This window comes from Bradyrhizobium ferriligni (assembly GCF_056837965.1).
In genome coordinates this window covers 1-45,060 of sequence record NZ_JBXEJO010000081.1, presented here as the reverse complement: position 1 = coordinate 45,060, position 45,060 = coordinate 1, and the positions used below count along the sequence as shown (strand labels likewise).

Below are 45,060 nucleotides of genomic sequence, written 5' to 3'. Positions count from 1 at the left end.
CCCTCATCCTGACAGACTTCCAAGACACAGGGACCCATACCCCGCGGCAGTTGTAGTGAACGGGACTCGTCGTTCTACCGTCTTTCACGATGATCGTCTGTGGTTATGGGTCCCTGCTTTCGCAGGGACGACACCGAATATGTGGCACGGGCCCCGAGCACCCGCGCGGCGAGATGCCGCCACTTGCGCATCCTCTTGGATGGCCCTTATCTGCGAGCATGCAGATCAGGGACGAACGCCCCGAAGACGCCGCCGCGATCAGCCGCATCACGGCGGCCGCATTCGCAACAGCGCCGCACAGCAGCGGCACCGAAGCCCGCATCGTCGAGGCGCTGCGCGCAGCCGGCGCGCTGACCATCTCACTGGTGGCAGTCTCCGAGGACGGCAGCATTGCCGGGCACGTCGCGTTCTCGCCGGTCCGGATCGACGGCGTAGCAGGACGCTGGCATGGCCTTGGCCCGGTCTCGGTCGCACCCGATCTGCAACGGCGCGGAATCGGCAAAGCTCTGATATGCGAGGGGCTCATCCGGCTTGCGGAGCAAGGGGCCGATGGCTGCGTCGTGCTCGGCGATCCCGCGTACTACCACCGCTTCGGCTTCCTCGATGATCGCCGGCTGATCTATGGCGGCAAGCCGAGCCGATACTTTCAGCGGCTGGTGTTGAAGGGCAAGGCGCCGAAGGGGGATGTGAGCTACCATCCGGCGTTCGACGCGGCGTGATCGGCTGATGAAGCTGTCTACGGCAGCGTCATCTCCTCAATCCGCGCCGGCACCGCGCCGAAATCGCTGAACCGCGCCCAGTTCGGCCGTATCCGCACATAGCCGATGTTCGGCCAGGTCTCGCGCTCCGGCCCGTCGGGCCAGGCCGCGAAATACACCTGCTTGCAGGCGCTGAGCTCCGCGCCGCTCGGGAAGTCCGCGACGCCCTCGACCTGTGCGGTCTGCTCGGCGTCCCAACCGATCACCAGCGCCGCGCGCGGATCGGCGCCGAGGTTCTGGTATTTGCGCGAGGTGGTCAGCGTGTCGAAGATGACCTCAAGATCGTCGCTGACCGCGATCCCGACGACCGCCGCCTGGGGCGCGCCGTCGTGAACCGTGCTGACCACCGCAAGCCGATGCATCCGCAGGAAGGCGAGAAGCTCGGCGCGCGTCATGATCTACCTCTTCTTCCACCCGCCCCGTTTGCCCGGCGCGCCGCCGCTCGACCGCGGCGACGGGCCGAACTCCGGCCCCGACTGCCGCGAGTCGGTCGGCTGGATGATGCGGCTCGTGGTGCCGAACGGTTTTGCCGGCAGCGCGCCGCTCGGGCGGAAGGGCAGCGATTCCGGGCCGTGCATCTCGTCGAGATCGGGCTTGTGCACGCGCGAGCCGGACTTGCCACCGCGGCCAGCCTTGAGCGAGGTCTGCGCCGACTTGTTCTTCAGCGCGCTGACCGGCAGGTTGGCGGCATCGCCGTATTTCCGGGTGCCGGCATAGGCGCCGGCCTGCTTCTGCACGTTGCGCTGCTTGGCGGTGGGGTCGTCGACCACGGCCATTTCGGTGGCGCGCAGCCGCTTGACCTCGTCGCGCAGGCGCGCGGCTTCCTCGAAGTTCAAATCGGCCGCAGCCTCGCGCATCCTCGTTTCGAGGTCGCTCAGCACGGCCTCGAAATTGTGGCCGATGCTGATGACGTCGTCGGCCATGCCGCCGTCGCCGATCTCGACCAGCACGTGGTCGCGTTCGTAGACGGAGTTGAGGATGTCGCCGATCGACTTCTTCACGCTCTCCGGCGTGATGCCGTTGGCCTCGTTGTACTCGACCTGCTTCTCGCGGCGCCGCGTGGTCTCGGCCATCGCGCGCTCCATCGAGCCGGTCATGCTGTCGGCATAGAGGATCACCTTGCCGTCGACATTGCGCGCGGCGCGGCCGATGGTCTGGATCAGCGAGGTCTCGCTGCGCAGAAAGCCTTCCTTGTCGGCGTCGAGGATCGCGACCAGCGCGCATTCGGGAATGTCGAGGCCCTCGCGCAACAGGTTGATGCCGACCAGCGCGTCGAACGCGCCGAGGCGGAGATCCCGGATGATCTCGATGCGCTCGATCGTGTCGATATCCGAGTGCATGTAGCGGACGCGGATGCCCTGCTCATGCAGATATTCCGTGAGGTCCTCCGCCATGCGCTTGGTGAGCACCGTGATCAGCGAGCGATAGCCGGCCGCCGCGGTGGCACGCACCTCGCCGACGAGGTCGTCGACCTGGGTGCGGGCAGGGCGGATGTCCACGGGCGGATCGATCAGCCCGGTAGGGCGGATCACCTGCTCGACGAACACGCCGCCGGATTCGTTGAGCTCCCAGCCGCTCGGCGTCGCCGACACCGCCACCGTCTGCGGCCGCATCATGTCCCATTCCTCGAAGCGGAGCGGGCGGTTGTCCATGCACGAGGGCAGGCGGAAGCCGTATTCGGCGAGCGTCGCCTTGCGGCGGAAGTCGCCGCGGAACATGGCGCCGATCTGCGGCACGGTGACGTGGCTCTCGTCGGCGAAGATCAGCGCGTTGTCCGGCACATATTCGAACAGCGTCGGTGGCGGCTCGCCGGGACGCCGCCCGGTGAGATAGCGCGAATAGTTCTCGATGCCGGCGCAGCTTCCGGTCGCCTCCATCATCTCGAGATCGAAGGTGGTGCGCTGCTCGAGCCGCTGCGCCTCCAGGAGGCGGCCCTGGTCGTTGAGCTGGTCGAGCCGCATCTTCAATTCTGATTTGATCGACTTGATCGCCTGCACCAGCGTCGGGCGCGGCGTCACATAGTGCGAATTGGCGTACATCTTGATGAATTCGAGCTCGTCCTGCTTGTGGCCGGTGAGCGGATCGAACTCCTCGATCGTCTCGATGGTGTCGCCGAACAGGTTCACCCGCCAGGCGCGGTCCTCATAGTGCGCCGGGAAGATGTCGATGACGTCGCCGCGGACGCGGAAGGTGCCGCGGGTGAAGTCGGCCTGGGTGCGCTTGTACTGGAGAGCAACGAGGTCGGCGATGAGCTGCCGCTGGTCGATGCGCTCGCCCTTCTTCAGCGCGAAGGTCATCGCGGTGTAGGTCTCGACCGAGCCGATACCGTAGATGCAGGACACCGAAGCGACGATGATGACGTCGTCGCGCTCGAGCAGCGCGCGCGTTGCCGAGTGGCGCATGCGGTCGATCTGCTCGTTGATCGAGGAATCCTTCTCGATATAGGTGTCGGTGCGCGGGACGTAGGCTTCGGGCTGGTAGTAGTCATAATAGCTGACGAAATACTCGACCGCGTTGTCGGGGAAGAAGTTCTTGAACTCGCCATAGAGCTGGGCGGCCAGCGTCTTGTTCGGCGCCAGGATCAGCGCCGGGCGCTGCGTCGCCTCGATCACCTTAGCCATGGTGTAGGTCTTGCCCGACCCGGTGACGCCGAGCAGCACCTGGGTGCGGTCGTTGCGGTCGATGCCCTCGACCAGCTCGGCGATCGCGGTCGGCTGGTCGCCCTTCGGCTGATAGTCGGACTTGATCTCGAAGCGCACGCCGCCTTCGGATTTCTCCGGGCGCGGCGGCCGGTGCGGGGTCCACACCCGCATCGAGCCGTCGTCCTTGCGGAACTCCGGGCGGCCGTCGCGGATCAGGTTCTCCAGCGCGTCGGCGGTCGCCTTGACGCCGAGCGCCTCCATCTTGCTGCGCGGCGGCCGCGCCAGGGCCTCGTCGTCGTCCTCGGCGGTCGGCAGGCCGAGCTGCCGCGCCAGTTCCGGATCGAGGGTCGGGATGGTGGCCGAGGTGCCGTAATTGGCCTGCGGGGCCTCGCCCAGGCCCGAAGTATCGCGCCTTGCGACGTCCTCGCTGGTCTCGCGCGTCGACGCCCGCGCGCGATGCGCGGCGGCCTCGCCGCCGGCGCGGCGGTCCCAGGAATTGTCCGGCGGCGGCTGCAGGCCAGTGCCCGAACCCATGCCGGCATCGCCGCGGTTGATCGCGGGATTAAGCAATTCGGCAAGCGCGGGCCCGATCGGGAGGACCTCGGGCCGGTGTGCTTTGGATTTGGGGGTTTTGCCGGGCTTTTTCGGAGTGTTCGGTGTCTTCGCCATGCCCCGAATATGGGACGAGTCCGGCAGCGAGAAAAGGGTAAACGGCGGCCGGATAGCTGCGCGGGCGAGGCTGCTGACAGCAGGGTGTCAGCAGGCGGCGCGCTGTCGCGGACTTTACGACCGCGGCAGGTCGACGATGTCGAGATGGATCCCGCCGCAGCCGTCGCAGCGCAGGGTCCAGTATTCGGCGGCGCGGCCGGGGATCACGCGCAGCAGCGAAAGCGATGCGGCGCATTCCGGGCAGCTGGTGCGGACCTGCGCCGGCCAGACCGGATCCGGCTCGCATTGCGGGACGGCAACCACGACGTTGCCGGTCACGCCGACGCTTCGGCCACCGGCATTGTCATGCCATAGCGTTGCGGGAACCGGTCGATAGTTCGCTTCGCGTCGGCGATCGCCGCATCCGGATCGGACCACGCAAAGCCGATGTCGAGCATCGGAAACAGCATGCCATCGATGACGACCGGCCTTTGATCGACCCGTTGAATCCTGGCGTGCCATTGCCCCTTCCCCACTTCGAACGACTTGATCTCAAAACCGCTGTAAATCATGTGCGACCTCGAAATGCCCTTCTCATAGGAAGCACGAGCGCGTTGCGCCAAATGTGAAGCAGTTCACAACTCGCCGGGTTTATTTCCGCGCAGCAAAGGAACCGGGAGAAAAGTCGACTTTGCTTCGAGCAGCGAGCTCCGCTTGACCTCGCCCCGCGTGCGGGGAGAGGTCGGAACGCATCGCCAGATGCGTTCCGGGTGAGGGGGAGCCCCCGCGAGTCCAATTGCGACGGGTTTGCGCGGAAGCAGCCCCACACCCCAACCCTCTCCCCGTAAGAACGGGGCGAGGGAGCGCACCTCCGATGTCGTTGGATCTAGCCGCGGCCGGCGATGTGGTCGGCGAGCACGGCGGCATCGTCGCCGACACCTGACAGGAACGAGGATTTCATCTTCGACAGCCATTGCAGGCCGAGGAAATAGAGGCCGGGCACGTCGGAGACGCCATGGCGGTGTCGCGGCGCCCCGTCGGCATCCAGCACCGGTATGTCGATCCAGTTCAGATCGAGGCCATAGCCGGTGGCCCAGATCACGCTCCTGATCCGCGCGGCGCGCAGGTCGATCGCATCGAGCGGCGCGGTGAGGCACGGCGGATCGGGCAAATGGAGGCGCGCCAAGGGATCTTCGGGATGATCAAGGCCGCGTGCCGCGACGAAGTCGTCGACGATCCCGAGGAAGGTCGCGTAATAGGCGTCGCCATTGGCGATGTTGGCGGCGAGATCGGGCGCGATCTCGAGCACGCCGTCGCGCGCCGCTGTCACGCGGCCGAGCAGGGTCACGCCGCCGGCGGCGAAGCGGCGGAAATCGACGGTGCGGCCGCCATGGGCGCCGGAGATCACCGGCAGCAGCCGCGACGGGCCGCGCTGCTCGACTAACGTCCGGTCGATGCCCATCTCGGCCAGCCACCAGATCAGGTCGCGGCCGCGATAGCGGCGCGGCAGGCGGTTGTGACGTCCGACCGAGAGGAAGACATCGCGGCCGGCGCGCATCAGCTCTTCGGCGATCTGCGCCCCCGATGCGCCGGCACCGACCACCAGCACCGCGCCGTCAGGCAATTGCGCGGGGTTCCTGTAGCCGGCGGCATCGACCTGAAACAGGCCGGGGTGATCGCGCAGCAGGTCGGGCCGCAGCGGCCGTTGATAGGGGCCGGTGGCGATGACGACGTTGCGGGCGGCGATGCTGCCGCCGGCAAATTCGGCGAGGAAGCCGCCGGCGTCGCGGCGCAGCCTGGTGACCGCGACGCCGCAGCGGATCGGCGGCGCAACGAACGCGGCGTAGTGCTCGATGAAGGCGATGATGGCAGCGGTATCCGAGAAGCCGTCGGGATCGCTGTGCGGAAACGCAAATTCCGGCAGCCGCACCGACCAGTTCGGAAACTGGAACATCAATCCGTCCCAGCGTTCGCTGCGCCAGCGCTCGGCGATCCGACCTCGCTCCAGCACCAGATGTGCGATGCCCCGCCGCTGCAGCCGGTGGCTCATGGTGAGCCCGGCCTGGCCGCCGCCGATCACCAGCGTATCGATGGTCTCGTCAGGCACTGCGCGATCCCTTGCGGCGGGCGGCGGGCTCCGCCGCGGCACGGATGATCCAGCGTCGGAACGCGGCGAAATCGCGCTGCTCGGCGTGGAAGCCGCGATAGACCAGATACCAGCGCATGCCCTTGGGCACGCTGAGCGCAAACGGCGCCACCAGCCGGCCGGCGGCGAGATCGTCGTCGATATAGGGCCGGATGCCCATCGCGATGCCGAGCCCGTCGCTAGCTGCCTGCAGCGCCTGGCCGTAGAACTGGAATTCCGGCCCGCGCGCGGTCGGGCGCGGCACGCCCGCCGCCTTCAGCCAGGACGGCCAGTCGTCGGGCGAATGCGCGACGCGGATCAGGCTCGGGCCCTTGAGGTCGGCGGGGCGCTTCAGGCTGTTGGCGAGCCGCGCCGTGCACACCGGCATCAGATCGGCGGCGAACAGCGGCTCGGCGACGAGGCCCGGCCACTGGCCGTCGCCGAGCTGGATGCCGCAGCTCCAGTCGTCGGCGAACGGCACCGCCATGCCGCCGGTCGTGATCCGCACCTCGATGTCGGGCTCCGCTTTGCGGAACTCGGCAAGGTGCGGGATCATCCATTTCAGCGCAAAGGTCGGTCCGACGCCGACGGTCAGCACCCGCGCGCTCGCGGATGCAGTGACCTGCGCGGTGAGGCTCGCCAGCGCGTCGAAGATCGGCGTCAGCCCGCCCTGATAGGCGCGGCCCGCCGGAGTGGTGACGAGGCGGTTGGCCTTGCGCTCGAACAGCGCGACGCCGAGCCGCTCCTCGAGCAGATGCACCATCCGGCTGATCGCGGCGGCCGAGACATTGAGCTCGCTGCCCGCCGCCGCGAAGCTGCCGGTCCGCGCCGCGGCTTCGAACGCCTTGATGCCGTTGAGAAAGAGCAGCCGCCGCATGAACCCTCAGGAAAACTGATGCAAGGTCAAGATAACTCAGTTTGCCGGAAGAGGCCAAGCGGCGCAGAAATACCGGAGACAGTGAATCCCTGCTGACCCCGGCGAGGACCACATGACAGAGACCACAGACGCCCTGGTGCTCGATCTCGTGGAATGGGTGGCGCGCGAGCCGCGGCCTTATGCCGAGGTGCTCGAGGTCTGGCGCACCTCATGCCCGCGGCTGACGATCTGGGAGGACGCCGTCGATCGCGGCTACGTCGCGCGCCGCCCCTCGGTCGAGGGCATACGGGTAATGGTGACGGAAAGCGGCGAGACATTCTTGCGCGCGCACGGGCGGATGCATTGAGGCCGACCGCTGCCATCATTGTCACCTCTCCCATCGGGGAGAGGTGCACCGATCGCGTTGCTGGAATTGCCAATCGCTGATGTCAGCGTCCCGGTTCGGCGAGCCGTGGCCGGATGATCTCGACCATCCGGTCGGCTGACGTCCCCGGCGGGAAGAAGCCGAGATAATTGCCCTCGCGGTCCATCAGATAGATGTAGGCGGTGTGATCGACGGTGTAGTCGGCACCGTCCTTCAGCGGCACCCGCGCGAAATAGACCTTGTAGGCATCGGCCACCTTGCGGATCGCATCAGGGTTGCCGGTCAGCCCGATCAGCCGCGGGTGAAACATCGGCACGTAGTCTGCGAGATGCGCAGCGGTGTCGCGCTCGGGATCGACGGTGATGAAGATCGGTTGCACCTGGTCGCCGTCGCGGCCGAGCTTGTCGAGCACAAGGGCGATCGCCTGCAGATCGGTCGGGCAGACGTCGGGGCAGGTGGTGAAGCCGAAATAGATCAGCATCAGCTTGCCGCGGAACTCCTTGTCGGTGCGTTGGTGGCCGGCCTCATCGGTCAGCGCGAACGGCCCGCCGACCGGCTCCCTGTTCCACATCAGGATATCCATGATCTCGGCGGCCGAGCGCGCCGATTGCGGCGGCGCATCGCCCGCCAGCACCGGCGCCAGCGTCAACCAGAGGCCGGCGCCGGCGCACACGAATCCGCGCAGGATCGGCGCGGTCATATGCCGAAGGAGAGGCGGCTGCCCGTCGTCGTGACCAGCACCTTGTCGCCCATCTGCGCGGTCGCTTCCTGCACGAAGTTCAGCCCCGAGCAATGCATCGGGATCAGCACGTCGGGGTCGAGCTTCTTGATCTCGGCGACGACCTCGGTGAGGTAGTCCTTCGGCGCCGGCCCGAGATGGAAGCCGCCGACGATCGCGTGAACCTTCTGGATGCCGGAGACCTCCTGCGCCTGCTTCACCGAATTGACGATGCCGACATGGCCGCAGGACGAGATCACGACGAGGCCGAAGTCCCGCACGTTGAAGCAGGTGGCGTGCTCATGGATGTGTTCGTCGGGCACGATCTTGCCGTCCATCTCGGCCGGCAGATAGTGGCTGGCGTTGCAGCCGAGCCCATCCTTGATGCCGAACTCGACCCAGGTCTGCGGCAGCACACGCTCGATGCTGCGGCGAGTGATCTTGCCGGTGGTGAAGGCATGGCCCGCGATCACGGTCGGGGTCTCGCACAGCACCGTGGTGACGCGCTGCGCCGCGAGCTGGCGGCGGTCGAGCGTGCCGAAATCGCTGAACTGGCCCTTGGTCGGCGTCGCGCTGACGCGGTGGCAGAAATTGTCCTCGCCGCCGGCATAGAGCTTCACGTCGGCCGGCAGTTTATCGCGGAATTTGTCGAGGAAGCCGTTGAGGCCGCCGAAATGGTCGTAGTGGCCGTGGCTCACGATCAGCGCGTCGAGTTTCGACGGATCGACGCCAACCAGCGCCATGTTGTTGAGCAGCACCTCCGGCGTGTAGCCGTAGTCGAGCATCAGCGTGCGCTGCGCGCCCTTGGCCTCCGACTCCAGCCACAGCGACAGGCCCCATTCATTGTGCAGCGACTTCTGGTAGTCGGCGGAGCGCGGCGGCGACGCGATGGTGACGCCGCCGGCCTGCTTCGGCTTGAAGAACAGATCGAAGCTGGAATCGACCAGCACGCGGATCGAGAGCTTGTCGACGGTCGGCACCTCGATCGGCGCGGCGCCGGCGATCTCGACGCAGGAGAAGGCGCCCGCGGCCGCAGCGCCGGCGATCGCCGCCGAGCCTTTCAGGAAATCACGTCGTGCCAAATCCCGTGTCATCACAATCCCCCGTGTTTTGAAAACTTTTCAATACCAAACACGTTGAGCCTAGGAGCAATCGGGACGCGGCTCAATCGGGCAGTTGCGCTGGCCGCAGATCACATTCGCGCGCGGTGCAATGCGCGCGCCATTGACTTGGCTGCGGTTATGCGCCCAACTCCATGCATTCGCATCTTTCTCGCCGATGCACGACATCGGCAGTCCCTGGCAATGCAGGATCACGCCCATGATCGATCTCCACTACTGGTCCACGCCGAACGGTCACAAGGTAACGATGTTCCTTGAGGAGACCGGATTGGAGTACAGGATTTTCCCGGTGAACATCGGCAAAGGCGATCAGTTCAAGCCGGACTTCCTGCAGATCGCGCCGAACAACCGCATCCCCGCAATTCTCGATCACGCGCCGAAGGGCGGCGGCAAGCCGCTACAGCTGTTCGAGTCCGGCGCGATCCTGCTTTATCTCGCCGAGAAGACCGGACAATTCCTGCCGGCCGATATTCATGGCCGCTATGACGTGATCCAGTGGACGTTCTGGCAGATGGGCGGGCTCGGGCCGATGGCCGGGCAGAACCATCACTTCCGCAACTACGCCGTCGAGAAGCTGCCTTACGCGATCGATCGCTACGTCAACGAAACCAACCGGCTCTACGGCGTGCTCAACAAGCGGCTCGCCGACCGCGAATTCATCGCCGGCGACTATTCGATCGCCGACATGGCGAGCTATCCCTGGGTCGTGCCCTACAAGAACCAGGGCCAGGAGATCGACGATTTCCCGCATCTGAAGCGCTGGCTGGAGACGATCGGCAAGCGCCCGGCGACCGAGCGCGCCTATGCCAAGGCGAAGGAGGTCAATCCGAATTTCGGCCAGCCCGCGATCCGCACCGAGCAAGAGCGCAAGCTCCTGTTCGGGCAGACCGCGGCGGTGGTGCGGTAGAGACGCAACTCTCTCCCCGTCATTGCGAGGCGCGAAGCGACGAAGCAATCCATCTTTCCGCGTATGCGGATCGATGGATTGCTTCGCTTCGCCCGCAATGATGGTTGGCACGAGCGGAGCTCACGCCCCCACATACTTCGCCGGCCGCCGTTCCTTCCACGCCGCAAGCCCCTCGGCGAGATCGCGGCTCGGCACCAGCGCGGCGAACTGCTCGCTCTCGACCAAAAGGCCCTCGGCAATCGGCATATTGAGCCCGCGCGTCACAGCGGTGATGGTGCCGGCGACGGCGCCGGGCGAATGCCTGGTGATCCGGCCGGCGAGCTCGCGCGCGGCCGTCAGCAATTGATCGTGCGGCACGATCTGGTTGACCAGCCCAATCTCGCGCGCATGCTCGGGCGAGAACGGATCGCCGGCCAATAACAGTTCGAGCCCGCGCTTGCGTCCGGCCAGCCGCGGCAGCCGCTGCGTGCCGCCGAAGGTCGGGGGCATGCCGAGCTTGATCTCGGGTTTTGCAAATAGCGCGCGGTCGCTGGCGATCGCAAGATGTACTGCTTCAGTGATCTCGCAGCCGCCGCCGAAGGCGAGCCCGTTGACCGCGGCGATCACGGGCTTCTTGAACGCCTCGAGCCGCGCGGTCATGGCTTGTCCCCGTCGGACGAAGTCGCGCACCGCAACGGCGGCTCCCCGTTTGACGCTCTCGGAAAATTCCTTGATGTCGGCGCCGGCCGAGAAGGCGCGCTCGCCGGCGCCGGTCAGGATCACCGCGCGCACGTCAGCATCGCCCTCGATGCGGTCGAGTGCCGCCATCAGCTGATCGATCAGCGCGTAGTTCAGTGCGTTGAGCTGCTCGGGACGGTTCAGCGTGATCAGGGCGATCCCGTCGGTGATCTCGAGCAGGATGGGTTCGGGCATGGTGCGCTCTCCGGCATGGCTGTTTCGTGTCAGCGCCGAATGTAGAGCTAGCGGGAATTTGTGTATATTCACTGGTTAGTATACATACGCGCCATGCCCAGACCCTCCGAGCCCACCCGCGAGCGCATCGTCCAGGCGGCGAGCGCGCTGTTCTACAATGAAGGCATCCGCCGCGTCAGCGTCGACGAGGTTGCGGCCAAGGCCGGCCTCACCAAGCGCACGCTGTATTATCACTTCAAGAGCAAGGACGACCTGGTCGCCGCCTATCTCGCCGCGCGCGACCAGCCCAATCTCGCGCTGTTCCGCAAATGGTTCGCGGAGGCCGACGGTGGCCTGGCGGTGAAGGTCGAGGCGATCTTCAAGAACCTTGCGCGCTCGGCGCGGCATCCGAAGTGGAAAGGCTGCGGCTTCCTGCGCACCTCCGCCGAGCTCGCCAACATGCCCGGGCATCCCGCAATCCGGATCGGCGCCGCGCACAAGAAGAAGTTCGAGGACTGGCTGCGCGCGACCTTCGCGGACGAGGGCGTCGCCGATCCGCTCAAGCTGGCGCGGCAGATCCTGCTGTTGCTGGACGGATCATTCGCCGTGGTGCTGCTGCACCGTGACGCGAGCTATATGGAAACCGCCGGCGAGGCCGCGCGCACGCTGATCGAGACGGCGCTGGCGAAGCCAGCGCGCAAACGGGGTTAGAGCGTGTACTCATGGAGGCCCGTCCGCTACGCCCTGAAAAGGCGACATAGATCCGGACTGAAGTACCCCGGCCTTGGGCCAGAAGGCGACGATCGGGCCCGTCCGCCATTGGCCCGCTCCACTCCCGGAAGCGGACTTCGGTGAACCGATCTACAATCGAAAGGCCGGAGGAGACGGCGTTGGGCGACGTGGACGCCGCCCAACGCGATTATCAATCTCACTTTGCCATTGCCGTCCTGGCGGCCTCGATTTTCGCCTTCACGGAATCGAGGTTGAAGCTCGCGCCCTTCTGCATCGGCGGAAACTCGATTGCGGTCATGGCCAGCTTCTCGACCTCCTGCTGAACGAACACGAAGCGCCAGAACTCATATTTGAACCAGTCGAAGTATTGTTGCGCGCCATATTTGGTCCCGCTATCGGGCCAGCCCGTTCGCTCGAACGGATCCAGGCGAAGGTTGGTCAGGTAGGGCACGTCAACCTTGCTTTTTTCGCCCAACCAGCCCCCGGGCTGGTCGATGAAACGATACTTGTAGTCGTCGATGCGCACAGCCCCGAGCTCGCTCTCACCGAAATACCAGATTTCGTGCCGGTTCGACGGCCCCTTGCCGGTAATCATGTCCATCTGATTATAACCGTCCAGATGGCACTTGTAGGTACGGTCCCCGATGTGCTTCCCCTTCTTCAGTTCCTCGACGATGTTCGGGTTGCCGGCTGCGGCCAGCAAGGTCGGGAACCAGTCCAGCCCGGAGATGATGCCGTTTTCGATCTTGCCGGCCGGCACCTTGCCCGGCCAGCGGATCATCGCCGGCGCGCGGAAGCCGCCTTCCATGACCGTACCTTTGCTTTGAGCGAAGGGGGTCTGTCCGCCATCCGGCCAAGTGAAGACCTCGGTGCCGTTATCGGTGGTGAAGATGACGATGGTGTTGTCATCCACGCCCATGTCCTTAAGCTTTTGCATTACGACGCCGACATCGTCGTCGAGCTGCGCCATACCGGCTTCATGAATCGACCAGCCGTTCTTGGAGTTGCGCATCGCCTGGTACTTCGGCGACAAATGCGTGACGATGTGCATGCGGGTCGGATTGAGCCACAAGAAGAACGGCTTGTTGTCGGCTTTGGCCTTTTCGATGAAACTCAACGCAAAGTCTCGGATTTCATCGTCCACGGTTTCCATCCGCTTGGGATAGAGCGTTCCGGCGTCCTCAATTCTTTGCTTGCCGACCTTGCCCCAGCGCGGATCCACGGTGGCATCGTCCACATTGGTTGCCCACGAATGGATCATGTTGCGCGGACCGACCGTGTTTAGCAGCTCCTGCGGATAAGCGGGGTGGGCCGGGTCTTCCATCGCGTCGAGGTGATACAAATAGCCAAAGAACTCGTCGAAGCCGTGCACTGTCGGCAGAAACTCGTTCTTGTCGCCAAGGTGGTTCTTGCCGAATTGGCCGGTGGCATAGCCCATGCCTTTGAGCGCGGTGGCAATGGTCACGGCCTCCGCCGGCAAGCCCGTGGGGGCGCCGGCCTGACCGACCGTTGTCATCCCGGTGCGGATCGGCAGCTCGCCGGTGATGAAGTTGGCGCGGCCTGCGGTGCAACTCGCTTCGGCGTAATAATCGGTAAACAGCATGCCTTCTGCGGCGATCTTGTCGAGGTTCGGCGTCCGGCCGGCCATCATGCCACGATGGTAAGCACCGATATTCCAGATGCCGATATCGTCCCCCATGATGACGACGATATTGGGCCGCTGTCCGGCCGGCGCGGGCACCGGGGCCGGCGTCGGTTGCTGCGCCTGCGCGAAGCTTGTCGCCCCGACGGCAGAGAGTGCTGAAGCGGCGACGAGCGAACTACCGCTCAACAAGAGATCGCGGCGTTTCAATCCTGCACTGATCGGCTCTGTACCCATCTCAGGCTTTTCTGGAATCGTGTCGTTACTCATGACGTGATCCTCTTCCTCGTGATGCACCTGAAGCCGACATGGCTTGCTGAGGTGTCGATCGGCTCGGCATGACGCGTGGCCGGACGATAGCGGCGGCAATGGCTAGGGGCGCAAAGATGCGAGCCGCCTTAAGCACCTTGCGTGGAATCCTGGGTTCGGCTGACGAGAGTCGTAGCTTCCGCCCTCGGACCGGCCGCGTGGATCTTGCGGGATGCAGCAGGCTTTCGGGGCGTCTGCGTCGTGCTTCTGGTGAATACCAATCGCTCGTCTATTCCCAGACGCTGCCGATTCACGGGGGCCGTAGCCATTGACCGGGAATGCGGTGGCGCGCGAGGTGCGTTCGAAGCCATTAGCCGCCAGATCGGGTACGCCTGCCGCAACGCCAACGTCGTGCATGAGCTACTCGCAGTGAACGAGTTTCAAAGTTACGAGCGTCGCCGGAGCAAGAACCTCTCGGCAGCTTTCCAGCTCGCCGGTTGCTTCGGGAGGATTTAACGCTTTGGTCAGTCAAAAGACGATCGAGTATCTGAAGTGCGAGACCGACGACGCAGCATCTGCGAACGAGACAAGACAAGATGCTTCCAGCAACGCATCGTTCTCATGTTGATCTAGATCAATCGAGCCAGGTCGCCTCTTCCTTGTCGAGAGCCCCTGACGACTATGCAAAAAGTGCCAAGGCTGTGGCGTCACGAACACAGCCTTTCAATAAAAGGCCGGCCGAACGCAAGTATGCCGATTCCGCATGGACCAACGGCGGCGTCGGCTTATTCTTTCAGGGTTTCTACCCCGCCGGAGCGACGGTGGGATCGCGAGAGTCGGGGGATCGGCGATGGGGTACCTTGGACCGGGTTTGGGACGCAGATTTTTTTCGCAGTGGCATTTGAGTGTTGGAGCGCTTGCCGCTCTGCTGGCGCTGTCCACCCAAGCGGCTCGCGCCGACGAAAACGGCATCAGCTTTTGGTTACCCGGATTTTTTGGCAGCCTCGCGGCTGTTCCTCAGCAGGCGCCGGGCTGGTCGGTGACCTCGGTTTATTATCACACCTCTGTTTCCGCCGGCGGCGACGTGGCGCGGTCGCGCGAAATCACGCTTGGTCGCTTTCCCGCGAATCTGACGGCCACCGTGAACGCGAACGTCAATGCGAATGTGAATCTTGGCCTTGTGGCCGGGACTTATACTTTTGCAACACCCGTGCTGGGCGGTCAGGCCTCTGCCAGCCTGCTGGCGACCTACGGCTCCAACTCCACGTCGCTGGCGGGATCGCTCGTTGGGACATTGACGGGACCGGGCGGCGGCACTTTCCCCTTCTCCCGGTTTGACAGCATCGACAGCTCGCTCATTGCATTCGGCGACCTGATCCCGCAGTTCGCGCTGCGCTGGAATGCCGGTGTCAACAATTACATGACGTACGTTACCGCCGACCTTCCGGTCGGCGCCTATCAGTCGGGCCGCCTGGCGAATTTGGGGATTGGGCACTGGGCGGTCGACGCGGGCGGGGGCTACACCTATTTCGATCCAAAGACCGGGCATGAATTTTCGACGGTGCTGGGATTCACCTACAACTTCGTCAACCCCTCCACCCAATATCAAAGCGGCGTCGACATGCACCTCGACTGGGGCGCATCGCAATTCCTGACCAAGCAGTGGCAGGTCGGCCTCGTCGGTTACCTCTATCAACAACTCGGTTGCGACAGCGGCTCGGGCGATCGTGTCGGCTGCTTCCGCTCGCGCGTGGCGGGCGTCGGCCCGCAGGTCGGCTACATTTTCCCGGTCGGAGACATGCAGGGATATCTGAACCTGAAGGGCTACGGCGAATTTGCCAATGAAAATCGGCCGGCCGGCTGGAACGTCTGGCTGACGTTCAATCTTCAGCCCGCGGCGCCAACGCCGCCGACATCGACGAGGCCGAGATTCACGAAATAGCAGCGCCGGTCACGCTGCCACCGGCGCTGTGCTGAAGGATCAATCTGGCGCGGCGGTGGCAACGCAATCAGCCAATGGACGCTCCGCGAGCGTGCGGACAACATGTCCGGGTTGGGTCAAAACCCGTCGATGACGGCCGAGCCGGGTTGCATCCGCTTCATCCTTAGAAGCGGACAATATGAGCATACGCGCTGGCCGATCGGTCTCCGTCATTGCAATGAATTCGCGACAAATCTCAAAGCATTTTTGCGCTGAAGCGAAGGTGCAAACCATCGCTTCGCATATGCGGGACGATGGATTGCGTCGCTGACGCTCGCAATGACGATCAGAGCGCGCCGCGCTCGCGCAACAACGCCAGCACCGCGTTGAGGTCCGGCAGTACGGCTGCGCATTTTGCACGGGTCGCTTCGGTCGGCGGGGCCATGTCCGGCACCATCAGCGTGATCGCGCCGGCGGCGTGGGCGGCAGCGACGCCGTGGTTGGAATCCTCCACGGCGATGCAGGACGCCGGCGTCACGCCGAGCCGCGCGGCTGCCTTGAGATAGAGCTCCGGATCCGGCTTGCCCTGCGCGACATCGTCAAGCGTCAGCAACGTGTCGAAGCGCGCGCGGATGCCGGCGAGGGTGAGGTTGCGTTCGGCCGAACGGCGCGACGACGAGGTGACGATCGCCATCGGGCGTTCCGCGGCGGCGATGGCGTCGAGCAGATCGAGCGTGCCTGATTTGAGCGGCAGGCCCGACCGCATCATCCGATCGCGATGGTCGAGGAAGGCGCGGTTGACCTCGGCGAGCGGAAACGCCGCGCCGTAATGATCGCGCAGCATCACCTCGCAGGCCGGGCCGGGAAGCCCGACCATGGAGTGGCACAGCGCGACGACGTCGTCGGTGTAGCCGCATGCACTCAGCGCCGCGACCAGGCTGTCGAAATAGACCTTCTCGGTGTCGAGCAGCGTGCCGTCCATGTCGAGCAGGACGGCGTCGACGGTCCAGCGTGCGTTCACGTGGCGCTCACCGCTGGTTGCTGTTCCGCGAGCTTGCGCAAGCATGCGGGGCACAGGCAGTCGCCGCCGTCGGTCGGCATCGGCAGGCGAAAACGCTCATCGGAGCACCAGCACGCGCCCGTGAGCGAACAGGAAAATTCGCTGCCGCATGCCGTGCAGGCAAGCCGGCGCGGAGATCCTGGTTGGGAACGATCGTTTGACGAGAGGTCCATTCTAACCGCGATTTAATGCGCGAATTAATCTCGGGTTCATCCCGGACCGCGCTATGATGCCGTACGACAGATATAGCCGGGATAGGCGGCCAAGGAAATCGTCAAGGAAATCGCCCGGGAATTCGTCGAGGAAATTCTGATGGCCCGTGATTCGCAAGCCGCGCTGGTTGCCCTCAACCGGTTTGGATTCGGCGCCCGCGGCGGGGCGTCCGGCGACTTCATCAATGCGGCCTCCGATCCGCGCGGTTTCGTGCTGGGGGAACTGGCGCGTCCGAACGGCGCGCTGCTCGAAGTGCCGGGCCTGCTCTCGACACCCGAACTCGGCAAACAGGTGTTCGACTATCAGTTCGATATCCAGCAGGCGCGCAACGCCGCGAAGGCCGCGCAGCAAGGCGCGAGCGAAACGCCGTCGCAGGGACCGGACGCCAAGCCACAGCCGCGGCCCAACCTGTCGCTGTCCTCCGCCGCCAAGGAGATCGCCGGGAAGGATTCGGCGATGCAGGCGCCTGACAACGCCAATACGGCGATGACGCCGTCGGCTCCGATGCAGCCTCCGACGATGCAGCCGCAGGCCGGTCCCCCCAAGCCGCCGGCGCAACCGCTCAACATCATCCAGAAGACGTTCCGCGCCGAGGCGCTGGCGCGGCTGCAACGCGGCGTGGTCGCTGATTGCGGCTTTGTCGAGCGGCTCGTGGTGTTCTGGTCGAATCACTTCTGCATCTCCGCCAACAAGGGCGCGTTGGCGCGGATGTGGGCCGGCTCGTTCGAGCGCGAGGCGATCCGTCCGCATGTGCTCGGCCGTTTCCCGGACATGCTGAAGGCCGTCGAGCAGCATCCGGCGATGCTGTTCTTTCTCGACAACCAGCAATCGCTCGGCCCTGAGTCGCGCGCCGGCATCAACCGCAATCGCGGCCTGAACGAGAACCTCGCGCGCGAGATCATGGAGCTGCATACGCTCGGCGTCGGCGGCGGCTACACCCAGGACGACGTCACGGCGCTGGCGCGCGTCATCACCGGCTGGACCTTTGCCGGCCGCCGTGGCCAGTTAGGTGTGCCCGGCAGCTTCGTGTTCAATGCCAATGCGCACCAGCCCGGACCGCAGCAGGTGCTCGGCAAGACCTACGCGCAGGCCGGCGTCGCGCAGGGCGAGGCGGTGCTGTCGGACATCGCGCGGCATCCCTCGACCGCAAAATTCATCGCGACCAAATTCGCGCGCCACTTCGTCGCCGACGATCCGCCGCCGGCGCTGGTGGCGAGGCTGCAGGATACGTTCACGAAAGCAGACGGCGATCTCAGGGCGCTGGCCACCGCGCTGGTTCAGTCCAGCGAGGCCTGGCAGCCGCCGCTGACGAAGATGCGTTCGCCTTACGAATTCCTGGTCGCATCCGGTCGCCTGCTGGCGCGCAATCCCGAGGATCCGGGCCGCTATCTCAACGGCCTCAACGTGCTCGGCCAGCCCTTGTGGTCGCCGGCCGGGCCGAACGGATTTCCGGACACCGCCGCGGCCTGGGCTGCACCTGAAGGCGTCAAGCTCAGGCTCGACATTTCGGCGCAAGTCGCCTCCCAGCTCGCCGACCGGTTCGACCCGCGCGACCTGCTCGAGCTCATTGCCGCCGATGCAGCCTCGCCCGAGACGCGGCGCACCATCGAACGTGCGGAATCGCGGCAGCAGGCGCTGGCGCTGCTGTTGATGTCGCCCGAGTTCCAGAGGAGATGACGATGGAATGCTCCGAGAGCCTGATGCTGCAGGCGACGTCGCGGCGCGCGCTGCTGCTCGGCGGCGCCTCGTTTGCGGCCTGGGCGTATTTGCCGAAATTCGCGCGCGCCGCCGATGGCCGCGATCCGCGCTTCGTCACCATCATCCTGCGCGGCGCGCTCGACGGCCTTGCCACGGTCGCCCCGGTCGGCGACCCCGACTATGCCGGCCTGCATGGCGCGATCGCGCTGCGCCCCGATGGACCGAACGCGGCGGTGATGCTCGATCCGTTCTTCGGCCTGCATCCGGCGATGCCGGAATTTTCGCGGATGTATCGCGCCAAGCAGGCTGCGGTGGTTCATGCAGTGGCGACCTCCTATCGCGATCGCTCGCATTTCGACGGTCAGGACGTGCTGGAGAGCGGCTTCCCCGGTCCGGGCCGCGTGCAGTCCGGCTGGCTCAACCGCGCGCTGGAGGCGCTGCCGAAAGGCGAGCGGGTGACGAGCGCGCTCGCGGTCGGCCCGACCACGCCGCTGGTGCTGCGCGGCGCGGCGCCGACCGTCGGCTGGGCGCCGACCGCTCTGCCGCAAGCCGCCGACGACACCGCGATGCGGCTGCTCGATCTCTATCAGCACCGCGATCCGGCGCTGGCGAGTGCGCTGACGCAAGGCTTGCAGCTCGAGAAGCAGGCGCAGGGCGACGAGATGAAGCCGAAGCCCGGGGCGGGCGGCGTGGCGGCGATGCGCCTCGTGGCGCGCGGCGCCGCGAAATTGATGGCGGCCGATGACGGCCCGCGGATCGGCGCGCTCGCCTTCGACGGCTGGGATACCCATGCCAATGAAGGCGGGCCGGTCGGCCGCCTCGCGCAGCTGCTCGGCGGCCTCGACGGCGCGCTGGCGGAATTCCAGAGCGGCCTCGGCGCGCGCTGGCGCGACACCGTGATCGTGGTCGCCACCGAGTTCGGCCGCACGGCGCGCATCAACGGCACCGAGGGCACCGACCACGGCACCGGCACCATCGCGCTGCTCGCCGGCGGCGCGGTGAATGGCGGCCGGATGATCACCGACTGGCCGGGCCTCAAGCCCGCCAATCTCTACCAGGCCCGCGACCTCGCCCCGACCACCGACCTGCGCGCCGTGATCAAGGGCGTGCTGCACGACCAGTTCGGCCTCGGCGAACGCGTGCTGGCTGATGCCGTGTTTCCGGACAGCGCTCCGGTAAAGCCGATGAAGGGGCTGGTGGCTTAACGGCCAGCCTCAATCACGCTGTCGTCCCGGCGCAGGCCGGGACCCATTACCACCGCTGATGATTGTTGGGGCGCGCTGGAGTCACAGCGTGGCGTAACCACGCGCATTTGTGGTTATGGGTCCCGGCTTTCGCCGGGACGACGCTGTGGTTACACGACCGCAAGTGTCACCCCTTCGTAATCCGGTCGATCTCCGCCATCTCCTCCGCGCTCGGCTTCCAGCTGATCGCCTTGACGTTCTGCTCGATCTGTTCGGGGCGGGTGGCGCCGGCGATGACGCTTGCGACTCGCGGGCGGGCGGCGAGCCAGGAGAAGGCGAGCTCGAGCATGGTGTGGCCGCGCTCCCTGGCAAACGCCTGCAGCTTCTCGACGATGTCCTCGTTGCGCGGCGTGACGTAGCGATCCTTCAGGGCCGGCGCCTTGGCGAAGCGGGTATCGGCGGGTGCAGCGGCGCCGCGCTGGTACTTGCCGGTCAACAGGCCGCTGGCGAGCGGGAAGAACGGCAGCAGACCGAGATTGTATTGCTGCGCCGCGGGCAGCAGGTCCTTCTCGATGTCGCGCACCAGGAGGCTGTATTCGTCCTGGCAGGACACGAAGCGGTTCACGTTCATCTGGCGCGCGACGTACTCGGCTTCGGCGATCCGCCAGGCCGGGAAGTTGGAGTTGCCGATGTAGCGCACCTTGCCCTGGCGCACGAGATCGTCGAGCGCGCGCAGCGTCTCGTCGATTGGTGTGAGCGGATCGTAGTCGTGCTGCTGGTAGAGATCGATATAGTCGGTCTTCAGGCGGGTGAGGCTCGCTTCGACCGCCGACATGATGTAGCGCCGCGAGGCGCCCTGTTTGGTGCCGTCGGTCGCCATCGGCTTGGAGAATTTGGTGGCGAGCACGATGTCCTTGCGGCGGTCGCCCAGCACGGTGCCGAGCACGGTCTCCGAGCCGCCCATGCCGGCATAGATGTCGGCGGTGTCGAACAGGGTGATGCCGAGATCGATCGCCTTGTGGATCACCTTGCGCGAGGTTTCGAGGTCGGTGCGCTGGCCGAAATTGTTGCAGCCGAGGCCGACCGCGGACACGCGCAGCCCGGAGCCGCCGAGACTACGAATTTCCATGAGACAATCCTGTGGGATAGGCGAGGGGTGCCGCGCATTGTGACAAGCACGCCAGGGTCCGGCAAGGTGCCGTCCTACCGCCGATCGCGCATGGCAATGTCGCAAAAATGGCAATGTCGCAAAATGAGATGCCGCAAAAAAAGCGGTCCCGGTCAGACGCGGCGACTGACGGGGACCGCTCGGCGAAGATCTGAGACGGGGGGCCTGATCTGCGCGAGCGGAAGCCTAGCCGGGCTTTGTAACGTGCCGGTGACACCTCTGTTCAATCCACAGGCGCGGATGCGGGCTCAGAGAATCTTGCGATAGATGACGAAGCCGGGCTTGTCCGCGACCTTGTCATAAAGCTGCATCGCGGTGTGGTTGGTCTCATGCGTCTGCCAGTAGACGCGCGGCGAACCCACGAGCCGGGCCTGCGTGTAGACGCCGTTGATCAACGCGCGGCCAACGCCCTTGCCGCGCGCGGCTTCGCTGGTGAACAGATCCTGCAAATAGCAGGTCGGCGCGATCGCCGTGGTCGAGCGGTGAAACAGATAATGCGTCAGCCCGAGCAATCTGCCGCCGGCGTCGGCGACCAGTGCATGCACCGGCTCATAGGCATCGAAGAAACGCTCCCACGTCATCGCGGTGATCTCGGGCGCGAGTGCGGTCGGCCCGGATCGCTCATAGAAGGCATTGTAGCCGTCCCACAGAGGAAGCCACTGGGCGTAGTCGTCGCGCGTGACGAAGCGGATGGTGACGTCGTCGGCCATGGAGATTCCTGGATGATCCTGCGGTTGCGGGCGATGCCTCCGCACCGCTCGCAAGATTCTACCGTCGCTGTCTCGCAGGATCAATTGCGGACGAGGTCGCGCCTCACTCGGCGGCGCGCAGCAGTCGCGCCAGATGGCGCTCGCGCCCGGCGCGCTGCGCCCGGTATTCATCGGCCTTCGCGGGATCGTCGGTGTGCCGCACCAGGTCGGTGACCGGCGTGTAGCTCAGCATGCGGCCGCCGTCCGGCAGTGCGGTGCAGCTGAAGCGCAGCACCTGACCGTCGGCGAGGTTGAGATTGATCGGCGTGGAGTCGCCGGCGCGCATCATTGCGATGCGCTCGGCGATGAACGCGCTCAGCTCGTCTTCCGGCAGTTCATAGGCGCCGGTGTCGCGGCCGTGATACATCAGCGCGACGAAGGGCGGCTTGCTCTCGGCCTGCGCATCCGACAGCGCGAAATAGTCGCGGAAGGCGCGGTTGATGAATTCGGCGCGGGTGTCGGCGTCGAGCAGCACGATGCCGATGTCGACCTGATCGAGCGCGGCGGCGAGCCGCTCCGAGGTCGCGTGATGCTGCTGGTCGGCGGCAAAGGCGTCGATCCATTTCTGCCGCAGCATTCCGGTGATCACGGCGGTGCCGGCCGCGGTCGCCGCCAGCATCAGCATCCGCGCGACGTCGGCTGTCTCGTAACCGGGCAACGCGCGATGATTTAGGAAGAACAGCGCCGAGGCGGCCACCGCGATCGCGGCGGAGATCAGCCCGGAGGCGATGCCGCTGATCGAGCTCGCAAGCGCCACGATGCAGACGAACAGCGGCGCGGGATTGGGGACGGCGACAACGAGGCGATCGAGCAGGAAGGCGGCGGATGCCGTGATCGCCGTCAGGGCCGGACCTGAAATTGCACGCCAGTCGAATTGCATGCGCGTTCTCGCCATCTGTCAAACGAACGATAAAGCCGCAGTTTGGCGACAGGGCCGCAACGGCGCCGGCATTTCCGTCACGACCGTTAAGCGGGCGTTGCGAGGGCCGAACCAGCTTTCGCTGCTTTCAAATCAAATGATATGCAGATCGGCACGGAACCCGGTTCCCTGCCTGCGGGTTACCGCGTGCTTTGCTTGCAAGAGGACAATCGATGCCCGCCATTTCGCCTTCGCTGCTGCCGATCCTGATGCTGTTCGCCTCGAACGTCTTCATGACCTTCGCCTGGTACGGCCATCTCAAGTTCAAGGATCATTCGCTCCCCATCGTCATCCTGGTGAGCTGGGGCATCGCCTTCTTCGAATACTGGCTGGCGGTGCCGGCCAACCGCTGGGGCAGCGCGGTCTACTCGGCGGCGCAGCTCAAGACCATGCAGGAGGTGATCACGCTGGTCGTATTCGCCGCCTTCTCGGTGTTGTACCTGAAGGAGCCGCTGGGCTGGAATCACGCGCTCGGATTTGCCTTCATCGCCGCCGGCGCGTTTCTGATCTTCCACAAATGGGGCTAATGCGCTTTGCGCCTGAGCTAGCGGTGCGGGGCCGGCTTGGCGGCGGGCGTCGTGACATGTGCGGGGCGTGCGTGGTCTTCGCCTTGCGTGCCGGTCACGATCAGGAGCGATGCTGCGAGCAGGATCGCTGCCGACAGCGTCACGGTCACAAGTCCGACGGGGGTCTTCATCATGTCGCGCCGCTGTCTCTCCCGCGCCTTGCCGCGGATCAGGTGCCAACCGGAAATTGCTTGATTACGCCGGGATCGCCGTTGCCATGGTGATGTTGCTCGACAGCACGGTCACGGCGACGACCAGGCACAGCGTCAGCGCGCCAAGCGCGAGCGACGCTGCGATCGCGTTCGTCAGCCGGGATGATGCCACCGGGGCAGGGCGGCCATCGAAGCCTGCCGTGCCGGACCACCGTTTCATGGTCTAAATCCCTCAGGCCGCGAGCGAATCACTCGCGACATCCGCGCGAATCTGCCGGTTGTCACCGGCAACATTGCGGCGGCGGCGCCGTCCAAAAATGGCTAAAATGCGGCGGTGGCGCGGGTTTTGCCCGTTATTTGGGCAGTTTCCCCGTTATTCCCTGGATTCACACCCAGCCGTTCAGACGCCGGCTGCGAGCCGGGGCTCAGGCTCGGCCTCGGTACCGGGCTGCCAGTCCATCGAGACAAACCCGGGGGTCTGCTCGACCCGTTTCAGCCAGGCGCGGATCGACGGAAAGGTCGCCAGGTCGAAGTCGCAGCGGTCGGCGACGTGGGTGTAGCCGTAGAGGGCGATGTCGGCGACGGTGAGCTGTCCGGCGGCGAAATAGGTGTGTTCCTTGAGGTGATTCTCCATCACCTGCAGCGCCGCGTAGCCGCGCTCCATCCAGTCCTCCAGCGCGTGCGTCTGCAGGTCGCGTCCGCCCTTGACCAGCGACAGCCAGAAATAGGCGGCGCCGATGTTCGGCTCCAGCGCGTGCTGCTCGAAGAACATCCACTGCAGCGCCTCGGCGCGCTCGATCCGCGACTCCGGCGCCAGCGGCGTGCCGATCGCGACGTACCAGAGGATGGCATTGGACTCGGCGAGATGGCGGCCTTCGGCGACCTCGAGCAGCGGCACCTGGCCGCTCGGATTCTTGGCCAGGAATTCCGGGGTGCGGCTCTCGCCGCGCAGGATGTCGATTTCGATCGCCTCGTACGGCGTGTTCAGCACGGCAAGCGCCAGCCGGACCTTGTAGCTGTTGCCGGAGCGCTGCATCGAATAGAGCTTGTACATTGCGTCGGTGTTCACTCGGGTCAGGGAGACGGTACGCTCGAATTGCGCGGCCTGTCACACCGCAACGCCGCTAAACAATGATGCCGACGGGGGTGCGTCGCAAGCCCTGCAGTGTGGAAAAAGTCGAAACGTCTACCGCACTGCACGCGTGCAGAACGATTCCATCAACACGGCAGAACAACTCGGATCACGCCTGCGCGACGCTCTGCACGGTGCCGGTCGATGGCAAGGTCGATATCAAGGTTGATACCAAGGTCGCGACCCATGGCCGGCGCGCTGCAACCCACAAACCTTAACGCGCCGTCCTTGGCGGCACGACGCGCCGGTCGGCGTTGACGGCCCGCCGCTAGCGCTGTCAGGCAGGTGCCGCGCGGCATTGTCCTCGGAGCAATCCGCGCCGGCACAAGCCGCCGAAGGCCCTGCCGGCAAGGCCAGAGCTGTGGTCGCCGGGCTTGCCGGATATGAGTCATCCGGCGCCGGAACTTGCGGAAAATTGCGCGCACCGCGAGCCATACGCGAAAGTTTTCGTGCTTTACCGCCAAGCTTCTTGCGGTGCAGCGGCGACAGGCCTAGGGTGCCGCGATCCCATTCAAATCAAGTCGTGGCCCAACGGCTCACGACGTTTGCCAGGAGATGATAATGGCCTTCCTGTCCGCTGCGCTCGACCGTGTGAAGCCGTCCGCGACGATCGCGGTCACGGACAAAGCACGCGCGCTGAAAGCCGCGGGCCGCAACGTCATCGGCCTCGGCGCCGGCGAGCCTGACTTCGATACGCCCGCCAACATCAAGCTAGCAGCGATCCACGCGATCGAGGCCGGCAAGACCAAGTACACCGATGTCGGCGGCATTCCGGAGCTCAAGGAAGCCATCATCAACAAGTTCGCGCGCGAGAACGGCCTGACCTACAAGCCGAACCAGGTCATCGTCGGCACCGGCGGCAAGCAGGTGCTCTACAACGCGCTGATGGCGACCATCAATCCGGGCGATGAGGTGATCATCCCGGCGCCGTACTGGGTCAGCTATCCCGAGATGGTGGCGCTCGCCGGCGGCGAGTCGGTGCCGGTGGTTTGCCCGGCCTCGACCGGCTTCAAGCTGCGTCCGGAAGATCTCGAGAAGGCGATCACGCCGAAGACCAAATGGGTGATCCTGTGCTCGCCCTCGAACCCGACCGGCTCGGCCTATACGAAGACCGAGCTCAAGGCGATCACCGACGTCCTGGTCAGGCATCCGCATGTCTGGGTGATGACCGACGACATGTACGAGCACCTCGTCTATGACGACTTCGTCTTCACCACGGCGGCGCAGGTCGAGCCGAGCCTGTACGATCGCACGCTGACCGTGAACGGCGTGTCGAAGGCCTACTGCATGACCGGCTGGCGCATCGGCTATGCCGGCGGCCCGGCGCAGTTGATCAAGGCGATGGCGACGATCCAGTCGCAGTCGACCTCGAACCCGTCGTCGATCGCGCAGTGGGCGTCGGTCGAGGCGCTCAACGGTCCGCAGGACTTCATCGCTGCGAACAACAAGGTGTTCAAGGAGCGTCGCGACCTCGTGGTGTCGATGCTCAATCAGGCGAGCGGCATCGAGTGTCCGCGGCCGGAAGGCGCATTCTACGTCTATCCGTCCTGCGCCGGCACGATCGGCAAGAAGGCGCCGTCGGGCAAGCTGATCGACAACGACGAGGTGTTCGTCACCGAATTGCTCGAGAGCGAAGGCGTCGCCGTGGTGCAGGGATCGGCATTCGGGCTCGGACCCGCGTTCCGCATTTCCTACGCCACCAAGACCTCCGATCTCGAAGATGCCTGCAAGCGCATCCAGCGCTTCTGCGGTAATCTGCGGTAGTTCGATCCGAAATTAAGAAACGCTCCCGCACCTGGTGCGGGAGCGTTTTTGTTTATGCGCTGAAATCGCGCGCCGGTAGATTCGACGAGTCAAATCACATCCTGCTCACCTCACGCGCGTGTGTGCGAACATCGATGCCACACGCGGGAAGTTTTTACGGCGTCTTTGCGCACTGCCTTGTTTTGGACACGAGCCTTCCTTCCTGTCCGCCGCGCAAATTCAGTTCACCTTGCGGAGACAGTTCAATGCGACTTTCGACCCTCACCCTTGCAGCGCTTGCGTTGCTGGCGCCGTTCGCCACCGCCAACGCGGCGCCTCAGGTTCAAGCCGGGGTCCTGCAATGCCAGGGCGGCGAGAATGTCGGCTTCGTTGTCGGCTCTGTCGCGCGCCTCGAATGCGTGTTCCAGAGCGGCGGCCGTCGGCCCGAGCCCTATGTTGCTACCGTGAAGCGGATCGGCGTTGATCTCGGCGTCACCGCGACGACCCAGCTCGCCTGGGCCGTGAGCGCGCCGACCACGCAGCTTCCGCGCGGTGCGCTGGCCGGCAGCTACGGCGGCGTCGGCGTCAACGCCTCGGTCGGCCTCGGTGCCGGCGGTAACTTCCTGTTCGGCGGCCCGAACAATGCCTATGCGCTGCAGCCGGTCAGCGTGCAGGGCCAGACCGGCCTCAACGTTGCGGCCGGCATCGCCGGCATCGATCTCGAGCCGGTCGCCTACGGCGGTCCGCGCCGTCATCATCGTCACCACCGTCATCATCGCCATCACTAAGTTGGTGGTGTCTCATCAAGAGGCCCGCGAAAGCGGGCCTCTTTTTTGTTGTCTGTTGTTTGCTGTCCGTTGCTCGATCAATCGGCAGACCCCGAGGAACATAGCAGCGCCGCAACATCTCCTGACAATCGGTGGCCGGGCACCGCAAATTCTGGCTGGACGTTCGATGTTGTGGCATAGGATGCGAACGGCGCCGCAGACACGGCGCCGTTCTGTTCTCTGCTTGCGTCATGCCTCTCAGCCGGAGACTCGCCAACATGCGTCGCTTCACTCTCCTCGCCGGTGCTGCCATTGCCACGCTGACCGCAATCGTCGGCGCCAGCGCCCAACAGCCGATCCAGCGCGTGCAGGTCGGCGTTCTGGAATGCCGCGGTGGTGCGAGCGTCGGCTTCATCGTCGGTTCCGTGACCCATCTCGGTTGCGTGCTGCGCGCCAATGGTCTGCCTGAGGATCGCTACATCGCGACCATCCAGAAGGTCGGCATCGATCTCGGCATCACCCAGGAATCGGCGCTGGCCTGGGGCGTCTACGCACCGGTGGAGCGGCTCGGGCCGGGTGCGCTCTCCGGCAACTACGCCGGCGCGCAGGGCAGCGCGACGCTCGGTGTCGGCGTCGGCGGCAACGTGCTGGTCGGCGGCTCCGACAACACGATCGCCCTGCAGCCGCTCAGCGTGCAGGGCCAGGTCGGCATCAACATCGCCGCCGGCCTCGAGAGCCTGGAGCTGCGTCCGGGCCGCTAACGCGCGCCCGTGCGGCTGATCAGCTTGCCGAAGAAGCCGCTCGCTTCTTCGGCAACGATCCCGGGCGCCTCGGCGTGAACGTAATGTCCGGTCTCGACGAACCTGATCGAAGGTTCGCTCCAATAGTCTCCCAACCTGTCCGACCATTCGGGCGCGATCAACGGATCGCGGCGACCCCAGAGAAAGCGCGAGGGCACGTCGATGCGCGGCTGCGCCGGCAGCTTGCCTTCCAGCCAGCGCCGGCGATTGGGCGCGGACGAGAGATACCAGTCGAAGCCGCCCTGGATGTTGCCCGGCTTCATGAAGTTGTCGACATAGGCTTCCAGCAGGTCGCCGAACACGGCGGGATCGTCGCCCGACCAGTGGTCGAGGAAATGTCGGAAGTAGAGCCGGCATGACTCGCGCGAGCTTCCGACCAGTTGCGCGGCCCATGGCAGCTGCTGGAAGTATTGATACCAGACCTCGATCAGGTGGCCGGGCTGGCCGTAGCGGTGCCCGAGGCCCGGATAGGGCGTGCAGAGATAGAGCGTGCCGGTCAGCCGCTGCGGCTGTCGATGCGACATCGCCTGCATGACATAGGCGCCGAGATCGCCGCCGATCACGCCGAAGCTGATATGACCGAGCGCGTCCATGACCGCAAACATATCCAGCGCGTGGCGCTCCGCGGTGGCGGACGCATCCGACCCCGGTGTCGGCTTGCCGGTGTCGCCGCAGCCGCGCAAGTCGGGCGCGATCAGTTCAAAGCTGTCGCCGAGGCGCAGCATCAGCGGGCGCCACACCAGCCAGAACTCCGGCCAGCCGTGAAGCAGGAGCAGCGGCGGCCCTTTGCCGAAGCGCGCGACATTGACGCGCAGACCATCGATATCGATCTTCTGTTGTGTGATGCCTGCCGCGGCTGCATCCGCGAAGGCTTTTTCCAGCGCCGTCATGGGGACTCCCTGTGGTTTGCCGCAGGCTGTCCGCGTTCGCGCATCCGGTCCAATACTCGTTCGATACGGTTGCAGAGCTATTGCATATGACGGACGGCACCCGCCGCCGTGCTATACCGCCGGCATGGAATTGCGACATCTCAGATATTTCGTGGCGCTCGGCGAGGAATTGAACTTCACCCGCGCGGCCGAGCGGCTGCACATCGCGCAACCGCCGCTGAGCCAGCAGATCCGTCAGCTCGAGGACGAACTCGGCGTGACGCTGCTGCAGCGGAATAGCCGCCCTGTCAGGCTCACCGAGGCGGGCGAGCTGTTGCTTGCGCGCGCCCGCGCGCTGCTCGCAAATTTCGAGGCCGCGGTCGCGGACACGCGGCGCGTCGGGCGCGGCCAGGCCGGCAAGCTCGCGATCGGATTCGTCGGCTCCGCGATGTTCGCCGGTCTGCCCGATCTCATCGGCAGCTATCGCGACGCCTGTCCCGACGTCGAGCTCGTGCTCGACGAGATGCTGGCGGCCGAGATTGCCGAAGCGCTGCGGCGACGCCGGATCGATGTCGGCTTCGCACGCCCCGCGCTATTGCCGGAGGCGGGACTTGCCCAGCGCCTGATCCTGGAAGAGCCCTATGTCGCGGCGTTGCCGCGCGCGCATCCGCTTGCCGAGAGGGACGACATTGCGCTCGCCGAATTGTCCGACGATGCCTTCGTGCTGTATCCGGCGCGACCGGAGCCGTCGGTCACCGGCCTGATCGTCGCCGCGTGCCAGGCCGCCGGCTTCACGCCGCGGCTCGCACAGGAGGTGCTGCATCTGCAAACCGCGATTGGCCTGATCGCAGCCGGCGTCGGTGTGTCGCTCGTTCCGGAGGCCGCGGCGCGCGCACAGGCCGGTCGCGGCGTGGCGTATGTCCACTTGGCCGCGCCGGCGGTGACGGCTCCGCTCACGATTGCGTGGCGCGATGAAGATGTCTCGCCCGCCGTGCAGCGTCTGCTCGACCTTGCGACACGCTTGCGCGAGATTGCTCCGGGACTTGCGCGAAGGAACTGACGCAGCGGCCGCAATTGTCCGGACGATGGCTCGGGATCGCAAACTTACGCGACGCCGCACCGCAGCGACGTTTTCCCGCTTGCCAAATGTCAAACGCAGGCAGAGCATAAACGGTCGCCGACCCAATCATGGGCCGAGCTCCAAAACGAGGAGGCGGCAATGGGACAAGACGTCAGAAGTCCCCGAGGTCCACGGTGCATCGCATTGGTGGGCCCTTTCCAAAGCGGTAAAACCACACTTCTGGAAGCGATCCTGGCGCGCACTGGCGCCATTAAGAATGCCGGCAGCGTCGATGCCGGAACCTCCGTCGGCGATGCCAGCCCCGAGGCGCGTCAGCACAAGATGGGCGTAGGCCTGACCGCCGCCACCACCACCTTTATGGGGGACAGCTACACCTTTATCGATTGTCCCGGCTCGATCGAATTCGCGCACGATATGCGTGCAGCGTTGCCGGCGGTCGATGCCGCGGTCGTGGTCTGCGAAGCCGACGAGAAGAAGCTGCCGCAGCTGCAGATCATCCTGCGCGAGCTCGAGGAGCTCGGAATTCCCCGTTTTCTATTCCTGAACAAGATCGACCGCGCCAACAAGCGCGTCCGCGAGACGCTTGCGACGCTGCAGCCGGCCTCGCGCGTGCCGCTGGTGCTGCGCCAGATCCCGATCTGGAACGGCGATCTGATCGAAGGCTTTGTCGATCTCGCGCTGGAGCGCGCCTTCGTCTATCGCGAGCACAAGCCGTCGGAGGTGATGGCGCTCGAGGGCGGCAATCTCGATCGCGAGAAGGAAGCGCGCTTCTCGATGCTGGAGAAGCTTGCCGATCATGACGACGCGCTGATGGAGCAATTGCTGGAGGATATTCAGCCGCCCCGCGATGCCGTGTTCGACGATCTCGCCCGCGAATTGCGCGAAGGGCAGATCTGTCCGGTGCTGCTCGGCGCTGCGAGCCGCGAGAACGGCGTGCTCCGCCTGATGAAGGCGCTGCGCCATGAGGCGCCCGGCGTTGCCGAGACCGCCGATCGGCTCGGCATCAAGGACCAAAAGGATGCGCTGGCCTACGTGTTCAAGACCGTGCACTTGCAGCACGGCGGCAAGCTGTCGCTGGCGCGCGTGCTTGCGGGCCGGCTCGACGACGGCATGACGCTGCAATCCTCAAGCGGCGAGAGCGGGCGCGTCTCCGGCATCCTCGCGGTCTCGGGCGCGCATGACAGCAAGCGGCCGCAGGCCGAGGCCGGCGACACCGTCGCGCTCGGCAAGCTCGATGCGATCAAGACCGGCGATACGGTCTCGAGCGGCAAGACGGCGCCGGCCTCGCTGGTCAAGGTCGAGCCGGCCGCGGCCGTGCTGTCGATCTCGATTGCCGCGACCGACCGCAAGGACGACGTCAAGCTCGGCCAGGCGCTGCTGCGGCTCAACGAGGAAGATCCCTCGCTGACGATGATCCAGAACCCGCGCACCCACGACACCGTGCTGTGGGGGCAGGGCGAGATGCATCTTCGCGTGGCGCAGGAGCGGCTGAAAGACCGCTACGGCGTCAACGTCAAATCGCATCCGCCGGCGATCGGGTACCAGGAAACCATCCGCAAGCCGATCACCCAGCGCGGCCGGCACAAGAAGCAGTCCGGCGGCCACGGCCAGTTCGGCGACGTCGTGCTCGACATCAGGCCGAAGCCGCGTGGTTCTGGTTTCGAATTCCACGAGAAGGTGGTCGGCGGGGCGGTGCCGCGCAACTATATCGGCGCGGTGGAAGAGGGCGTCGTCGACGCGCTGGCGCGTGGCCCGCTCGGCTTCCCCGTGATCGACGTCGACGTCACGCTGACCGACGGCTCCTATCACAGCGTCGATTCCTCCGACCTTGCGTTCCGCACCGCGGCGCGGATCGGGGTCAGCGAGGGGTTGCCGCAGTGCCAGCCGGTGCTGCTGGAGCCGATCCATATGGTCGAGATCGTCTGTCCGAACGAAGCGACCGCCAAGATCAACGCGATCCTGTCGGCGCGCCGCGGCCAGATCCTCGGCTTCGACACCCGCGAGGGCTGGAGCGGCTGGGATTGCGTCCGCGCCACGATGCCGGAATCCGAGATCGGCGACCTGATCGTCGAGCTACGCTCCGCCACCGCCGGCGCCGGCACCTTCACCCGCCAGTTCGACCGCATGGCCGAAGTGACGGGCCGCGCCGCCGACCAGATCATCGCCGCGCATCGCGACGCGGCGTGATCCAATTGTCATTCCGGAGCGCTCGCGCCCGCGAGCGAATCCGGAATTTCGATATTCCCCAATGCGCAATTGCGCATTGGGATTCGATGCTGTCGCATCGCCCCGCAATGACGGGGAGACTGCTTCGCTCCCTTCCTTCCCAAGCCATGTACTTTCATGAACATTGTCGTTCTGAACACCGGGAGCGATTCCCACCGTCATGCTTGAATCCCGCCGTAACCTGGCGCTGGCCTGCGCGCTCAGCGCGCTGGCCGGCTATGTCGACGGCATCGGCTATCTGCATCTCGGCGGGCTGTTCGTCTCCTTCATGAGCGGCAACTCGACGCGGCTCGGCGTGACGCTGGCCGAGGGGCACTGGCAGCTCGCCCTGGAAGCGCTGGAGCTGATCGTGCTGTTCGTCGCCGGCGCCGCAGCCGGCAGCCTGATCGTGCTCAGCGCGCTGGCGCATCGCCAGCCCCTGCTCCTGCTCGTCGAGGCGTGGCTGCTGACGGCGGCGGCGGTGGCCTATGCCTATGGCCTCCCGAGCGCCGCGGTCGCCGCCATCGTGCTGGCGATGGGGCTCGAGAACGCCGTATTCCAGCTCGAAGGCGGCGCCGGGCTCGGCCTCACCTACGTCACCGGGGCGCTGGTGAAGGCCGGCCAGTTGATCGCCGCCGCGCTCACCGGCGGCGCGGGCTGGGCCTGGCTGCCGAACCTGCTGCTGTGGGCGGCGCTGGTCGCGGGCGCGCTCGCCGGGGCGATGGCCTATGGCTGGATCAACCTCGCCGCGATCTGGTTCGCCGCAGCCGCCGCGTTCGCCCTCAGCGCGCTGGTTGCCGCAACCGCGAAGCGGACGGATTGACAGCGCGCCTGCCTTGGCCGATGTCACAATCATGACGTCCTCAAGCAAAACCCGCGCCGCGTGCCTGATCGGCTGGCCCGCCGCGCATTCCCGCTCGCCGCTGATCCATCATTACTGGCTGCGCACGCTCGGCATCGAGGGCGGCTATGTGATCGAGGCGGTGCCGCCGGAGGATTTCAAGGATTTCCTGTTCCGCCTGTCGCTGCGCGGCTTCGTAGGCGCCAACGTCACCATTCCGCACAAGGAGCGCGCGCTGGCGCTGTCGGCACCGGACGAGCGCGCCCGTGCCGTCGGCGCCGCCAACACGCTGTGGTTTGCCGATGGCGAGTTGCGCTCGACCAACACCGATGTCGAAGGCTTCATCAACAATCTCGACGCCTGCGCGCCCGGCTGGGACAAGACCGAGGACGCGCTGGTGCTCGGCGCCGGCGGCGCGTCGCGTGCGGTGGTGTTCGGCCTGATCGAACGTGGGATCGCGCGCGTGCATCTGGTCAACCGCACCATCGACCGTGCCCGTGCGCTGGCCGACCAGTTCGACGCGCGCGTTCATCCCGCGACGTGGGACACGGTCGGCGAGCTGCTGCCGCGCGCAGGGCTGCTGGTGAACGCCACGTCGCTCGGCCAGCATGGCCAGCCCGCGCTCGAGGTCGATGTGGGGTTGCTGCCGCAAAATGCGGTTGTTTCCGATATTGTCTATGTGCCGCTGGTGACGCCGCTGCTCGCGGCGGCGGAGGCGCGTGGCCTGAAGACCGCTGACGGGCTCGGCATGCTGCTGCATCAGGCGGTGCGCGGTTTTGAATTGTGGTTCGGCCAACGCCCGCAAGTTACAGCGGAACTGCGTGGGCTGGTCGAAGCCGATCTCACAAAGACTTGAGGCCTGGAATAGCGTCTCCGGCACGGTGTCTCGTGTTAGTCCCCCGCGTTCCCTCCCGGAGATCACCATGCCTGCCAGCCGTTCCCATCTCATTCGTCCGTGCATCGCGCTCGCGATGGTGACGGCATCCACGCTTTATGCGCTTGCGCAGCAGCCGCCGACGCCGACGCGGGTGCGTGGAACCGTCGAGAGCGTCGATGGCGATACGCTGGCGGTGAAGTCGCGCAGCGGCGAGGACGTCAAGCAGCACATGGCAGGCAACATGGTGGTGCTCGGTCTCACCAAGGTCGCGCTGTCCGACATCAAGGTCGGTTCCTTCATCGGCACGACCACCGTGCCCGGCCCCGACGGCACGCCGAAGGCGGTCGAGGTACATGTCTTCCCGGAGAACATGCGCGGCACCGGCGAAGGGTCGCGACCCTACGATCTGAAGCCGAACAGCAGCATGACCAATGCGACCGTCGCGCAATCCGTCGTCGGCAATGACGGCCACACATTGCTGGTGAAATACAAGGACGGCGAGAAGAAGGTGGAGGTCGCACCCGATACACCGGTCGTGACCTATGTTCCCGGCGACAGAGCGGACCTGAAGGCCGGCGCCAAGGTCATCGCCTTCATGAAGAAACTGCCGGACGGCTCGCTTGAGACCGACCGCGTCAGCGTCGGCCGCGACGGCCTCACGCCGCCGATGTGAGGCTGAACAGGCTCCGCTGTCGTCCCTGCGAAAGCAGGGACCCATAACCACGGGGTTGAGTTGTTGAAGCGCGCTGTCGCCTCGGCGCTGCGAAACGACGGCCATCGGTGGTTATGGGTCCCGGGTCGCGCTTCGCTTGCCCGGGACGACGAAGACTCTTCGGGCTACGGCTGCCGTGCAGCGCTCAAGCGTATCACCTGTCCGTTATCGCAGTAACAGCCCCTCATCCGGCGCGTAATTGTCGAGCGTCACCTCTTCTGCGAAGGAGAGGTGCCGCACGGAATACCACCAATTCCCCGGTGTTCCCTAATCCGCCAGCCCAACCCATGAGGGACACCATGCCGAAATCGCCGCTGTTCGCCGCATTGCTTCTCGTTGCCTTTGCCTCGGCTGCATCCGCGCAGCAGCCGCCGACGGTGCGCATTCGCGGCACCATCGAGGCCGTCGACGGCGCCATGCTGTCGATCAAGTCGCGCGACGGCGCCGACATGAAGGTGCGGACCACCGACAACGTCGCGGTGTTCGGCGTCGCCAAGACCGATCTGTCGGAGATCAAGCCCGGTTCCTATATCGGCGTCACCGCGATGCCCGAGCCAGACGGGACGCAGAAGGCGATCGCGGTTCACATCTTCCCGGAGAACCAGCGCGGCGCCGCCGAAGGCTTCCGTCCCTGGGACCTGCGCGCCAACTCGACGATGACCAACGCCACCGTTGCCGAGACCGTGAAGGGCACCGACGGCCAGAACATCACGGTGAAGTACAAGGACGGCGAGAAGAAAGTCGTGGTGCCGCCGGGTACCCCGGTCGTCACCTTCGTCGCCGGCGACAAGTCGGAGCTGAAGCCGGGCGCCAAGATCATCATCTTCGGCGCGGTGAAGAAGGACGACGGCACGCTGGAAGCCAACCGCGTCAATGTCGGCCGCGACGGAGTTACGCCGCCGATGTGAGGCGAAGCGCACCTCTCTCAACACGTCGTCCCGGCGAACGCCGGGACCCATAACCACCGATGGTGGTTTGTTGAGAGGGCTGGGGCCACAGCCGTGTTCTAGTCTCGTACGGCTGTGGTTATGGGTCCCGGCGTTCGCCGGGACGACGCTTGTGGACGGGATGGCGCCGGCGGCTAAACCGCCAGCACGTGATCGTCGATCTCGGCGATGGTGTTGACGCCGCACAGCCCCATCGTGGTGGTGAGCTCCTTGCCCAGGATATCGATCGCCTTGGCGACGCCTTCCTGGCCGCCGGCGCCGAGGCCATAGGCATAGGCGCGGCCGATCATGCAGGACTTCGCGCCGAGCGCCAGCGCCCGCATGACGTCCATGCCGGTGCGGATGCCGCCGTCGAACATGATCTCGAGCTTCGAGCCGACCTCGTCGACGATCTCCGGCAGCACCTCGATCGAGGACGGCGCGCCGTCGAGCTGGCGGCCGCCATGGTTGGAGACCACGATCGCCTGCGCGCCGGTCTTGGCGGCAAGCTCGGCATCCTCGACGTCGAGGATGCCTTTAAGGATCAGCTTGCCCGGCCAGATGCTGCGGATCCAGTCGATGTCCTTCCAGCTCAGCGAGGTGTCGAACTGCGAGGCGGTCCATTCCGACAGTTTCGTCAGATCCTCGGTGCCTTTGACGTGGCCGGCAATGTTGCCGAAGGTGCGGCGCTTGCCTTGCAGCACGCCTGACACCCAGGCGGGCTTGGTCGCGAAGTCGATCAGCTTCGACAGCGACCATTCCGGCGGCACCGTCATGCCGTTCTTGATGTCCTGGTGGCGCTGGCCGATCACCTGCAGGTCGACGGTCAACACCAGCGCCGAGCATTTCGCGGCGATCGCGCGCTCGATCAGCGATTTGATGAAGCCGCGGTCCTTCATGACGTAGAGCTGGAACCAGAACGGCTTGTCGACGGCGGCCGCGATGTCCTCGATCGAGCAGATCGACATCGTGCTCTGGGTGAAGGGAATGCCGGCCGCCTGCGCGGCGCGGCAGGCATAGATCTCGCCGTCGCCATGCTGCATGCCGAGCAGGCCGACCGGCGCCAGGATCAGCGGCATCGCCGCCGGTTCGCCGAGGATCGTGGTCGCCAGGGTGCGCTTGGACACATCGACCAGGATGCGCTGGCGGAACTTGATCTGCTGCAGATCTTCCGAATTCGCGCGCAGCGTGTCCTCGGTGTAGGAGCCGCGGTCCGCATAATCGAAAAACGCCTTCGGCACCCGGCGCTTGTGCAGCTGGCGCAGATCTTCGATGCAGGTAATGTGCTTCATGGACGGTCCCGGCCCTTCTTCTGTGTCGCAAGTTCGATGTCGCGAGCCTTGTTTTAAGCGGCAAGTCTTGCGGGTGTTCGATCTTGCCGTCATCTAGCATGGATGGGTGGCCTGCCAAATCGAAGACGGATGGGAGAGCGCGATGACCCAATCAGGCTCCAAGCCGAAAGCAGACGAGAACGCCGAGAAGCGCCGGCTCGACGAGGCCCTGGAGGAGGGGCTGGAGGAGACGTTTCCCGGTTCCGACCCCGTCAATGTCACCCAGCCGGCCCCCAGCAAGGGCGACCAGCACGTCAAGCGCAGCGGCAAAGGGTAGGGGACAGGTTCGTTTCCCAGGTTGCTGAAAGAGCAATAATGTTATATCTTTCAGTGCGTTAATGTCGAAGTACGGGGTTTGGCCCCGGTAATGATTCATCATATTTTTTGAAGTCATTTTAGTGCCTGGCAGTCTATAAGGCCGATGCACGCTAGACTGGTAGGCGTTCGGGACTCTCTCGCCGGGTGGTTCGAGAGGTCCGTGTTGGGGGTTACATGAGCCGCAAATATTTCGGGACCGATGGAATTCGGGGCCGCGCCAATGGACTGATCACGCCGGAGCTCGCGCTCAAGGTGGGGCAGGCCGCGGGATTGGTGTTTCAGCGTGGCGACCATCGCCATCGCGTCGTGATCGGAAAGGACACGCGGCTGTCCGGCTACATGATCGAATACGCCATGGTTGCGGGCTTCACCTCGGTCGGTATGGACGTGCTGCTGGTCGGCCCGATGCCGACCCCGGCGATTGCGATGCTTACCAAGTCGATGCGCGCCGACCTCGGCGTCATGATCTCGGCGTCGCATAATCTTTTCGAAGACAACGGCATCAAGCTGTTCGGCCCGCAGGGCTTCAAGCTGTCCGACGATGTCGAGAAGCAGATCGAGCAGCTGCTCGACGAATCGCTCGACCGCCGCCTGGCGCAGAGCGCGAGCCTCGGCCGCGCCCGCCGCATCGACGGCGTCCATGACCGCTACATCGAATTCGCCAAGCGCACGCTGCCGCGCGATCTCTCGCTCGAGGGCCTGCGCGTCGTGGTCGATTGCGCCAATGGCGCCGCCTACAAGGTGGTGCCGGAAGCGCTGTGGGAGCTCGGCGCCGACGTGGTGCCGATCGGGGTCGAACCCGACGGCTTCAACATCAACAAGGAATGCGGCTCCACCTCGCCGGAAGCGCTGTCGCGGAAGGTGCGCGAGATGCGCGCCGACATCGGCATCGCGCTCGACGGCGATGCCGATCGCGTCATCCTGGTCGACGAGCGCGGCCACATCGTCGACGGCGACCAGCTGCTCGCAGTGATCGCGCAGAGCTGGAAGGAAGAAGGGCGCCTCTCCAAGCCCGGCATCGTCACGACCGTGATGTCCAATCTCGGGCTGGAGCGCTTCCTGCAGGGCCTCGGGCTGCAGATGGTCCGCACGCCGGTCGGCGACCGCTATGTGCTCGAGCAGATGCTGAGCGGCGGCTACAATCTCGGCGGCGAGCCGTCGGGCCATATCATCATGTCGGACTATTCGACGACCGGCGACGGTTTCGTCGCGGCGCTGCAGGTGCTGGCCGTGGTGCAGAAGCTGCGCCGCCCGGTGTCGGAGATCTGCCGGCGTTTCGATCCATTGCCGCAAATCCTGAAGAACGTGCGCTATCGCAGCGGCAAGCCGCTCGACGACGCCGAGGTCAAGTCCGCGATCACCGACGGCGAGAAGCGCCTCAACGGCCATGGCCGTCTCTTGATCCGTCCCTCCGGCACCGAACCGGTGATCCGCGTGATGGGCGAGGGCGACGATCGCATCCTGGTGGAAGAGGTCGTCGACAACATCGTCAGCGCACTCGGCCACGCCGCCGCGGCTTAAGCCCCGTCCGGCCTCGTCAGCTCATGATCCGTCATCCTGAGGAGCGCGCCCTTGCGCGCGTCTCGAAGGATGCACGGCCCATTGTCGCAATGTGGCGAGCGCCGGGCCGTCGACCCTTCGAGACGCGCGGAGCCTGTCATCGGGCCGCGCTTTGCGCGGACCCGTTGGCGCTCCTCAGGGTGACGGGGATAGGCCGCCGGCTGGCCACACAGCGCATCGCTGCCATCGGCTAACGCAACTGGTTTGCCTCACCTCCGCGTCGTACGACACGGAGGTATTTTTGCGAATCTGTCCGGGAATGCTGCATTGAACAAACCCGTCGTGAGCAAACAGGCGCTGGGCGAGCCGGTGCCGGTGCCGGAGCTGACGGCCGCGAAGGCCGCCGCCGCTGCGGGGCCGGCCTATGTCGTGCTTGCCGGCATCAGCTTTTCACACTTCCTCAACGACACGATGCAGTCGCTGATCGCCTCGGTCTATCCGATCCTGAAGGACAATTACGCGCTCGACTTCGCGCAGATCGGCATGATCACGCTGGCGTTTCAGTTCACGGCGTCGCTGCTGCAGCCGCTGGTCGGGCATTTCACCGACAAGAAGGCGCAGCCGTTCTCGCTTGCGATCGGCATGGGCTTCACCTTCTTCGGGCTGTTGCTGCTCAGCGTTGCGCACAGCTATGGGGTGATCCTGATCGCGGCTTCGCTGGTCGGCCTCGGCTCCGCGGTGTTCCATCCGGAATCGTCGCGCATCGCGCGGCTGGCGTCAGGCGGACGTTACGGTTTCGCGCAATCGGTGTTCCAGCTCGGCGGCAGTTTCGGCACCTCGATGGGACCGGTGCTCGCAGCACTGATCGTGGTGCCGTTCGGCCAGCCCTCGATCGCCTGGTTCTCCTCGATCGCGTTCCTTGCCATCGTGATCCTCTGGCGCATCGGCGTCTGGTACAAGCCGCAGATATCGGGCAAGAAGGCGGCCGCCGTCGCGCGGCATCCCGACCATCCGGATCAGCGGCGCGTGAGGATCGCGCTCACCGTGCTGGTCGCGCTGCTGTTCTCCAAGCAGCTCTATGTCTCGAGCCTGTCGAGCTACTACATCTTCTATCTGATCGATCGGTTCGGCGTCTCGACGCAGGCGGCGCAGCTCTATCTGTTCATCTTCCTTGCCGCCAATGCCGCGGGTGCGTTCATCGGCGGTCCGCTCGGCGACCGCTTCGGCCGCAAATACGTGATCTGGTTCTCGATCCTCGGCGCGCTGCCGTTCACGCTGGCGCTGCCCTATGCCGGCCTGTTCGCAAGCGCCGTGCTGACGGTGGTGATCGGTTTGATCATCTCGTCGGCGACGTCGGCGATCATCGTGTTCGCGCAGGAATTGATGCCGCATCGCTTCGGCATGATCTCCGGCGTGTTCTTCGGCGTCGCGTTCGGGATCGGCGGTCTCGGCGCGGCGGTGCTCGGCAAGCTCGCCGACCACACCTCGATCGCCTTCGTTTATCAGCTGTGCGCCTTCCTGCCGGCGATCGGCCTGCTCGCGGTGTTCCTGCCGAAGATGCCGCAGGCCGTGCGCTGAACGCTCGGCCGCAGACGCGACGCCCGCGTTAAGCATTCGCTAACGCACGCGGCTCGCGTGCGCTGCAAACGGCGCGCATGCGTCAACGCTTCATTAGCACTTGTGGCGGGATCGCGATGTTCCGCCGCCGACCTGCGTCATTTATGGACCCATAAGCGACAGCCGCAGAGAAAGGTGAGAGAAAATCAACCTTAAAAATTAGGGTTAAGTGCCGCTTAAACATTTCCTGCCATCGTCCGGCCGTGAGTTTCAGACGTGGGGCTTTCGTGTCGCCTCACTTGGCCCAAAAGGACGAAGCCAATGCGTAGCGTAAAGACCCTGATTGCCGCCGGCGCGGCATCTCTGTTGTCCTCGGCGGCGTTCGCCGCCGACATGCCCATCATGCCGCCGCCTCCGATGGCGTATGCTCCTCCGCCGGTCCAGGATTTCGGCGGCTGGTACCTGCGCGGCGACATCGGCATGACCAGCAGCAAAGGCAGGCTGCACGTCAACGCGTATGACACGCTGCCCGCCGGCGCGCTCACCCAGGTTGGCCATGGCTTCGACGGCGGCACGCTCTACGGCATCGGCGTCGGCTATCAGTTCAACAGCTGGTTCCGCGCCGACATCACCGGTGAGTACCGCTCGAAGGTGAGCTTCAATGGCACCGACTTCGTGACCTTTCCCACCAACTCGATCGGCGATGCCTATCATGGCGGTTTCCAGAGCTGGGTCGGCCTCGTGAACGTCTATGCCGATCTCGGCACCTGGTGGTGCTTGACGCCGTTCATCGGCGCCGGTGTCGGTGCTGCGACGATCAAGACCTCGGGCTTCTCCGACGTCACCACGTTCCCGGGAGCGTCCGGTTTCACCGGTTCCTTCGCCGCCGACGGCGCGACCAAGACCAACCTCGCCTGGGCCGTGCATGCCGGTCTCGCCTACAAGGTCACCAACAACTTCACGGTCGAATTGGCTTACCGCTATCTCGACATGGGCACCGCGGGGCAGGGCAATGGTCGCTCGTTCGATGGCAGCAATGCTGGTCCGTCGTCGTTCCAGTTCCGGGATATCACGTCGCAGGACGTCAAGCTCGGCGTGCGCTTCGCCCTGCCTTGCTGCGACGTGCCGCCGCCGCCGCCGCCGCCCCCGCTGATCCGCAAGGGTTAATTTCGAACCTTCCAGGGTTAACAATTGAAACGGCGCGGGATCATCCCGCGCCGTTTTTCTTTGCTGCCTGCGTGTCGAGCTTCCGCAACTTGCGTGCTCGAAAACCGGCGGCGACAACGATTGGTTAAGGTTAACAGGCGATGATCAACGCGAAATCGGTGCGGTGGATGGAGCGTTGCAATGCGTAGGTTCGTGCTGGCGGCGATGATGTTCGGGGCGATGACCGGCGCACATGCGGCCGACATGCCCGATTTCCTTCGCGGCAGTCTCCCCGCTTCCAGCGCGCCAACCAGAAACTGGGACGGCTGGTATGTCGGCGGCCAGGTCGGCCAAACCTGGATCAACACCGACTTTGGCGGCTCCGTCGCATCTCTGACCAATTCCATCTTCCGCAACACCACGCTTCAGGGTCCGACGTCGCAATTCAATCTGCTGGGTCGGGCCAATGCGCAAAGCTCGGGTTTCGGCGCATTTGTCGGACGCAACTATCAGTTCGACGACGTCGTGCTGGGTGTCGAAGCGAACTACACCTATTGGTCCGGCCTTACGACATCGACGTTCGGCAGCCTGGGCCCGATTCAAGTCGCTCAGCCGAGCCTTGTCCTGCCGACCGGGGCCACGGCCGCGGACGGCGTGACGTTGAATGGAAGCGCGTCGCTGAAGCTCAAGGATGAGATGACGTTCCGCGGACGCGCAGGTTGGGCAACCGGTGATTTTCTGCCCTACATTTTCGGCGGCCTTGCGGTCGGTCGAATGGATGTGTCGCGCACGGTCACCAGCTCCGTGAACAGAACGATCAACTTTGTCGACGGAAGTTCGACCACGTTTGCGCTCCCGCAGTTTGCCCAAACCGCGACGGATGCAAAAACGGACGCCTACGTTGCCGGCTGGACCGCTGGTCTCGGCCTGGAATACATGTTGTGGAACTGTGTTTTCGTGCGCGGCGAGTGGGAATACGTCAAGTTCATGCCGGTCAAGAACACGTCGGTCACGCAAAACAGCGTGCGTGCTGCCATCGGCTACAAGTTCTGACGCGCGCCACTCGGCTTGACACCGCAATCTGCGGCTGGTCGGATATCGCTCCGCAAGCGGAGCAATCTCACATGAAAATCTACGGCGACGCCAATTCAGGCAACTGCCTGAAGGTGAAATGGGTCTGCGACAAGCTGGCGCTGCCGTACACATGGGTCGAGATCGACACCATGAAGGGCGGCAGCCGGACCGCGGAATTCCTCAAGCGAAACGGCTGGGGTCAGGTGCCGACGGTGGAGCTGGATGACGGCCGCACGCTCGCGCAATCCAACGCCATCATCCGCTATCTCGCGCGCGGCAGCGACCTGATCCCGAGCGATCCCTATCGCGCGGCACAAATGGATGCCTGGATGTTCTGGGAGCAGAACAGCCACGAGCCCTATGTGGCCGTCTGCCGCTTTCAGACCGTGTATCTCGGCAAGGCCATCTCTGAGATCGATCCGAACCTCGTCAAGCGCGGCTATGTCGCGCTCGATCATCTGGAGCGGCATCTGGCGGGCACGCAATTTTTGGTCGGAGACGCGTTCTCGCTCGCCGACGTCTCGCTGCTCGCCTATACGCGTGTCGCGGAGGATGGCGGCCTCGAACTCGCGCGCTATCCCGTGATCCGTCGCTGGATCGCCGACGCCGAGCGCGTGCTCGCGCTGCCGCCGGTCCGCTGACCTCAGGTGAATGCCGCCATGACTGAAGCTTCATCCATCACGATCCGCCGCGCTCGCCGCGAAGACGTCGCCGCCATTGTCGGCATGCTTGCGGACGATCCGCTCGGCAGTGCGCGCGAGCGGATCGAGGACCCGCTGCCGCAAAGCTATTACGAGGCCTTCGCGCGGGTCGAGCGCGATCCCAACCTGCAACTCGTCGTCGCCGTCGACGGGGAGGGCGTCGTCGTCGGCTGTCTGCAACTCGCAGTCCTGCCGGGCATCAGCTCACAGGGCGGCTCGCGCGGCCTGCTCGAGGACGTTCGCGTTGCTAAACATTGCCGCAGCCGCGGCATCGGCGAGAAGCTGGTGCAGTGGGCGGTCACCGAGGCGCGCGCGAGAGGCTGCATGCTCGTCGAATTGCTGACGCATCAGACGCGGGTCGATGCGCAGCGTTTCTATGAACGGCTTGGGTTCGCGCGCAGCCATGTCGGGATGACGATTCGCTTTTGAAACGCGCGCACGAAGTTGTGCCATCTACCGGGCAATACCTGCGGCAGCGGATGGTCTGCGATCCGGTTAACAGCCAATAAACTAAGCTGGCCTCCGTGATTTTACGGGTCGGAACGAGTCCGCTATGTCGGACGTCTCCCACGGGGCGGCAGGCAACTGGGGATTGGAATGTCGGATTATTCGATCGTGCGGGTCGGCAACGAGTACATCGTGCAGGCCGGCGAGAAGAGCATTTTGAAAGTATCGAGCCGGCGCAGGGCGGTTAAGATCATGACTCTGGCGGCAGATTTGCTCGATCAGGAGACGATCCAGCAGGTCGAGGACGCCCCATCAATCAGCCGTGATGCCCGGGTTGTTCCAGACGAGTCCGAACTTTCTTGACGTTTGGGTACCTTTCCACTATCCCCGACCGCGGGAAACCTCTCCCCACCGAGAGGCAGCTATCTGGAAGGGTAGATTATGACTGCAGCGAAGCCCGCTTCGCGGCCCGAAGTGCCGCATTTTTCCTCCGGCCCCTGTGCCAAGCGCCCCGGCTGGAACCCCAACAATCTCAAGGACGCCGCCCTCGGCCGCTCGCATCGTGCGAAAGTCGGCAAGGCCAAGCTCAAGCTCGCGATCGACCTGACGCGCGAGGTGCTTGAGGTGCCCGCCGATTACAAGATCGGCATCGTGCCGGCGTCGGACACCGGCGCGGTCGAGATGGCGCTGTGGTCGCTGCTCGGCGCGCGGCCCGTCACCACGCTCGCCTGGGAATCCTTCGGCGAGGGCTGGGTCAGCGATATCGTCAAGGAATTGAAGCTGAAGGACGTCACCAAGCTCAACGCGGCTTATGGTGAAATCCCCGATCTCTCCAAGGTCGATCCGAAGTCGGATATCGTCTTCACCTGGAACGGCACCACCTCGGGTGTGCGCGTGCCGAACGCCGACTGGATCAGTGCGGATCGCGAAGGCCTGACGATTTGCGACGCGACCTCGGCCGCCTTCGCGCAGCCACTGGATTTCGCCAAGCTCGATGTCGTCACCTTCTCCTGGCAGAAGGCGCTTGGCGGTGAAGCCGCGCACGGCATGCTGATCCTGTCGCCGCGCGCGGTGGAACGGCTCGAGACCTACAAGCCGGCCTGGCCGCTGCCGAAGATCTTCCGCCTCACCAAGGGCGGCAAGCTCAACCAGGGCATCTTCGAAGGCGAGACCATTAACACGCCGTCGATGCTCTGCGTCGAGGACTATCTCGATGCGTTGAACTGGGCGAAGTCGATCGGTGGCCTGAAGGCGCTGATCGCCCGTGCCGACGCCAACACCAAGGCGCTCGCCGACTGGAAGGCGCGGACGCCGTGGATCGACTTCCTGGCCAAGGATTCCGCGATCCGCTCCAACACCTCGGTGTGCCTGAAGTTCACCGATCCCGCGATCACCTCGCTTCCATCCGACGCACAGGCTGATTTCTGCAAGAAGCTGGTCGCGCTGGTGGAGAAGGAGAACGCCGGCTTCGACTTCGCGTATTACCGCGACGCGCCGGCCGGCCTGCGGATCTGGTGCGGCGCCACCGTCGAGGCAAAGGATGTCGAGCTGCTGACGCAGTGGATCGACTGGGCGTTTGCCGAGACCAAGGCAGCGTTGCCCAAGGCGGCTTAAGTTTTCTCTTGTCACCTCTTCCCGTTCTTACGGGGAGAGGTCGGATCGCGCAGCGATCCGGGTGAGGGGCCCTCTCGGCTTGTTCCTCGCCCGTGGCTGCCCCTCACCCCAACCC

Annotated in this window: 46 protein-coding genes and 1 pseudogene; 26 read left to right on the top strand and 21 right to left on the bottom strand. The window is 65.1% G+C overall.

The window, feature by feature from the left end:
- The first annotated feature begins 218 nt into the window (after window positions 1–218).
- On the top strand, window positions 219–719 hold the full coding sequence (locus tag AC1VNY_RS35350) for a GNAT family N-acetyltransferase (protein WP_482408637.1): 501 nt from the start codon (window positions 219–221) through the stop codon (window positions 717–719).
- Between the two features lie 17 nt (window positions 720–736).
- Here AC1VNY_RS35350 and AC1VNY_RS35345 read toward each other — a convergent pair whose 3' ends face one another.
- The 6 genes from AC1VNY_RS35345 to AC1VNY_RS35320 all read right to left on the bottom strand — a co-directional run bounded on the left by AC1VNY_RS35345 (window position 737) and on the right by AC1VNY_RS35320 (window position 7,050).
- Window positions 737–1,153: a pyridoxamine 5'-phosphate oxidase family protein gene (locus AC1VNY_RS35345; protein WP_482408636.1), complete on the bottom strand. Its 417-nt coding sequence runs from the start codon at window positions 1,151–1,153 to the stop codon at window positions 737–739.
- 3 nt (window positions 1,154–1,156) lie between these two features.
- Entirely contained in the window at window positions 1,157–4,069 is a 2,913-nt protein-coding gene (gene uvrB, locus AC1VNY_RS35340) for an excinuclease ABC subunit UvrB (protein WP_482408635.1), read from the bottom strand.
- Window positions 4,070–4,183: 114 nt separating this feature from the next.
- Complete coding sequence (locus AC1VNY_RS35335; RefSeq protein WP_482408634.1) at window positions 4,184–4,387, bottom strand: hypothetical protein; 204 nt, start codon at window positions 4,385–4,387, stop codon at window positions 4,184–4,186.
- Entirely contained in the window at window positions 4,384–4,620 is a 237-nt protein-coding gene (locus AC1VNY_RS35330; RefSeq protein WP_482408633.1) for a hypothetical protein, read from the bottom strand. The genes AC1VNY_RS35335 and AC1VNY_RS35330 overlap by 4 nt, the downstream gene beginning before the upstream one ends.
- 314 nt (window positions 4,621–4,934) lie before the next feature.
- Window positions 4,935–6,155 (bottom strand): NAD(P)-binding domain-containing protein, encoded by a 1,221-nt coding sequence (locus AC1VNY_RS35325; protein ID WP_482408632.1) that lies wholly within the window; start codon window positions 6,153–6,155, stop codon window positions 4,935–4,937.
- Window positions 6,148–7,050, bottom strand: a complete 903-nt coding sequence (locus tag AC1VNY_RS35320; protein ID WP_482408631.1) for a LysR substrate-binding domain-containing protein — start codon at window positions 7,048–7,050, stop codon at window positions 6,148–6,150. Before AC1VNY_RS35320 ends, AC1VNY_RS35325 begins: the two co-directional genes overlap by 8 nt.
- A 112-nt stretch (window positions 7,051–7,162) precedes the next feature.
- Here AC1VNY_RS35320 and AC1VNY_RS35315 point away from each other — a divergent pair, with 112 nt between their 5' ends.
- Window positions 7,163–7,396: a hypothetical protein gene (locus AC1VNY_RS35315; RefSeq protein ID WP_225164666.1), complete on the top strand. Its 234-nt coding sequence runs from the start codon at window positions 7,163–7,165 to the stop codon at window positions 7,394–7,396.
- Between the two features lie 82 nt (window positions 7,397–7,478).
- Here AC1VNY_RS35315 and AC1VNY_RS35310 read toward each other — a convergent pair whose 3' ends face one another.
- Genes AC1VNY_RS35310 through AC1VNY_RS35300 form a run of 3 tightly spaced genes read right to left on the bottom strand, consistent with a single transcriptional unit; the run spans window position 7,479 to window position 9,454 of the window.
- On the bottom strand, window positions 7,479–8,114 hold the full coding sequence (locus tag AC1VNY_RS35310) for an SCO family protein (RefSeq protein WP_482408630.1): 636 nt from the start codon (window positions 8,112–8,114) through the stop codon (window positions 7,479–7,481).
- Window positions 8,111–9,226, bottom strand: a complete 1,116-nt coding sequence (locus tag AC1VNY_RS35305; RefSeq protein ID WP_482408629.1) for an MBL fold metallo-hydrolase — start codon at window positions 9,224–9,226, stop codon at window positions 8,111–8,113. Before AC1VNY_RS35305 ends, AC1VNY_RS35310 begins: the two co-directional genes overlap by 4 nt.
- 48 nt (window positions 9,227–9,274) lie before the next feature.
- Window positions 9,275–9,454: a hypothetical protein gene (locus AC1VNY_RS35300; RefSeq protein ID WP_482408628.1), complete on the bottom strand. Its 180-nt coding sequence runs from the start codon at window positions 9,452–9,454 to the stop codon at window positions 9,275–9,277.
- Between AC1VNY_RS35300 and AC1VNY_RS35295 the strand changes: the two genes are divergently transcribed.
- The gene (locus tag AC1VNY_RS35295; protein ID WP_482408627.1) at window positions 9,453–10,160 is read left to right on the top strand and encodes a glutathione binding-like protein; all 708 of its coding nucleotides are present in this window, start codon (window positions 9,453–9,455) and stop codon (window positions 10,158–10,160) included. The two genes, AC1VNY_RS35300 and AC1VNY_RS35295, sit on opposite strands and share 2 nt — an antisense overlap.
- Window positions 10,161–10,280: 120 nt before the next feature.
- Here the strand turns inward: AC1VNY_RS35295 and AC1VNY_RS35290 are convergent, their stop codons facing one another.
- Complete coding sequence (locus AC1VNY_RS35290; RefSeq protein ID WP_482408626.1) at window positions 10,281–11,072, bottom strand: crotonase/enoyl-CoA hydratase family protein; 792 nt, start codon at window positions 11,070–11,072, stop codon at window positions 10,281–10,283.
- Between the two features lie 93 nt (window positions 11,073–11,165).
- Between AC1VNY_RS35290 and AC1VNY_RS35285 the strand changes: the two genes are divergently transcribed.
- Window positions 11,166–11,762 carry a TetR/AcrR family transcriptional regulator gene (locus tag AC1VNY_RS35285; protein WP_482408625.1) on the top strand — a complete coding sequence of 199 codons (597 nt, stop codon included), beginning with the start codon at window positions 11,166–11,168 and terminating at the stop codon, window positions 11,760–11,762.
- A 217-nt stretch (window positions 11,763–11,979) separates the two neighbouring features.
- On the opposite strand, the gene AC1VNY_RS35280 is transcribed toward AC1VNY_RS35285, so the two are convergent.
- Window positions 11,980–13,695 carry an arylsulfatase gene (locus tag AC1VNY_RS35280; protein ID WP_482408624.1) on the bottom strand — a complete coding sequence of 572 codons (1,716 nt, stop codon included), beginning with the start codon at window positions 13,693–13,695 and terminating at the stop codon, window positions 11,980–11,982.
- Window positions 13,692–14,049 (bottom strand): annotated as a pseudogene (locus AC1VNY_RS35275) (formylglycine-generating enzyme family protein); the annotation flags it as partial. The gene AC1VNY_RS35280 and the pseudogene AC1VNY_RS35275, both read right to left, overlap by 4 nt.
- 475 nt (window positions 14,050–14,524) lie before the next feature.
- On the opposite strand from AC1VNY_RS35275, the gene AC1VNY_RS35270 reads away from it, so the two are divergent.
- Entirely contained in the window at window positions 14,525–15,616 is a 1,092-nt protein-coding gene (locus AC1VNY_RS35270; protein ID WP_482408623.1) for a SphA family protein, read from the top strand.
- Between the two features lie 325 nt (window positions 15,617–15,941).
- Here AC1VNY_RS35270 and AC1VNY_RS35265 read toward each other — a convergent pair whose 3' ends face one another.
- The gene (locus tag AC1VNY_RS35265; protein ID WP_482408622.1) at window positions 15,942–16,616 is read right to left on the bottom strand and encodes an HAD family hydrolase; all 675 of its coding nucleotides are present in this window, start codon (window positions 16,614–16,616) and stop codon (window positions 15,942–15,944) included.
- A 351-nt stretch (window positions 16,617–16,967) separates the two neighbouring features.
- Between AC1VNY_RS35265 and AC1VNY_RS35260 the strand changes: the two genes are divergently transcribed.
- Both AC1VNY_RS35260 and AC1VNY_RS35255 read left to right on the top strand, forming a co-directional pair.
- Window positions 16,968–18,545, top strand: a complete 1,578-nt coding sequence (locus AC1VNY_RS35260; RefSeq protein WP_482408621.1) for a DUF1800 domain-containing protein — start codon at window positions 16,968–16,970, stop codon at window positions 18,543–18,545.
- On the top strand, window positions 18,542–19,771 hold the full coding sequence (locus AC1VNY_RS35255) for a DUF1501 domain-containing protein (RefSeq protein ID WP_482408620.1): 1,230 nt from the start codon (window positions 18,542–18,544) through the stop codon (window positions 19,769–19,771). The genes AC1VNY_RS35260 and AC1VNY_RS35255 overlap by 4 nt, the downstream gene beginning before the upstream one ends.
- A gap of 166 nt (window positions 19,772–19,937) precedes the next feature.
- Here the strand turns inward: AC1VNY_RS35255 and AC1VNY_RS35250 are convergent, their stop codons facing one another.
- The 3 genes from AC1VNY_RS35250 to AC1VNY_RS35240 form a co-directional block, all read right to left on the bottom strand.
- Entirely contained in the window at window positions 19,938–20,879 is a 942-nt protein-coding gene (locus AC1VNY_RS35250) for an aldo/keto reductase (protein WP_482408619.1), read from the bottom strand.
- Between the two features lie 287 nt (window positions 20,880–21,166).
- On the bottom strand, window positions 21,167–21,628 hold the full coding sequence (locus AC1VNY_RS35245; RefSeq protein ID WP_137479019.1) for a GNAT family N-acetyltransferase: 462 nt from the start codon (window positions 21,626–21,628) through the stop codon (window positions 21,167–21,169).
- A 103-nt stretch (window positions 21,629–21,731) separates the two neighbouring features.
- Window positions 21,732–22,547, bottom strand: coding sequence for a PAS domain-containing protein (locus tag AC1VNY_RS35240; RefSeq protein ID WP_482408618.1), 816 nt, complete (start codon window positions 22,545–22,547; stop codon window positions 21,732–21,734).
- Between the two features lie 212 nt (window positions 22,548–22,759).
- Between AC1VNY_RS35240 and AC1VNY_RS35235 the strand changes: the two genes are divergently transcribed.
- Window positions 22,760–23,113, top strand: a complete 354-nt coding sequence (locus tag AC1VNY_RS35235) for a DMT family protein (RefSeq protein WP_028336063.1) — start codon at window positions 22,760–22,762, stop codon at window positions 23,111–23,113.
- A 17-nt stretch (window positions 23,114–23,130) separates the two neighbouring features.
- On the opposite strand, the gene AC1VNY_RS35230 is transcribed toward AC1VNY_RS35235, so the two are convergent.
- From AC1VNY_RS35230 to AC1VNY_RS35220, 3 genes are all read right to left on the bottom strand, one after another.
- Window positions 23,131–23,286, bottom strand: a complete 156-nt coding sequence (locus tag AC1VNY_RS35230; protein ID WP_482408617.1) for a hypothetical protein — start codon at window positions 23,284–23,286, stop codon at window positions 23,131–23,133.
- Between the two features lie 61 nt (window positions 23,287–23,347).
- Window positions 23,348–23,524, bottom strand: coding sequence for a hypothetical protein (locus AC1VNY_RS35225; RefSeq protein WP_168859259.1), 177 nt, complete (start codon window positions 23,522–23,524; stop codon window positions 23,348–23,350).
- A gap of 180 nt (window positions 23,525–23,704) precedes the next feature.
- The gene (locus tag AC1VNY_RS35220; protein WP_028336064.1) at window positions 23,705–24,358 is read right to left on the bottom strand and encodes a glutathione S-transferase family protein; all 654 of its coding nucleotides are present in this window, start codon (window positions 24,356–24,358) and stop codon (window positions 23,705–23,707) included.
- Between the two features lie 639 nt (window positions 24,359–24,997).
- On the opposite strand from AC1VNY_RS35220, the gene AC1VNY_RS35215 reads away from it, so the two are divergent.
- The 3 genes from AC1VNY_RS35215 (at window position 24,998) to AC1VNY_RS35205 (ending at window position 27,707) form a co-directional block, all read left to right on the top strand.
- Entirely contained in the window at window positions 24,998–26,200 is a 1,203-nt protein-coding gene (locus AC1VNY_RS35215) for a pyridoxal phosphate-dependent aminotransferase (protein WP_482408616.1), read from the top strand.
- A 245-nt stretch (window positions 26,201–26,445) separates the two neighbouring features.
- Window positions 26,446–26,967, top strand: coding sequence for a DUF992 domain-containing protein (locus AC1VNY_RS35210; RefSeq protein ID WP_038382216.1), 522 nt, complete (start codon window positions 26,446–26,448; stop codon window positions 26,965–26,967).
- Window positions 26,968–27,224: 257 nt separating this feature from the next.
- Window positions 27,225–27,707 carry a DUF992 domain-containing protein gene (locus tag AC1VNY_RS35205; protein WP_028336066.1) on the top strand — a complete coding sequence of 161 codons (483 nt, stop codon included), beginning with the start codon at window positions 27,225–27,227 and terminating at the stop codon, window positions 27,705–27,707.
- Here the strand turns inward: AC1VNY_RS35205 and AC1VNY_RS35200 are convergent.
- On the bottom strand, window positions 27,704–28,636 hold the full coding sequence (locus tag AC1VNY_RS35200; RefSeq protein WP_482408615.1) for an alpha/beta fold hydrolase: 933 nt from the start codon (window positions 28,634–28,636) through the stop codon (window positions 27,704–27,706). The genes AC1VNY_RS35205 and AC1VNY_RS35200 overlap by 4 nt on opposite strands.
- A 124-nt stretch (window positions 28,637–28,760) precedes the next feature.
- On the opposite strand from AC1VNY_RS35200, the gene AC1VNY_RS35195 reads away from it, so the two are divergent.
- The 6 genes from AC1VNY_RS35195 to AC1VNY_RS35170 all read left to right on the top strand — a co-directional run bounded on the left by AC1VNY_RS35195 (window position 28,761) and on the right by AC1VNY_RS35170 (window position 35,239).
- On the top strand, window positions 28,761–29,675 hold the full coding sequence (locus AC1VNY_RS35195; RefSeq protein WP_482408614.1) for a LysR substrate-binding domain-containing protein: 915 nt from the start codon (window positions 28,761–28,763) through the stop codon (window positions 29,673–29,675).
- A gap of 159 nt (window positions 29,676–29,834) precedes the next feature.
- Window positions 29,835–31,883, top strand: a complete 2,049-nt coding sequence (locus AC1VNY_RS35190; RefSeq protein ID WP_482408613.1) for an elongation factor G — start codon at window positions 29,835–29,837, stop codon at window positions 31,881–31,883.
- 199 nt (window positions 31,884–32,082) lie between these two features.
- Window positions 32,083–32,724, top strand: a complete 642-nt coding sequence (locus tag AC1VNY_RS35185; RefSeq protein WP_482408612.1) for a YoaK family protein — start codon at window positions 32,083–32,085, stop codon at window positions 32,722–32,724.
- Between the two features lie 31 nt (window positions 32,725–32,755).
- Window positions 32,756–33,598 carry a shikimate dehydrogenase gene (locus AC1VNY_RS35180; protein WP_482408611.1) on the top strand — a complete coding sequence of 281 codons (843 nt, stop codon included), beginning with the start codon at window positions 32,756–32,758 and terminating at the stop codon, window positions 33,596–33,598.
- A 115-nt stretch (window positions 33,599–33,713) separates the two neighbouring features.
- The gene (locus AC1VNY_RS35175; protein ID WP_482408638.1) at window positions 33,714–34,292 is read left to right on the top strand and encodes a hypothetical protein; all 579 of its coding nucleotides are present in this window, start codon (window positions 33,714–33,716) and stop codon (window positions 34,290–34,292) included.
- 338 nt (window positions 34,293–34,630) lie between these two features.
- Window positions 34,631–35,239: a single stranded DNA-binding domain-containing protein gene (locus tag AC1VNY_RS35170; RefSeq protein ID WP_482408610.1), complete on the top strand. Its 609-nt coding sequence runs from the start codon at window positions 34,631–34,633 to the stop codon at window positions 35,237–35,239.
- A gap of 173 nt (window positions 35,240–35,412) precedes the next feature.
- On the opposite strand, the gene AC1VNY_RS35165 is transcribed toward AC1VNY_RS35170, so the two are convergent.
- Window positions 35,413–36,549, bottom strand: a complete 1,137-nt coding sequence (locus AC1VNY_RS35165) for an alpha-hydroxy acid oxidase (RefSeq protein ID WP_028340554.1) — start codon at window positions 36,547–36,549, stop codon at window positions 35,413–35,415.
- A 142-nt stretch (window positions 36,550–36,691) separates the two neighbouring features.
- On the opposite strand from AC1VNY_RS35165, the gene AC1VNY_RS35160 reads away from it, so the two are divergent.
- From AC1VNY_RS35160 to AC1VNY_RS35120, 9 genes are all read left to right on the top strand, one after another.
- The gene (locus AC1VNY_RS35160) at window positions 36,692–36,865 is read left to right on the top strand and encodes a hypothetical protein (protein WP_438074738.1); all 174 of its coding nucleotides are present in this window, start codon (window positions 36,692–36,694) and stop codon (window positions 36,863–36,865) included.
- A 215-nt stretch (window positions 36,866–37,080) separates the two neighbouring features.
- Window positions 37,081–38,427, top strand: coding sequence for a phosphoglucosamine mutase (gene glmM / locus AC1VNY_RS35155; RefSeq protein ID WP_482408609.1), 1,347 nt, complete (start codon window positions 37,081–37,083; stop codon window positions 38,425–38,427).
- A 306-nt stretch (window positions 38,428–38,733) separates the two neighbouring features.
- Complete coding sequence (locus AC1VNY_RS35150) at window positions 38,734–39,984, top strand: MFS transporter (protein WP_482408608.1); 1,251 nt, start codon at window positions 38,734–38,736, stop codon at window positions 39,982–39,984.
- Window positions 39,985–40,284: 300 nt separating this feature from the next.
- Window positions 40,285–41,130, top strand: coding sequence for an outer membrane protein (locus AC1VNY_RS35145; protein WP_482408607.1), 846 nt, complete (start codon window positions 40,285–40,287; stop codon window positions 41,128–41,130).
- Window positions 41,131–41,310: 180 nt separating this feature from the next.
- Window positions 41,311–42,162 carry an outer membrane protein gene (locus AC1VNY_RS35140; RefSeq protein ID WP_482408606.1) on the top strand — a complete coding sequence of 284 codons (852 nt, stop codon included), beginning with the start codon at window positions 41,311–41,313 and terminating at the stop codon, window positions 42,160–42,162.
- 71 nt (window positions 42,163–42,233) lie between these two features.
- Window positions 42,234–42,824, top strand: a complete 591-nt coding sequence (locus AC1VNY_RS35135) for a glutathione S-transferase family protein (RefSeq protein WP_482408605.1) — start codon at window positions 42,234–42,236, stop codon at window positions 42,822–42,824.
- 18 nt (window positions 42,825–42,842) lie between these two features.
- On the top strand, window positions 42,843–43,313 hold the full coding sequence (locus AC1VNY_RS35130) for a GNAT family N-acetyltransferase (RefSeq protein WP_240536835.1): 471 nt from the start codon (window positions 42,843–42,845) through the stop codon (window positions 43,311–43,313).
- Between the two features lie 168 nt (window positions 43,314–43,481).
- Window positions 43,482–43,694, top strand: a complete 213-nt coding sequence (locus AC1VNY_RS35125; RefSeq protein WP_482408604.1) for a hypothetical protein — start codon at window positions 43,482–43,484, stop codon at window positions 43,692–43,694.
- A gap of 78 nt (window positions 43,695–43,772) precedes the next feature.
- On the top strand, window positions 43,773–44,945 hold the full coding sequence (locus tag AC1VNY_RS35120; protein ID WP_482408603.1) for a phosphoserine transaminase: 1,173 nt from the start codon (window positions 43,773–43,775) through the stop codon (window positions 44,943–44,945).
- Window positions 44,946–45,060 lie beyond the last annotated feature (115 nt).

What these genes read in the sequence shown, in the direction of transcription:
- AC1VNY_RS35350 (WP_482408637.1), top strand. Translation starts at nt 219, where the DNA reads ATGCAGATCAGGGACGAACGCCCCGAAGACGCCGCCGCGATCAGCCGC.
- AC1VNY_RS35345 (WP_482408636.1), bottom strand. Translation starts at nt 1,153, where the DNA reads ATGACGCGCGCCGAGCTTCTCGCCTTCCTGCGGATGCATCGGCTTGCG.
- uvrB (WP_482408635.1), bottom strand. Translation starts at nt 4,069, where the DNA reads ATGGCGAAGACACCGAACACTCCGAAAAAGCCCGGCAAAACCCCCAAA.
- AC1VNY_RS35330 (WP_482408633.1), bottom strand. Translation starts at nt 4,620, where the DNA reads ATGATTTACAGCGGTTTTGAGATCAAGTCGTTCGAAGTGGGGAAGGGG.
- AC1VNY_RS35320 (WP_482408631.1), bottom strand. Translation starts at nt 7,050, where the DNA reads ATGCGGCGGCTGCTCTTTCTCAACGGCATCAAGGCGTTCGAAGCCGCG.
- AC1VNY_RS35315 (WP_225164666.1), top strand. Translation starts at nt 7,163, where the DNA reads ATGACAGAGACCACAGACGCCCTGGTGCTCGATCTCGTGGAATGGGTG.
- AC1VNY_RS35310 (WP_482408630.1), bottom strand. Translation starts at nt 8,114, where the DNA reads ATGACCGCGCCGATCCTGCGCGGATTCGTGTGCGCCGGCGCCGGCCTC.
- AC1VNY_RS35305 (WP_482408629.1), bottom strand. Translation starts at nt 9,226, where the DNA reads ATGACACGGGATTTGGCACGACGTGATTTCCTGAAAGGCTCGGCGGCG.
- AC1VNY_RS35295 (WP_482408627.1), top strand. Translation starts at nt 9,453, where the DNA reads ATGATCGATCTCCACTACTGGTCCACGCCGAACGGTCACAAGGTAACG.
- AC1VNY_RS35300 (WP_482408628.1), bottom strand. Translation starts at nt 9,454, where the DNA reads ATGGGCGTGATCCTGCATTGCCAGGGACTGCCGATGTCGTGCATCGGC.
- AC1VNY_RS35290 (WP_482408626.1), bottom strand. Translation starts at nt 11,072, where the DNA reads ATGCCCGAACCCATCCTGCTCGAGATCACCGACGGGATCGCCCTGATC.
- AC1VNY_RS35285 (WP_482408625.1), top strand. Translation starts at nt 11,166, where the DNA reads ATGCCCAGACCCTCCGAGCCCACCCGCGAGCGCATCGTCCAGGCGGCG.
- AC1VNY_RS35280 (WP_482408624.1), bottom strand. Translation starts at nt 13,695, where the DNA reads ATGAGTAACGACACGATTCCAGAAAAGCCTGAGATGGGTACAGAGCCG.
- AC1VNY_RS35270 (WP_482408623.1), top strand. Translation starts at nt 14,525, where the DNA reads ATGGGGTACCTTGGACCGGGTTTGGGACGCAGATTTTTTTCGCAGTGG.
- AC1VNY_RS35260 (WP_482408621.1), top strand. Translation starts at nt 16,968, where the DNA reads ATGGCCCGTGATTCGCAAGCCGCGCTGGTTGCCCTCAACCGGTTTGGA.
- AC1VNY_RS35255 (WP_482408620.1), top strand. Translation starts at nt 18,542, where the DNA reads ATGACGATGGAATGCTCCGAGAGCCTGATGCTGCAGGCGACGTCGCGG.
- AC1VNY_RS35250 (WP_482408619.1), bottom strand. Translation starts at nt 20,879, where the DNA reads ATGGAAATTCGTAGTCTCGGCGGCTCCGGGCTGCGCGTGTCCGCGGTC.
- AC1VNY_RS35245 (WP_137479019.1), bottom strand. Translation starts at nt 21,628, where the DNA reads ATGGCCGACGACGTCACCATCCGCTTCGTCACGCGCGACGACTACGCC.
- AC1VNY_RS35240 (WP_482408618.1), bottom strand. Translation starts at nt 22,547, where the DNA reads ATGCAATTCGACTGGCGTGCAATTTCAGGTCCGGCCCTGACGGCGATC.
- AC1VNY_RS35235 (WP_028336063.1), top strand. Translation starts at nt 22,760, where the DNA reads ATGCCCGCCATTTCGCCTTCGCTGCTGCCGATCCTGATGCTGTTCGCC.
- AC1VNY_RS35230 (WP_482408617.1), bottom strand. Translation starts at nt 23,286, where the DNA reads ATGATGAAGACCCCCGTCGGACTTGTGACCGTGACGCTGTCGGCAGCG.
- AC1VNY_RS35225 (WP_168859259.1), bottom strand. Translation starts at nt 23,524, where the DNA reads ATGAAACGGTGGTCCGGCACGGCAGGCTTCGATGGCCGCCCTGCCCCG.
- AC1VNY_RS35220 (WP_028336064.1), bottom strand. Translation starts at nt 24,358, where the DNA reads ATGTACAAGCTCTATTCGATGCAGCGCTCCGGCAACAGCTACAAGGTC.
- AC1VNY_RS35215 (WP_482408616.1), top strand. Translation starts at nt 24,998, where the DNA reads ATGGCCTTCCTGTCCGCTGCGCTCGACCGTGTGAAGCCGTCCGCGACG.
- AC1VNY_RS35210 (WP_038382216.1), top strand. Translation starts at nt 26,446, where the DNA reads ATGCGACTTTCGACCCTCACCCTTGCAGCGCTTGCGTTGCTGGCGCCG.
- AC1VNY_RS35205 (WP_028336066.1), top strand. Translation starts at nt 27,225, where the DNA reads ATGCGTCGCTTCACTCTCCTCGCCGGTGCTGCCATTGCCACGCTGACC.
- AC1VNY_RS35200 (WP_482408615.1), bottom strand. Translation starts at nt 28,636, where the DNA reads ATGACGGCGCTGGAAAAAGCCTTCGCGGATGCAGCCGCGGCAGGCATC.
- AC1VNY_RS35195 (WP_482408614.1), top strand. Translation starts at nt 28,761, where the DNA reads ATGGAATTGCGACATCTCAGATATTTCGTGGCGCTCGGCGAGGAATTG.
- AC1VNY_RS35190 (WP_482408613.1), top strand. Translation starts at nt 29,835, where the DNA reads ATGGGACAAGACGTCAGAAGTCCCCGAGGTCCACGGTGCATCGCATTG.
- AC1VNY_RS35185 (WP_482408612.1), top strand. Translation starts at nt 32,083, where the DNA reads ATGCTTGAATCCCGCCGTAACCTGGCGCTGGCCTGCGCGCTCAGCGCG.
- AC1VNY_RS35180 (WP_482408611.1), top strand. Translation starts at nt 32,756, where the DNA reads ATGACGTCCTCAAGCAAAACCCGCGCCGCGTGCCTGATCGGCTGGCCC.
- AC1VNY_RS35175 (WP_482408638.1), top strand. Translation starts at nt 33,714, where the DNA reads ATGGTGACGGCATCCACGCTTTATGCGCTTGCGCAGCAGCCGCCGACG.
- AC1VNY_RS35170 (WP_482408610.1), top strand. Translation starts at nt 34,631, where the DNA reads ATGCCGAAATCGCCGCTGTTCGCCGCATTGCTTCTCGTTGCCTTTGCC.
- AC1VNY_RS35165 (WP_028340554.1), bottom strand. Translation starts at nt 36,549, where the DNA reads ATGAAGCACATTACCTGCATCGAAGATCTGCGCCAGCTGCACAAGCGC.
- AC1VNY_RS35160 (WP_438074738.1), top strand. Translation starts at nt 36,692, where the DNA reads ATGACCCAATCAGGCTCCAAGCCGAAAGCAGACGAGAACGCCGAGAAG.
- glmM (WP_482408609.1), top strand. Translation starts at nt 37,081, where the DNA reads ATGAGCCGCAAATATTTCGGGACCGATGGAATTCGGGGCCGCGCCAAT.
- AC1VNY_RS35145 (WP_482408607.1), top strand. Translation starts at nt 40,285, where the DNA reads ATGCGTAGCGTAAAGACCCTGATTGCCGCCGGCGCGGCATCTCTGTTG.
- AC1VNY_RS35140 (WP_482408606.1), top strand. Translation starts at nt 41,311, where the DNA reads ATGCGTAGGTTCGTGCTGGCGGCGATGATGTTCGGGGCGATGACCGGC.
- AC1VNY_RS35135 (WP_482408605.1), top strand. Translation starts at nt 42,234, where the DNA reads ATGAAAATCTACGGCGACGCCAATTCAGGCAACTGCCTGAAGGTGAAA.
- AC1VNY_RS35130 (WP_240536835.1), top strand. Translation starts at nt 42,843, where the DNA reads ATGACTGAAGCTTCATCCATCACGATCCGCCGCGCTCGCCGCGAAGAC.
- AC1VNY_RS35125 (WP_482408604.1), top strand. Translation starts at nt 43,482, where the DNA reads ATGTCGGATTATTCGATCGTGCGGGTCGGCAACGAGTACATCGTGCAG.
- AC1VNY_RS35120 (WP_482408603.1), top strand. Translation starts at nt 43,773, where the DNA reads ATGACTGCAGCGAAGCCCGCTTCGCGGCCCGAAGTGCCGCATTTTTCC.